Origin of the sequence: Pseudomonas sp. PA15(2017) (assembly GCF_001945395.1) — a bacterium.
Lineage (GTDB): Bacteria > Pseudomonadota > Gammaproteobacteria > Pseudomonadales > Pseudomonadaceae > Aquipseudomonas.
On record NZ_MSXV01000010.1, the window covers coordinates 132346 to 187437 of the forward strand.

General features: G+C 64.3%; 53 protein-coding genes and 2 pseudogenes (1 of these 55 only partly in view). 38 read left to right on the forward strand and 17 right to left on the reverse strand.

The window, feature by feature from the left end; genetic code table 11:
* Positions 1 to 12: 12 nt before the first annotated feature.
* Complete coding sequence (locus BVH03_RS04555; RefSeq protein WP_075960058.1) at positions 13 to 1212, reverse strand: 2-aminoethylphosphonate--pyruvate transaminase; 1200 nt, start codon at positions 1210 to 1212, stop codon at positions 13 to 15.
* A gap of 122 nt (positions 1213 to 1334) precedes the next feature.
* Between BVH03_RS04555 and BVH03_RS04560 the strand changes: the two genes are divergently transcribed.
* The 4 genes from BVH03_RS04560 (at position 1335) to BVH03_RS04575 (ending at position 4573) form a co-directional block, all read left to right on the forward strand.
* Entirely contained in the window at positions 1335 to 2210 is an 876-nt protein-coding gene (locus BVH03_RS04560; protein ID WP_075960059.1) for a LysR substrate-binding domain-containing protein, read from the forward strand.
* Between the two features lie 89 nt (positions 2211 to 2299).
* Positions 2300 to 3652, forward strand: coding sequence for a UDP-N-acetylmuramate:L-alanyl-gamma-D-glutamyl-meso-diaminopimelate ligase (gene mpl, locus BVH03_RS04565; RefSeq protein ID WP_075960060.1), 1353 nt, complete (start codon positions 2300 to 2302; stop codon positions 3650 to 3652).
* A 2-nt stretch (positions 3653 to 3654) separates the two neighbouring features.
* Positions 3655 to 4287 carry a flavin prenyltransferase UbiX gene (gene ubiX, locus BVH03_RS04570; RefSeq protein WP_075960061.1) on the forward strand — a complete coding sequence of 211 codons (633 nt, stop codon included), beginning with the start codon at positions 3655 to 3657 and terminating at the stop codon, positions 4285 to 4287.
* On the forward strand, positions 4280 to 4573 hold the full coding sequence (locus BVH03_RS04575) for a YceK/YidQ family lipoprotein (protein ID WP_075960062.1): 294 nt from the start codon (positions 4280 to 4282) through the stop codon (positions 4571 to 4573). Before ubiX ends, BVH03_RS04575 begins: the two co-directional genes overlap by 8 nt.
* Before the next feature lie 194 nt (positions 4574 to 4767).
* On the opposite strand, the gene BVH03_RS04580 is transcribed toward BVH03_RS04575, so the two are convergent.
* The 4 genes from BVH03_RS04580 to BVH03_RS04595 form a co-directional block, all read right to left on the reverse strand.
* Entirely contained in the window at positions 4768 to 5700 is a 933-nt protein-coding gene (locus BVH03_RS04580; RefSeq protein ID WP_075960063.1) for a 2-hydroxyacid dehydrogenase, read from the reverse strand.
* 34 nt (positions 5701 to 5734) lie between these two features.
* Entirely contained in the window at positions 5735 to 6322 is a 588-nt protein-coding gene (locus BVH03_RS04585; protein WP_075960064.1) for a YigZ family protein, read from the reverse strand.
* A complete protein-coding gene (locus BVH03_RS04590) occupies positions 6322 to 6981 on the reverse strand; it encodes a TetR/AcrR family transcriptional regulator (RefSeq protein ID WP_075960065.1) in 660 nt (219 codons plus the stop codon). Before BVH03_RS04590 ends, BVH03_RS04585 begins: the two co-directional genes overlap by 1 nt.
* Before the next feature lie 110 nt (positions 6982 to 7091).
* Complete coding sequence (locus BVH03_RS04595) at positions 7092 to 8015, reverse strand: aldo/keto reductase (protein WP_075960066.1); 924 nt, start codon at positions 8013 to 8015, stop codon at positions 7092 to 7094.
* Positions 8016 to 8201: 186 nt separating this feature from the next.
* On the opposite strand from BVH03_RS04595, the gene BVH03_RS04600 reads away from it, so the two are divergent.
* Together BVH03_RS04600 and BVH03_RS04605 are read left to right on the forward strand one after the other, a co-directional pair.
* Positions 8202 to 8720 (forward strand): hypothetical protein, encoded by a 519-nt coding sequence (locus BVH03_RS04600; protein WP_075960067.1) that lies wholly within the window; start codon positions 8202 to 8204, stop codon positions 8718 to 8720.
* Positions 8717 to 9139 carry a DUF3140 domain-containing protein gene (locus tag BVH03_RS04605; protein WP_075960068.1) on the forward strand — a complete coding sequence of 141 codons (423 nt, stop codon included), beginning with the start codon at positions 8717 to 8719 and terminating at the stop codon, positions 9137 to 9139. The genes BVH03_RS04600 and BVH03_RS04605 overlap by 4 nt, the downstream gene beginning before the upstream one ends.
* On the opposite strand, the gene BVH03_RS04610 is transcribed toward BVH03_RS04605, so the two are convergent.
* Positions 9113 to 10033: a LysR family transcriptional regulator gene (locus BVH03_RS04610; RefSeq protein ID WP_075960069.1), complete on the reverse strand. Its 921-nt coding sequence runs from the start codon at positions 10031 to 10033 to the stop codon at positions 9113 to 9115. The genes BVH03_RS04605 and BVH03_RS04610 overlap by 27 nt on opposite strands.
* A 192-nt stretch (positions 10034 to 10225) precedes the next feature.
* On the opposite strand from BVH03_RS04610, the gene BVH03_RS04615 reads away from it, so the two are divergent.
* The 3 genes from BVH03_RS04615 (at position 10226) to BVH03_RS04625 (ending at position 13426) form a co-directional block, all read left to right on the forward strand.
* Complete coding sequence (locus BVH03_RS04615; RefSeq protein WP_075960070.1) at positions 10226 to 11572, forward strand: aspartate aminotransferase family protein; 1347 nt, start codon at positions 10226 to 10228, stop codon at positions 11570 to 11572.
* Positions 11572 to 11859 (forward strand): cupin domain-containing protein, encoded by a 288-nt coding sequence (locus tag BVH03_RS04620; protein ID WP_075960071.1) that lies wholly within the window; start codon positions 11572 to 11574, stop codon positions 11857 to 11859. The genes BVH03_RS04615 and BVH03_RS04620 overlap by 1 nt, the downstream gene beginning before the upstream one ends.
* 67 nt (positions 11860 to 11926) lie before the next feature.
* Positions 11927 to 13426 (forward strand): CoA-acylating methylmalonate-semialdehyde dehydrogenase, encoded by a 1500-nt coding sequence (locus tag BVH03_RS04625; protein ID WP_075960072.1) that lies wholly within the window; start codon positions 11927 to 11929, stop codon positions 13424 to 13426.
* Positions 13427 to 13600: 174 nt separating this feature from the next.
* Here the strand turns inward: BVH03_RS04625 and BVH03_RS04630 are convergent.
* Both BVH03_RS04630 and BVH03_RS04635 read right to left on the reverse strand, forming a co-directional pair.
* Positions 13601 to 14111, reverse strand: a pseudogene (locus BVH03_RS04630) (transposase).
* A gap of 177 nt (positions 14112 to 14288) precedes the next feature.
* A pseudogene (locus tag BVH03_RS04635) lies at positions 14289 to 14591 on the reverse strand (NYN domain-containing protein); the annotation flags it as partial.
* Positions 14592 to 14805: 214 nt separating this feature from the next.
* On the opposite strand from BVH03_RS04635, the gene BVH03_RS04640 reads away from it, so the two are divergent.
* The 7 genes from BVH03_RS04640 to azu all read left to right on the forward strand — a co-directional run bounded on the left by BVH03_RS04640 (position 14806) and on the right by azu (position 22490).
* Positions 14806 to 15696 carry an MBL fold metallo-hydrolase gene (locus BVH03_RS04640; protein ID WP_075960073.1) on the forward strand — a complete coding sequence of 297 codons (891 nt, stop codon included), beginning with the start codon at positions 14806 to 14808 and terminating at the stop codon, positions 15694 to 15696.
* A gap of 417 nt (positions 15697 to 16113) precedes the next feature.
* A complete protein-coding gene (locus BVH03_RS04645; RefSeq protein WP_075960074.1) occupies positions 16114 to 17235 on the forward strand; it encodes a branched-chain amino acid ABC transporter substrate-binding protein in 1122 nt (373 codons plus the stop codon).
* 262 nt (positions 17236 to 17497) lie between these two features.
* Positions 17498 to 18412 carry a branched-chain amino acid ABC transporter permease LivH gene (locus BVH03_RS04650; protein WP_075960075.1) on the forward strand — a complete coding sequence of 305 codons (915 nt, stop codon included), beginning with the start codon at positions 17498 to 17500 and terminating at the stop codon, positions 18410 to 18412.
* A 4-nt stretch (positions 18413 to 18416) separates the two neighbouring features.
* On the forward strand, positions 18417 to 19691 hold the full coding sequence (gene livM / locus BVH03_RS04655) for a high-affinity branched-chain amino acid ABC transporter permease LivM (protein ID WP_075960076.1): 1275 nt from the start codon (positions 18417 to 18419) through the stop codon (positions 19689 to 19691).
* Positions 19688 to 20560, forward strand: coding sequence for an ABC transporter ATP-binding protein (locus tag BVH03_RS04660; protein WP_075960077.1), 873 nt, complete (start codon positions 19688 to 19690; stop codon positions 20558 to 20560). Before livM ends, BVH03_RS04660 begins: the two co-directional genes overlap by 4 nt.
* Positions 20557 to 21285, forward strand: coding sequence for an ABC transporter ATP-binding protein (locus BVH03_RS04665; RefSeq protein WP_075960078.1), 729 nt, complete (start codon positions 20557 to 20559; stop codon positions 21283 to 21285). The genes BVH03_RS04660 and BVH03_RS04665 overlap by 4 nt, the downstream gene beginning before the upstream one ends.
* 755 nt (positions 21286 to 22040) lie before the next feature.
* Positions 22041 to 22490 carry an azurin gene (gene azu, locus BVH03_RS04675; protein WP_075960079.1) on the forward strand — a complete coding sequence of 150 codons (450 nt, stop codon included), beginning with the start codon at positions 22041 to 22043 and terminating at the stop codon, positions 22488 to 22490.
* Positions 22491 to 23014: 524 nt separating this feature from the next.
* Here azu and BVH03_RS04680 read toward each other — a convergent pair.
* Together BVH03_RS04680 and BVH03_RS04685 are read right to left on the reverse strand one after the other, a co-directional pair.
* Positions 23015 to 23647 carry a TetR family transcriptional regulator gene (locus BVH03_RS04680; RefSeq protein WP_075960080.1) on the reverse strand — a complete coding sequence of 211 codons (633 nt, stop codon included), beginning with the start codon at positions 23645 to 23647 and terminating at the stop codon, positions 23015 to 23017.
* 89 nt (positions 23648 to 23736) lie between these two features.
* Positions 23737 to 24177 (reverse strand): YhcB family protein, encoded by a 441-nt coding sequence (locus BVH03_RS04685; RefSeq protein WP_075960081.1) that lies wholly within the window; start codon positions 24175 to 24177, stop codon positions 23737 to 23739.
* 173 nt (positions 24178 to 24350) lie between these two features.
* Here BVH03_RS04685 and BVH03_RS04690 point away from each other — a divergent pair, with 173 nt between their 5' ends.
* From BVH03_RS04690 to zapE, 3 genes are all read left to right on the forward strand, one after another.
* Complete coding sequence (locus tag BVH03_RS04690; RefSeq protein ID WP_075960082.1) at positions 24351 to 24980, forward strand: alpha/beta hydrolase; 630 nt, start codon at positions 24351 to 24353, stop codon at positions 24978 to 24980.
* Positions 24981 to 25027: 47 nt separating this feature from the next.
* Positions 25028 to 26377, forward strand: coding sequence for a tryptophan--tRNA ligase (locus tag BVH03_RS04695; protein WP_075960083.1), 1350 nt, complete (start codon positions 25028 to 25030; stop codon positions 26375 to 26377).
* A gap of 275 nt (positions 26378 to 26652) precedes the next feature.
* Positions 26653 to 27747, forward strand: coding sequence for a cell division protein ZapE (gene zapE / locus BVH03_RS04700; RefSeq protein WP_075960084.1), 1095 nt, complete (start codon positions 26653 to 26655; stop codon positions 27745 to 27747).
* 72 nt (positions 27748 to 27819) lie between these two features.
* Here the strand turns inward: zapE and BVH03_RS04705 are convergent, their stop codons facing one another.
* Entirely contained in the window at positions 27820 to 28824 is a 1005-nt protein-coding gene (locus tag BVH03_RS04705) for a GlxA family transcriptional regulator (RefSeq protein WP_075960085.1), read from the reverse strand.
* A 118-nt stretch (positions 28825 to 28942) separates the two neighbouring features.
* Here BVH03_RS04705 and nfi point away from each other — a divergent pair, with 118 nt between their 5' ends.
* Positions 28943 to 29650: a deoxyribonuclease V gene (nfi, locus tag BVH03_RS04710; RefSeq protein WP_075960086.1), complete on the forward strand. Its 708-nt coding sequence runs from the start codon at positions 28943 to 28945 to the stop codon at positions 29648 to 29650.
* 156 nt (positions 29651 to 29806) lie between these two features.
* Here nfi and BVH03_RS04715 read toward each other — a convergent pair whose 3' ends face one another.
* The gene (locus BVH03_RS04715; RefSeq protein WP_075960087.1) at positions 29807 to 30844 is read right to left on the reverse strand and encodes an NADP(H)-dependent aldo-keto reductase; all 1038 of its coding nucleotides are present in this window, start codon (positions 30842 to 30844) and stop codon (positions 29807 to 29809) included.
* 246 nt (positions 30845 to 31090) lie between these two features.
* Here BVH03_RS04715 and rplM point away from each other — a divergent pair, with 246 nt between their 5' ends.
* The 10 genes from rplM to BVH03_RS04765 all read left to right on the forward strand — a co-directional run bounded on the left by rplM (position 31091) and on the right by BVH03_RS04765 (position 38241).
* Positions 31091 to 31519, forward strand: a complete 429-nt coding sequence (rplM, locus tag BVH03_RS04720; RefSeq protein WP_013789889.1) for a 50S ribosomal protein L13 — start codon at positions 31091 to 31093, stop codon at positions 31517 to 31519.
* Between the two features lie 14 nt (positions 31520 to 31533).
* Positions 31534 to 31926, forward strand: coding sequence for a 30S ribosomal protein S9 (gene rpsI / locus BVH03_RS04725; RefSeq protein WP_013789890.1), 393 nt, complete (start codon positions 31534 to 31536; stop codon positions 31924 to 31926).
* A gap of 512 nt (positions 31927 to 32438) precedes the next feature.
* Entirely contained in the window at positions 32439 to 33032 is a 594-nt protein-coding gene (gene petA, locus BVH03_RS04730) for a ubiquinol-cytochrome c reductase iron-sulfur subunit (protein ID WP_075960088.1), read from the forward strand.
* The gene (locus tag BVH03_RS04735) at positions 33032 to 34258 is read left to right on the forward strand and encodes a cytochrome bc complex cytochrome b subunit (RefSeq protein ID WP_075960089.1); all 1227 of its coding nucleotides are present in this window, start codon (positions 33032 to 33034) and stop codon (positions 34256 to 34258) included. The genes petA and BVH03_RS04735 overlap by 1 nt, the downstream gene beginning before the upstream one ends.
* Positions 34258 to 35040, forward strand: a complete 783-nt coding sequence (locus tag BVH03_RS04740) for a cytochrome c1 (protein WP_075960090.1) — start codon at positions 34258 to 34260, stop codon at positions 35038 to 35040. The genes BVH03_RS04735 and BVH03_RS04740 overlap by 1 nt, the downstream gene beginning before the upstream one ends.
* A 156-nt stretch (positions 35041 to 35196) precedes the next feature.
* Entirely contained in the window at positions 35197 to 35814 is a 618-nt protein-coding gene (locus tag BVH03_RS04745) for a glutathione S-transferase N-terminal domain-containing protein (RefSeq protein ID WP_075960091.1), read from the forward strand.
* Positions 35815 to 35863: 49 nt separating this feature from the next.
* On the forward strand, positions 35864 to 36277 hold the full coding sequence (locus BVH03_RS04750; protein ID WP_075960092.1) for a ClpXP protease specificity-enhancing factor: 414 nt from the start codon (positions 35864 to 35866) through the stop codon (positions 36275 to 36277).
* Positions 36278 to 36576: 299 nt separating this feature from the next.
* Positions 36577 to 36942 carry a BON domain-containing protein gene (locus BVH03_RS04755; protein WP_075960093.1) on the forward strand — a complete coding sequence of 122 codons (366 nt, stop codon included), beginning with the start codon at positions 36577 to 36579 and terminating at the stop codon, positions 36940 to 36942.
* A gap of 53 nt (positions 36943 to 36995) precedes the next feature.
* Positions 36996 to 37193 carry a CsbD family protein gene (locus BVH03_RS04760; protein WP_075960094.1) on the forward strand — a complete coding sequence of 66 codons (198 nt, stop codon included), beginning with the start codon at positions 36996 to 36998 and terminating at the stop codon, positions 37191 to 37193.
* A 145-nt stretch (positions 37194 to 37338) separates the two neighbouring features.
* Positions 37339 to 38241: a hypothetical protein gene (locus BVH03_RS04765; protein WP_075960095.1), complete on the forward strand. Its 903-nt coding sequence runs from the start codon at positions 37339 to 37341 to the stop codon at positions 38239 to 38241.
* Positions 38242 to 38262: 21 nt separating this feature from the next.
* Here the strand turns inward: BVH03_RS04765 and BVH03_RS04770 are convergent, their stop codons facing one another.
* Positions 38263 to 39213 carry a threonine dehydratase gene (locus tag BVH03_RS04770; protein WP_075960096.1) on the reverse strand — a complete coding sequence of 317 codons (951 nt, stop codon included), beginning with the start codon at positions 39211 to 39213 and terminating at the stop codon, positions 38263 to 38265.
* Between the two features lie 82 nt (positions 39214 to 39295).
* Here BVH03_RS04770 and BVH03_RS04775 point away from each other — a divergent pair, with 82 nt between their 5' ends.
* The gene (locus BVH03_RS04775; protein WP_075960097.1) at positions 39296 to 40636 is read left to right on the forward strand and encodes a PLP-dependent aminotransferase family protein; all 1341 of its coding nucleotides are present in this window, start codon (positions 39296 to 39298) and stop codon (positions 40634 to 40636) included.
* A 70-nt stretch (positions 40637 to 40706) separates the two neighbouring features.
* Positions 40707 to 42182 (forward strand): AMP nucleosidase, encoded by a 1476-nt coding sequence (gene amn / locus BVH03_RS04780; RefSeq protein WP_075960098.1) that lies wholly within the window; start codon positions 40707 to 40709, stop codon positions 42180 to 42182.
* A 283-nt stretch (positions 42183 to 42465) separates the two neighbouring features.
* Here the strand turns inward: amn and BVH03_RS04785 are convergent, their stop codons facing one another.
* Positions 42466 to 42690, reverse strand: a complete 225-nt coding sequence (locus BVH03_RS04785; RefSeq protein ID WP_075960099.1) for a hypothetical protein — start codon at positions 42688 to 42690, stop codon at positions 42466 to 42468.
* 145 nt (positions 42691 to 42835) lie between these two features.
* Here BVH03_RS04785 and BVH03_RS04790 point away from each other — a divergent pair, with 145 nt between their 5' ends.
* Positions 42836 to 44038 carry an HD-GYP domain-containing protein gene (locus tag BVH03_RS04790; protein WP_075960100.1) on the forward strand — a complete coding sequence of 401 codons (1203 nt, stop codon included), beginning with the start codon at positions 42836 to 42838 and terminating at the stop codon, positions 44036 to 44038.
* Here the strand turns inward: BVH03_RS04790 and BVH03_RS04795 are convergent.
* Together BVH03_RS04795 and BVH03_RS04800 are read right to left on the reverse strand one after the other, a co-directional pair.
* Complete coding sequence (locus BVH03_RS04795; protein ID WP_075960101.1) at positions 44035 to 45096, reverse strand: ATP-binding protein; 1062 nt, start codon at positions 45094 to 45096, stop codon at positions 44035 to 44037. The two genes, BVH03_RS04790 and BVH03_RS04795, sit on opposite strands and share 4 nt — an antisense overlap.
* Positions 45093 to 45827 carry a response regulator gene (locus tag BVH03_RS04800; protein WP_218189534.1) on the reverse strand — a complete coding sequence of 245 codons (735 nt, stop codon included), beginning with the start codon at positions 45825 to 45827 and terminating at the stop codon, positions 45093 to 45095. Before BVH03_RS04800 ends, BVH03_RS04795 begins: the two co-directional genes overlap by 4 nt.
* Before the next feature lie 251 nt (positions 45828 to 46078).
* Between BVH03_RS04800 and BVH03_RS26720 the strand changes: the two genes are divergently transcribed.
* From BVH03_RS26720 to BVH03_RS04820, 5 genes are read left to right on the forward strand one after another with little or no spacing between them, the layout of a single operon-like run.
* Positions 46079 to 46786 carry an efflux RND transporter periplasmic adaptor subunit gene (locus tag BVH03_RS26720; protein WP_256574617.1) on the forward strand — a complete coding sequence of 236 codons (708 nt, stop codon included), beginning with the start codon at positions 46079 to 46081 and terminating at the stop codon, positions 46784 to 46786.
* 39 nt (positions 46787 to 46825) lie between these two features.
* A complete protein-coding gene (locus BVH03_RS26725) occupies positions 46826 to 47125 on the forward strand; it encodes an HlyD family secretion protein (protein WP_256574618.1) in 300 nt (99 codons plus the stop codon).
* Between the two features lie 15 nt (positions 47126 to 47140).
* On the forward strand, positions 47141 to 50281 hold the full coding sequence (locus BVH03_RS04810) for an efflux RND transporter permease subunit (protein ID WP_075960102.1): 3141 nt from the start codon (positions 47141 to 47143) through the stop codon (positions 50279 to 50281).
* Between the two features lie 2 nt (positions 50282 to 50283).
* On the forward strand, positions 50284 to 51738 hold the full coding sequence (locus tag BVH03_RS04815) for an efflux transporter outer membrane subunit (protein ID WP_075960103.1): 1455 nt from the start codon (positions 50284 to 50286) through the stop codon (positions 51736 to 51738).
* A 2-nt stretch (positions 51739 to 51740) separates the two neighbouring features.
* Positions 51741 to 53249 (forward strand): MFS transporter, encoded by a 1509-nt coding sequence (locus BVH03_RS04820; RefSeq protein WP_075960104.1) that lies wholly within the window; start codon positions 51741 to 51743, stop codon positions 53247 to 53249.
* Between the two features lie 306 nt (positions 53250 to 53555).
* Here BVH03_RS04820 and BVH03_RS04825 read toward each other — a convergent pair whose 3' ends face one another.
* A protein-coding gene (locus tag BVH03_RS04825) for a gamma-glutamyltransferase family protein (RefSeq protein ID WP_075960105.1) crosses the window boundary here: on the reverse strand, positions 53556 to 55092 show its 3' portion. Its footprint extends 74 nt past the window's final position; only the last 1537 of its 1611 coding nucleotides appear in the window; its start codon lies off the right edge, out of view; the stop codon is at positions 53556 to 53558.

Consider the following 55092-nt stretch of genomic DNA (forward strand, 5'->3'; position numbering starts at 1 on the left):
TGGGAACAGACCCTAGGGGCGGTGCCCCTCGCTCAGCACGGGATCATTCGTTGGGCTACAGTCATCGACCCCCATGACCGACAGGGCATCGGTAATGGCGCATAGCAATTGGGTCACGATGCGTTCGTCGATCTGGCCAATGCAGCCGATGCGAAAGCTTTCCACGCGGGTCAGCTTGCCTGGATAAATGATGAACTGCCGTGCCTTGAGCTCGTCGTAGAAGCGCTTGAACTGAAAATTCGGGTGGGCCGGGCTGAAAAAGGTCGTGATGATTGGCGACAGCCAGCGGTCTTCCAGCAATGTCTGGAAACCCATGGCTCGCATGCCCTTCACCAGGGTCTCACGGTTGCGCGTGTAACGGGCCTGACGCCCCGGCACACCACCCTCTTCGGCGTGTTGCTCGAGGGCCTGGCGAAACGCGACGACGCTGTGAGTCGGTGGTGTGAAGCGCCATTGGCCGGTGCGCTCCATGTATTGCCACTGCTCCAGCAGGTCGAGACTCAGCGAATGGGCCCGCCCTTTGGACTGCTCAATCAACGCGCGGCGAATGATCACGAAGCCAAAGCCAGGAATGCCCTCGATGCATTTGTTGGCCGAGGCAATCACTACGTCGAAAGGCACCTTATCGACCGTAAGGGGCACTGCACCGAAGGAACTCATGGCGTCGACGATCAGCCCCTTACCCCGTGCCTTGACCACCTCAGCGATCTCGCGCAGCGGATTGAGAATGCCTGAACTGGTTTCGCAGTGAACCAGAAATACATCGCTGATCTCAGGGTTGCTATCGAGCAGTTCGGCCACTTCCTCTGGCTGAGGGGGAAGATAGTCACCCTTGTCCAGCGCCACGTAGGAGCGCCCTAGGTAGTCAAGTATCTGCGCGGCGCGTTTACCGTACGCGCCGTTCATCAACACCAGTATTTTTCCGTCGCGGGCGACCGCAGTGGCCAGCGCCGCCTCCACGGCAAAGGTGCCACTTCCCTGTAGGGGCACGCATGCATAGGTGTCATCACCCACACCGGCCATGCTCAGTAACTCGCTGCGTACTTCAGCGGTGATGCGATTGAAGTCACCGTCCCAGGAGCCCCAATCACGCAGCATGGACTGCTTGGTGGCCAGCGAAGTGGTCAGTGGGCCAGGCGTCAGCAAATAGGGTTCGCCCAATGCAGGAGCGGCTATGGCAGGTCGTGCAGTGAGAAAGTCGGCTCGGCTCATGATTGTCCCCGTTAGGATGCGGCAATACGCCGCGCTTGAGTCGATTAGAACAATTGGTCATTAATGAAGAAAATCGATTCTAGTTTTTTAAACATAATCCAGAGTTATTTATGAGCGTGCCCATGGCTTTCTCCAATGCTCAACTGCGGGCCTTTCATGCTGTTGCGCAAACCGGCAGCTTCACTCGGGCGGCAGAGCGGTTGTTTCTCAGCCAACCGGCCGTCTCCGATCAAGTGCGCAAACTGGAGGATCACTATGGCGTGCTGCTGTTTCATCGCACCAAGCGCACGGTGCGGCTCACCGAGCTGGGAGAGCGCCTATTCGGAGTCACTCAACGTTTGTATGCGGTGGCCGCAGAGGCCCAGGAGTTGCTCTCGCGTTCCCGCGCCCTGCAAACTGGCAGCCTTACGCTGGCGGTAGACTCTCCCGTGCATCTGCTGCCGTTCATTGGCCAATTCAACGCACGCTATCCGGGGATTCGCCTCAATGTGGTCACCGGCAACACAGATGAAGCCCTTGCCCGGTTGTTCACCTACCAGGCCGACTTCGCCGTTCTAGGCCGCCCAATCCAGGACAAGGCGCTGATTAGTGTCGTATTGAGCAGTTCGTCCTTGCTGGCCTTTGTCGCCTCTAACCATCCCTTGGCTGAGCGCGAATCGATCGTTCTGGCCGATCTTGATGACCAGCCGCTGGTGTTGCGTGAGCGGGGCTCCATGACCCGTCACCTGATCGAGCTGGAGTTTCAGCGAGAAGGGCTTCGCCTACGTTCTGCAATCGATGTGGAGGGGCGTGAGGCCGTATTCGAAACGGTTGCGGGTGGGTTAGGTATCGGTATCGTCTCGGCTGCCGAGTTCGGCAACAGCCGTAGCCTGCATGCGTTACCCATCCTCGATTGCCGTCAGCGCATGACTGAAACACTGGTGTGCCTGCGTGAGCAGAGCGCTCGCCGAATCATCGAGGCCTTTCTGGAGCTGGTACGCTCGACAACCCCCACCTGATGCAGGTGTGTACGGCCTCGGTGAGGGCGCTGTGCTAACCTGCGTCCGTTGTTTCACAACCTGTTGCAGGGCTTGTTCAGAGAGCATCAATGCACATTCATATTCTTGGTATCTGCGGCACCTTCATGGGCTCACTTGCGGTGCTGGCCAAGGCGCTGGGGCATCGCGTCACCGGCTCCGATGCCAACGTCTACCCGCCGATGAGCACCCAGCTCGAAGCCCAGGGCATCGAGCTGATGCAGGGCTATGACCCGGCGCACCTGCAGCCGGCGCCAGATCTGGTGGTGGTCGGCAACGCCATGAGCCGTGGCAACCCGGCGGTGGAATACGTGCTCAACCAGGGCCTGCCCTATGTGTCCGGCCCGCAGTGGCTGGCCGACCACGTGCTGCAGGGCCGCTGGGTGATGGCGGTGGCCGGCACCCATGGCAAGACCAGCAGCTCGAGCATGCTGGCCTGGGTGCTGGAGCACGCCGGCATGGCGCCGGGCTTCCTGATCGGCGGCGTGCCGCAAAACTTCGGAATTTCCGCACGCCTGGGCGACACGCCGTTCTTCGTGGTCGAGGCCGACGAGTACGACAGTGCCTTCTTCGACAAGCGCAGCAAGTTCGTCCACTACCGCCCGCGCACCGCGATCCTCAACAACCTGGAGTTCGACCACGCGGACATCTTCCCGGATCTCGCTGCCATCGAACGGCAGTTCCATCACCTGGTGCGCATCATCCCCAGCGAAGGCCTGGTCATCCATCCGGCCTGCGAAACCGCCCTGGCGCGGGTGATCCAGATGGGCTGCTGGACGCCCGTGCAGACCACCGGTGAAGGCGGGCAATGGCAGGCGCGCCTGCTGAGCGCCGATGGCTCGCGCTTCGAGGTGAGCTTCGACGGCAAGGTCGAAGGCGTGGTGGACTGGCAGTTGACCGGCCAGCACAACGTCGCCAACGCCCTGGCCGTGCTGGCGGCGGCGCGCCATGTCGGCGTGGTGCCGGCGCTGGGCATCGAGGCGCTGGGCCGATTCATCAATGCCAAGCGGCGTATGGAAAAGGTCGCCGAAGTGAATGGCGTGACCGTCTATGACGACTTCGCCCACCACCCGACCGCCATCGCCACCACCCTCGATGGCCTTCGCAAGCGGGTTGGCGACGAGCAGGTCATCGCGATCATCGAGCCGCGCTCCAACTCCATGAAGCTCGGCGCCCACCGCGACGGTCTGGCCGAATCGGCGGTGCAGGCCGATGCGGTGTTCTGGTACGCGCCGTCGAACCTGGGCTGGGATCTGGCGGCCACCGTTGCCGGTGCCACCAACCCCACCCAGGTGTGCGATTCCCTGGAAGCCATCATCGATGGCGTGAAGGCGCGGGTACGCCCCGGCACCCAGGTGGTGATCATGAGCAACGGTGGTTTTGGCGGCTTGCACGGCAAGCTGGCCAAGGCACTGGAGGTATGAACATGGCAGGGCCAGAGCGTATTACTCTCGCCATGACCGGCGCTTCGGGCGCCCAGTACGGCCTGCGCCTGCTCGATTGCCTGGTGCGTGAGGACCGGGAAGTACACTTCCTGATCTCCAAGGCCGCGCAACTGGTGATGGCCACCGAGACGGACGTCAGCCTGCCGGCCAAGCCCCAGGCCATGCAGGCCTTTCTCACCGAGTACACCGGCGCCACCGACGGGCAGATCCGCGTCTACGGCAAGGAAGACTGGATGGCGCCGGTGGCTTCCGGCTCCGGCGCGCCGTCGGCCATGGTAGTGGTGCCATGCAGCACCGGCACCCTGTCGGCCATCGCCACCGGCGCCTGCAACAACCTGATCGAGCGCGCCGCCGACGTGGCCCTCAAGGAGCGCCGCCAGTTGATCCTGGTGCCGCGTGAGGCGCCGTATTCGAGCATCCATCTGGAGAACATGCTCAAGCTCTCCAACCTGGGCGCGACCATCCTGCCGGCCTCGCCGGGTTTCTACCACCAGCCGCAGACCCTGGACGACCTGGTCGACTTCGTCGTCGCGCGTATTCTCAACTGCCTGAACATCCCCCAGGACATGCTGCCGCGCTGGGGCGAGCATCACCTCAACAGTGGCGATGACTAGATCCGCCGGCTGGCTCCTGCTGCTCGCCTGCCTGCAACTCGGCGGCTGCGCCACCGCGCGCACCCTTGACGCCAACCAGCCCGGCGCACCCGTGGTGTACGCCGGCACGCGGCTGGACTGGTACGCATTGCAAGGCGGCTGCTGCCCGGTAGAGCGCTTCGGTGCCGAGGCGCCGCGCTACGCTGCCGTCGACCTGCCGGCCAGCGCCTTGCTCGATACCCTGCTGTTACCGCTGTCGCTGGCCAAGGCACTGGGCATCGGCTTGCAGGTCAGGGGCGGCGGCTGAGGCAAGAAAGACCGTTCACGATCTTTCGGCTCGATTTCATCGCCTTGGCTGCAAAGTGGCGGGAGCGGTCGTCCACCTATCTTGTGGGAACGGGCCATGCCCGTGATTTTTCGCGGGCATGGCCCGCTCCCACAATGGATCAGTGATGTCCGCTTCTGCCTTGCAGCAGCCTCTTTACGTCGCCTAAAAGACTCTCAGATCGGCGTCAGCAGTCGCTCACCGCGGAAATGCCGGCCTATGTTGTCGAGAAACTGGCTCAGCGATTGCTCCAGTGCCTGGGGGGAGTTGCCGCCCACGTGCGGCGTGATGGTCAGGTTGTCGAGGTCGAGCAGCTCGGCAGGTGGCAGCGGCTCGCTCTCGTACACATCCAGTGCCGCGGCGCGGATGCGCTTTTCGCGCAGTGCGACGCCCAGCGCGGCGGTGTCCACCACGCTGCCGCGTGCCACGTTGACCAGATAACCCCGGGGGCCCAATGCATCGAGTACGTCGGCGCCGATCAGGTGATGGGTCGTGGCGCCGCCAGGAATGGCGATCACCAGGCAATCGCACCACTGCGCCAACTCCAGCACGCTGGCGAAATACCGGTGGGGGCTGTCCGCTTTTGGCGAGCGGTTGTGGTAGCCCACCGGCATGTCGAAGGCTGCCGCGCGGCGGACCAGCTGCTCGCCGATGGCGCCGAGGCCGAGGATGCCCAGACGCTTGCCGTTGACGCCGTCGGTCATCGGCAGGGCGTCGCGCCAGATGCCGGCACGGCAGGCGTTATCCAGCCGGCGTACGTCGCGAATCGCCGCCAGCAGCAGAGCCATTGCGTGATCGGCGACGCAGCTGGCGTTGCTGCCTGCACCGTTGCTCAGGGCGATGCCGCGGGCGCGGGCGGCGTCGAGGTCGACCTTTTCGTAGCCCACGCCCAGAGTGCCGATGAAGCCGAGCAGGGGCAGGCGGGCGATCTCTTCGCCGGTCAGGCCGATGGTGCCGATGGTCAGCACCGCCTGCACGCTGTCGCCGTGCGCGGCGATGGCCATCTCGCGGGCTTCTGCGCCGGGCGCGTGGGTTACCCGGTAGTGCTCGGCTATGCGCGCCAGGCTGCTTTCGCTTAGCGGGTTGAGAATCAGCAGGTGCGGCTTCATAGATGCTCCATGGCAAGTGGGCGGCTGATGGCGGTCACTCGATGATACGCAGGGTGCTGCGCCCGCGGCTGATATCGGCAAGCAGGCGCTGCAGGGCGTCGATCTGATGTTGCGCAACGGCAAGGTGCAGCTCGGCGCCCTCGGCATCGAAGTGCTCCTGCTCCAGCACGGCGTCGAATTCCGCCAGGCGCGACTTGAACAGGGCCAACTCGGTGAAACCGCAATGGCAGGCGCAGGTGGTGCGCGGCACCTGCTCCTGGCGCTCGGCGTTCTGCAGGCACTTGTTGGCGCTGCCGCCGTAGGCGCGGGCCAGGCCGCCGGTGCCGAGCTGGATGCCGCCGTACCAGCGCGTCACCACCACGGCCACGCCGTCGAAACCCTGGCCTTCGATAGCGGCGAGAATCGGCCGGCCGGCGGTGCCGCCGGGCTCGCCATCGTCGCTGAAACGGTACTGCTGACCAATCTTCCAGGCCCAGCAGTTGTGCGAGGCGCTCGGGTCGCTGACCTGTTCGATGAACGCCTGGGCCTGCGCCGTGCTGCTGACGGCGCGGGCCTGGGCGAGGAAGCGACTCTTGCGGATTTCCTCGCGGTAGTCGCAAGGCGCGAGTAGCAGGTAAGGCATCAGAGGCTTGGCTTCAGTCCGCAACCCTTGAGGATGATGAGCACCATGTTGTCCGCAGCGGCCTGGTAATCGGGCTTGGTCAGGCGCGAGCGGCCGGTGACCCGACAGATTTCCGAGGCGAAGTCGGCGTGGTACTGGGTGCTGCTCCAAATCAGCAGGATCAGGTTCATGGGGTCGACCGGATCCATCTTGCCGGCGGCGATCCACTGCTCGAAGATCGCCGCGCGCTCGCGAAACCAGGTCTGGTGATCCTTGCCGAAATGCTGGGACAGGAAGGCGCCGCCGCTGATCACTTCCATGGCGAAGATGCGCGACGCCTTGGGGTAGCGGCGCGAATATTCCATCTTGGCGCGGATGTAACGCTCCAGCGACTCGGCCGGCTGGTCGTCGACGCTGAGGCTGTCGAAGGCGCTGTCCCACAGCGCGAGGATGTTGCTCAGCACGGCCAGGTACAGGCCCTGCTTGCTGCTGAAGTAATAGTGCAGGTTGGCCTTGGGCAGGCCCACCGCCTGGGCGATGGTGTTCATGCTGGTGCCCTTGAAGCCGTGCCGGGCGAACTCTTCCTCGGCAGCCGCGATGATCGCTTCTTCGTTCTTCTGCCGGATACGGCCGGTCGGTTTGCCGGATGTGGTGGCGGGGGCGAGGGCGTCAAGGGACATCGAGGGCTTCCGTGGTGATCGAGGAATTCAGCGTATGCAGAAATACTCCACCACAGCGGGCGTGACAAGCGCCGGGGGAGCCCTGTGCATGTCCGCCGACACCCTGAAGATCAACTGAACGCCTGGACGATACGCTCGCGCAGCTCGGCATCCGGCAGGCGGCCCTGGCCGGCGCGCAGATTGTCGACCACGTAACGCGGGTTGGAGGTGGCAGGAATCACTGCCGTTACGGCCTCGTCGGCGAGGATGAACTTGAGCAGCAGCTGCGCCCAGGACGTGGCATCGATCTCGTTGGCCCATTCCGGCAGCGACTTGCCCTTGACCCGACCGAGCAATTGCGCGCGCTGGAATGGCCGGTTGATCAGCGTGGCGATGCCGTTGTCGCGGCAGTAGGGCAGCAGGCGCTTTTCGGCATTGCGCTCGCCCACCGAATAGTTGAGCTGCACGAAATCCACCTTCTCCTTGGCGAGCACGGCCAGCAGGTCGTCGTGGGCCGACTCGATGTAATGGGTGATGCCGATGTAGCGCACCTTGCCTTGTTCGCGCAGCTCGCGGGCCAAGGCCAGCTGGGTGGTGGTGTCCTGCAGGTTGTGCACTTGCAGCAGATCCATCTTGTCGGTCTGCAGTGCCTCGAGGCTGGCCTCGAACTGCGCCAGGCCACGCTCGCGGCCAGTGCTCGACAGCTTGGAGGCAAGAAACGCCTTACCCTGGGTCCTGGTGCGCTTGAGCAGCTCGCCGGTTACCGCTTCGGCGCTGCCGTAGCTGGGCGCGGTATCGATCAGCGTGCCGCCGCCATTGATGAAGGCCCGCACCACCTCGTCGAGTGGTTTCAGGCTGGCGTTGTCGAGGCTCACGTTGAAGGTTTGCGAGGTGCCCATGCCGATCACCGGCAGGCTCTCGCCGCTGGATGGAATCTTGCGCTGCAGCACCGGGGCGGGGTTGGCGGCGAAGGCGAAGCCGGGCAGCAGCTGGCTGCTGGCCGCGAGCGTCATCAGGGCAGCGCTGCCCTGCAGGAAGTGGCGACGGCTGGGCATGGCGTGCTCCGTTGTCGAGAAGGTAAACAGGAGAGACTAGTCGGCCACCCCTGCTGATCGTGCTCATCGGTGCCATGACTTGTTACCTGGTGTGTCCGCCGTGCGGCGCTCCGTTTGTCCGTCACTGGCAACGGCGCTCGCGCTGGCGCGGTCATCTATCAGGACAGCCAACCGCGAGGATGCCCCATGAGCAGTACCGCGAAGAAGACCGACCCCAAACTGTGGGGCAAGGTGAAGCAGCGCGTCACCAAGGGCGATAAGGGCGGCAAGCCGGGCCAGTGGTCGGCACGCAAGGCGCAGCTCGCCGTGCAGCTTTATCAGCAGGAGGGCGGCGGCTACGAAGGCGGCAAGCGGCAGGACAATGGCCTGCACCAGTGGACCGAGCAGGACTGGGACACCAAGTCCGGCAAGCCGTCCGGCGAAACCGGCGAACGCTACCTGCCAAAGAACGCCCGCGATCAACTGAGCGACAAGGACTACGCGCGTAGCACCCGCAAGAAACGCGCGGACAGCCGTGCCGGACGCCAACACTCGAGGCAGCCAGAGGACGTCGCCAAGAAGGCTGCCAACCATCGCACGCCGGCCCTCCATGGGCTGACCAAGGTGGAGTTGATGAAGCGCGCCGCGAGCAAGAACATTCGCGGCCGCTCGCGGATGAAGAAGGATGAGTTGGTCAAAGCGCTGGAAAAGGAGGGCGGCAAATGAGCGAGTTGAGCGAGGCGCAGAAGAAAGCCATTCGCAGTGATTTCAAGGGCGCGGTAAACATGCCGCCAGCACGCCTGCGTCGCTGGTTGCAGGCCGCTGACAGCAAACGCGTGGGCATGACCAAGGGTGGGCGCAAGGTCGCATCCACTGGCGATGGCAAGTCGGTCGGCCACCGGATGGGCGAGCGCATTCTGGAAATCAAGGGTAAACGCGTCGCTCAATTGGAGGCGGACGACTACCAGGCGATGCGCAAGGTGATCGGCTACGTGCATCGCCATCTCAGGCAGCGCCCGGCCGGTGACCTGAAGGACAGCCGCTGGCGCCAGTCGCTGATGAACTGGGGCCACGACCCGCTCAAGGGCTGGAACACCCCCCGGGCCTGCGACCGTGCGTCAGGCGCTAGCCGCCAATTCCTGTAGAAAACTCTCCAGCACCAGATGCGGCCGCCGGCCCTTGCGGGTCACCGAAGCCAGGCTGATGTCGTAGAAGCGCGAGCTGGCCTTCAACGCACGCAGGCGGCCCTCCTTGATCCACGCCTCGGCATAGTGGTCGGGCAGGTAACCGATATAGCGCCCAGTGAGGATCAGAAACGCCATGCCTTCGCGATCCGAAGCGCTGGCGGTGCAGTTGAGCACGCCGTAGTGGTTCTGGATTTCCGGCGGCAGGCGGAAAGTCGGTGCAATGGCGTCCTGGGCGTTAAGGCGGTCGTCCGGCAGTTCGCGGTCGTCGACGTAGAACAGCGGGTGGCCGACGGCGCAGTAAAGCAGCGAGCGCTCGTCGTACAGCGGCTGGTAATCCAGGCCGGACAGGCCGCCGACCATCGGCACCACGCCGACATGCAGGCGCCCGTCGAGCACGCCTTGCTCGACCTCACTGGGCGGCGTCATGCGGATATTCACTCGCACGTCCGGCCCCAGCGCCTTGAGGCGGGCGAGGGCGCCGGTGATGCGCATGTGCGGCACCGTCACCAGGTTGTCGGTCAGGCCGATGTTCAACTCGCCACGCAGGTGCTGGTGCAGGCCGTTGACCTCGGTGCGAAAGCTCTCCAGCGCCGCCAACAGTTGCTGGGTAGACTGGTACACCTCGCGGCCTTCCTCGGTCAGCGCGAAACCGGCGCGGCCACGCTGGCACAGGCGCAGGCCGAGGCGCTGTTCCAGATCGCTCATCTGCTGGCTGATCGCCGAGCGGCCAATGCCCAGCACGCTTTCCGCGGCGGAAAAGCCGCCGCACTCGACTACGCCGCGAAACAGTTTGAGCAGGCGGATATCGAAGTCGCTGACCTGGGCGAGGGGCTCGGGGCGTCGGGCGCTCATTGTTTAGTCACCAGTGAACTGAGGATTCGAAGAGTCGGGTTTGAGTGACTTTATGCCTGTGGCACCTTGGCTGACAACTGACCTATGCAGTCTTAACTGAGTGGGAGCGGGCCATGCCCGCGAATGGCAGTTTCGAGCTCCCGATAACTGTTGCGACCACACCGGGCACATCACCCTCACGAGGCCACCGCCATGAACATGCCGCAGACCGCCACGCCGCCCGTGGCCAGCCAACTGAAGCTGGACGCCCACTGGATGCCGTTTTCCGCCAACCGCAGCTTCCAGCGCGACCCGCGGATCATCGTCGCCGGCCAAGGCAGCTGGCTGACCGACGATTCCGGTCGCCAGATCTACGATAGCCTGTCCGGCCTGTGGACCTGCGGCGCCGGCCATTGCCGCCAGGAGATTCAGGAAGCGGTCGCCAAGCAGCTCGGCACCCTCGACTATTCGCCGGGCTTCCAGTACGCCCACCCGCTGTCGTTCAAGCTGGCCGAGCAGATGGCCGACCTGATGCCCGGCGAGCTCAACCATGTGTTCTTCACCGGTTCGGGTTCCGAGTGCGCCGACACCGCGGTGAAGATGGCCAAGGCCTACTGGCGCCTCAAGGGCCAGGCCAGCAAGACCAAGTTCATCGGCCGCGCCCGCGGCTATCACGGCGTGAACATCGCCGGCACCAGCCTCGGTGGCATCAGTGGCAACCGCAAGATCTACGGCCAGTTGATGGACGTCGATCACCTGCCGCACACCCTGCAGCCGGGCATGGCGTTCACCCGGGGCGCAGCCGAGACTGGTGGCGTCGAACTGGCCAATGAATTGCTCAAGCTGATCGAACTGCACGATGCCTCGAACATCGCCGCGGTGATCGTCGAGCCGATGTCCGGCTCGGCCGGTGTCATCGTGCCGCCGGCAGGCTACCTGCAGCGCCTGCGCGAGATCTGCACCCAGCACAACATCCTGCTGATCTTCGACGAAGTCATCACCGCCTTCGGGCGCATGGGCAAGTGGACCGGCGCCGAGTACTTCGGCGTGACGCCGGACATCCTCAACGTCGCCAAGCAGATCACCAACGGCGCCATCCCCCTGGGTGCGGTGATCGCCAGCCGCGAGATCTACCAGACCTTCATGGGCCAGCCAACGCCCGAGCACATGATCGAATTCACCCACGGCTACACCTATTCCGCTCACCCGGTGGCCTGCGCCGCCGGCCTGGCTTCACTGGAGCTGCTCAAGCGCGAGAACCTGATTCAGCAGGCCGCGGAGCTGGCGCCCAAGTTCGAGAACGCCATCCATGGCCTCAAGGGCGCCAAGCACGTGGTCGACATCCGCAACTGCGGCCTGGCCGGGGCGATCCAGCTGGCGCCCCGTGACGGCGATCCGACCATCCGCCCGTACGAGGCCGGTATCGCCCTGTGGAAGGCCGGTTTCTACGTGCGCTTCGGCGGCGACGGCCTGCAGTTCGGGCCGATGTTCAACGCCAGGATCGAAGACCTCGACCGCGTGTTCAGCGCTGTCGGCGACGCCCTGCAAGGCATCGATTGATGGCCGGTCGACAACACGCGGTGGCCACCGTGCAGGTGGACAACGACGAGGTGATCGTCACCGAGTGGCGCTTCGCACCGGGCGCCGAAACCGGCCGCCACCGCCATGGCTACGACTATGTGGTGGTGCCGATGACCGACGGCACCCTGCTGCTGGAAACCCCGGACGGTGACAGGCACGCGACGCTGGTCGCCGGCCAGAGCTACTTCCGCAAGGCGGGCGTCGAGCACAACGTGGTCAACGCCAGCGACCACGAAGTGGTTTTCGTCGAAACCGAACTCAAGTGACAACCCTATTTCCTGCGGCAGCGGCCTGCATCGTAGCCGCCCAAGCGAACAGCATTCGGAGGACTCAATGACCACCATCCAGCATCTGATCCATGGCCAACTCACCGACGGCCAGGGCGGCCGCAGCGCCGACGTGTTCAACCCGGCCACCGGCGAGGCGATTCGCCGCGTCGCCCTGGCCGACGTGGCCACTGTGCAGCAGGCCATCGACTCGGCCAAACAGGCCTTTCCGGCCTGGCGCAACACGCCACCGGCCAAGCGCGCCCAGGTGATGTTCCGCTTCAAGCAGTTGCTCGAGCAGCACGAAGACGCCATCGCCAAGCTGATCGCCGAAGAACACGGCAAGACCCTCGAAGACGCTGCCGGCGAGCTCAAGCGCGGTATCGAGAACGTCGAGTACGCCTGCTCGGCACCGGAAATCCTCAAGGGTGAATACACCCGCAACGTCGGCCCCAACATCGATGCCTGGAGCGACTTCCAGCCGGTCGGCGTGGTCGCCGGCATCACCCCGTTCAACTTCCCGGCCATGGTGCCGCTGTGGATGTACCCGCTGGCCATCGTTTGCGGCAACTGCTTCATCCTCAAACCGTCCGAGCGCGACCCCAGCTCCACCCTGTACATCGCCCAGCTGCTCCACGAAGCCGGCCTGCCGAATGGCGTGCTCAACGTGGTGCACGGCGACAAGAGCGCCGTGGACGCGCTGATCCAGGCGCCGGAAGTCAAAGCCCTGAGCTTCGTCGGCTCGACGCCGATTGCCGAATACATCTACGCCGAAGGCAGCAAGCACGGCAAACGCGTGCAGGCCCTGGGCGGCGCCAAGAACCACGCGGTGCTGATGCCCGACGCTGAACTGGACAACGCCGTCAGCGCCCTGATGGGCGCCGCCTACGGCTCCTGCGGCGAGCGCTGCATGGCCATCTCGGTGGCCGTGTGCGTGGGCGACCAGATCGCCGACGCCCTGGTCGAGCGCATCGTGCCGCAGATCATGGCCCTGAAGATTGGCGCTGGCACCCAGTGCGGCCTGGACATGGGCCCTCTGGTTACCGCGGCGGCGAAGGACAAGGTCACCGGCTACATCGATGCCGGCGTCGCCGCTGGCGCCCAACTGGTGGTCGACGGTCGCGGCCTGAGCGTGTCCGGCAATGAAAGCGGCTTCTTCTTAGGCGGCAGCCTGTTCGACCGGGTGACCGCGGACATGAGCATCTACACCGACGAAATCTTCGGCCCGGTGCTGTGCATCGTCCGTGTGGACAGCCTGGAAACTGCCATGAAGCTGATCAACGACCATGAGTACGGTAACGGCACCTGCATCTTCACCCGCGACGGCGAAGCGGCGCGGCTGTTCTGCGACGAGATCGAGGTGGGCATGGTCGGCGTCAACGTGCCGCTGCCGGTGCCGGTGGCCTACCACAGCTTCGGCGGCTGGAAGCGCTCGCTGTTCGGCGACCTGCACGCCTACGGCCCGGACGGTGTGCGCTTCTACACCCGCCGCAAGTCGATCACCCAGCGCTGGCCGCAGCGCAAGACCCACGAGGCGGCGCAGTTTGCGTTTCCCAGCAATAGCTGAGGTGGGGTGAGGGAGCGAAAAGGCCGATCGGTTGATCGGCCTTTTTATTGGTGGTGATAAATGCGTCGGCAATTTCTGGGTATCGCTACGCTCAACCGCAGGCTATAGGCGACTCGTAGCCCGGCGTCGAGCGAAGCGACCCCCGGGGATGATTTTCAAAGCACCTACAACCTCTCACCCGTAAACGATCTCATCGTCCCCGCTGCCCGCCCAATCCGCCGGCAACAACCCTGCCGCCACATACCGGTGAAACGACGACCATGGCCAATCAACCACCCGCTCGACATGCCCATGCTTGCGCGGGTTGTGGTGGATGTAATCGACATGCCGGGCGAAGTCCTCGTCGTCACGAATCCGGTGTTCCCAGAAACGCTGCTGCCATATGCCTCGCTCGCCCTTGCGCTGACGGCTTGCGGATATCCGTTCGCTGCTCGGCAGGGCTCTTGATAAGCCGCCAGCGTAAGGCGAAATCCGCATCGCGCGGTGGCAGGTTACACAGGGCGTGCAGGTGATCGGGAAGGATGACGATGGCGTCAACGCGCCACGGATGAAGGCGCATCACATGCCGGAAGCTACCGCGCAGTAAATCAATATGTGCGGTCAGCAAGTCGCGGCGGCGATCTGCCAGATTGAGCGTGAAGAACCAGGTAGCGCCCGGCGCTTTGTCGCGGCGATACAGCACCATTGCCTGCAGTCCCTTGCAGAAGACAAACCATTCCAATGTAGCCCGGGTTGAGCGAAGCGATACCCGGGATAGTTTTCCTGGGTATCGCGCTGCTCAACCCAGGCTACGAACTGTGGCTATGGCGATGGGAGAGGGTAGGCGGCAATTGTGGGCGCTCCAACAGTGGGAGCGGGCCATGCCCGCGAAGCGCCGGGTATAGAGCAGATCCATAGTGTCGATGATCAGCGAGCTGTCAGTAGCGGTCTTGCCCTTGGTATAGGCGAACTGCTGAATCGGTTGGATGGAGTGGTCGAGCAGTACTTTCTTCCAGCCGCCCAGGTTGGGCAGTGTCCAGTCGCCGTAGATGCGTTTGACGCTGGCAACACCGTATTTGGCGATTTCTTCGAAAAGACCTTCGACGATGGCGGCGGGGGCGTTGTCGGCGTCGATGAGGACGGCGAGGTACTTTTGATGGGCGGCAGGCACGTTCTTGCTGGCCAGGGTTCTTCCTTGAGAGGCGATGGCCGACCTTACTGCGAAATACTGGCGGTGCGCCACCGAGTGTGGATGGCTTTTAGTCGCATGGGCGAGCTACCCGCCAAGACAGAGCTGCTATTTGCGTCAAAACACGCAACAAACCATTGCACCCTAGGCCGTATTTCGAACCTATCTGATTCTCTATGATGGCTTGCACTTTCCCTTGCGAGGCCATGCCATGAAAGCTCTCCGTCTGTTGCGTCCTTTGTTGTTAGGCAGTGCCGTGCTGGCGGTGGCCGGTCAGGTGGTGGCGGCTGAGCCGCTGCAGCTGGAGGTTTACAACCCCGGTGCGAAGTCGGTTTTCCCGGTGTCGGCGCAGATCGTCTCCGGGCCTACCGAGGCGGTGTTGATCGATGCGCAGTTCCAGCGTGACGATGCCCAGGCGCTGGTCGACAAGGTGCGCGCGACCGGCAAGAAGCTGACCACCGTGTATATCAGCCATAGCGACCCGGATTATTACTTTGGGCTGGATGTGATCCACCGCGCCTTCCCTGACGCGAAGATCGTCGCCACTGCCGAGACGGTGGCCGCCATCGAGGCGAGCAAAGACGGCAAGCTGGCGCACTGGGGGCCGATCATGGAGGGCAATGCGCCGCAGGCGCTGGTGGTGCCCGAAGCGCTGAAGGCGCCGAAGCTGACCGTGGATGGCCAGGTGCTGGAAATTCGCGGGCCGGAGCCGGCGCGTACCTTCGTGTGGATTCCGGCGCTGAAGACGGTGGTCGGCGGCATCCCTGTATCGGCCAATATCCATGTGTGGATGGCTGATACCCAGACCGTGCAATCGCGCCGCGACTGGCTGGCGACCCTGGCGGCCATCGATGCGCTGAAACCGAGCCGCGTGGTGCCCGGCCATTACCTGGCCAACGCCGATGGCAGCCTGCCGGATTCGCCGCAGACCGTTGCCGCGACCCGCGAGTACCTGCGGGCGTTCGAGGAGGAGGCCGGCAAGGCCAAGGATTCGGCGCAGTTGATCGCGGCCATGCGCAAGCGCTACCCGGACCTGGCTGACGAGTCGTCTCTGGAGCTGAGTGCCCAGGTGATCAAGGGCGAGGTGAAGTGGCCGCAATAAGGCCGCAAGAGGCATCACCCGGCATCGCAGATGCCGGGTGATGTTGTTACCGGTTACAACGCCACCAGCTCTGCTCTTATAACTACAGTATTGTTAAATCGACCGCTCTGGCATAAGCCTCGGCAGGCAAAATGGGCGTTTTTTGTGAGCGCTCTGAGGGCCTGTCCAAGGTTGTGCAGTGTTTCCCATAGTTGCACCAGCCTGGACGATGCCTTGGCCGGCTGCGAACTGCAACAGGCGGCGGTTTGTGGTGAACGTGGCGCCTTTTCAATCGAAAGTGACGCATTGCCTCCAAACATGTGAGGTTACATCAGCGCCAGTCGCGATTTTCATCTAGAAATTTCAAACGGACGTGCCAATGGCATAGCGCTTGCTCCAGCAGGCGGGCCAATCCAAATACTCCTCAGGAGCACGTCCATGCCTCACACGTCTTTCAAGAAAGGTTTCTTGGCGCTCGCGATCACTGGCGCACTGGGTTTTTCCTCGCTGACTCACGCGGACATCACCATCGGTGTCGGTGCACCGATGACGGGTGGCAACGCGGCGTTTGGTGACCAGCTGTGGCGCGGTGCCGAGCAGGCTGCGGCGGATATCAATGCAGCGGGCGGCATCAACGGCGAGAAAATCAAGCTGGTGAAGGGCGACGATGCGTGCGAGCCGAAGCAGGCGGTGTCAGTCGCCAACCGTATGGTCGATGCCGACAAGGTGGTGGCGGTGATCGGGCATTTCTGCTCGTCGTCGACCATGCCGGCCTCCGAGGTGTATGACGAGGCGGGCATCCTGGCGGTAACGCCGGCGTCCACCAACCCACAGGTGACCGAACGCGGCCTGACCGCGATGTTCCGCATGTGCGGGCGTGACGACCAGCAGGGCATCGTGGCCGGCGACTATATCGTCGACGTGCTCAAGGCCCAGAAGGTCGCCGTGGTGCACGACAAGGACACCTACGGCCAGGGCCTGGCCGACGCCACCCGTGCGCAGCTCAACAAGCGCGGCGTGAAGGAAGTGATGTACGAAGGTCTGACCCGTGGCGAGAAGGACTTCAACGCCCTGGTCACCAAGATCCGCGCCAGCGGCGCCGAGGTGGTCTATTTCGGCGGTCTGCATGCCGAGGCCGGGCCGCTGGTACGGCAGATGCGCGAGCAGGGCGTGACCGCCAAGTTCATCTCCGGCGACGGCATCGTCACCGACGAGTTGGTCGGCACCGCCGGCGGCCCGCAGTACGTCGACGGCGTGCTGATGACCTTTGGCGCCGACCCGCGCCTGATCGCCGATGGCAAGGCGGTGATCGAGAAATTCCGCGCCAACGGCTACGAGCCGGAAGGCTACACCCTGTACTCCTACGCCTCGATGCAGGTGGTCGCTGCCGCGTTCGCCGGCATCAAGGGTACCGATGGCGCCGAAGCCGCCGCCTGGCTGAAGGCCAACCCGGTGCAGACGGTGATGGGCAAGAAGGCGTTCGACGAGAAGGGCGACCTGAAAGTCTCCGACTACGTGATGTACCAGTGGGGCGCTGACGGCAAGTACAAGCAGCTTTAAGAAGGGTTTTCTCGAGCGGCAGAGTGGAATCGGAATCGCCGTTCTTGGGAGGGGGTCATGTGCCTGATGTCGCGCTGTGCGCGAATCGCGGGCATGGCCCGCTCCCACAGGACGGCTGCTCCCACAGGACGGCTGCTTCGCCCGATTCACCCCTGCCTCTCGTGAACGAACCTGCAAACCCGGCGGGCCATGACCTGCCGGGGCTGCTGCGCTCGCCTGGCGACCTCGCGCTTCTTTCCGTCACGGACTCAGAGATTTTTCAATGGACGGCATCTTCCTGCAGCAATTGGTCAACGGCCTGACCCTCGGCTCGGTCTATGGCCTGATCGCCATCGGCTACACCATGGTTTACGGCATCATCGGCATGATCAACTTCGCTCACGGCGAGGTGTACATGGTCTCGGCCTACCTCGCTGCCATCGCCATCGCCGTGCTGGCCTTCTTTGGTGTGCATTCCTTTCCGCTGGTGATTCTCGGCACGCTGGTGTTCACCATCGTGGTCACCGGGGTGTACGGCTTCGCCATCGAGCGCATCGCCTACAAGCCGCTGCGCAACTCCACGCGCCTGGCGCCGCTGATCAGTGCGATCGGCATGTCGCTGATCCTGCAGAACTACGTGCAGCTCAGCCAGGGGGCGCGGCAGCAAGGCATCCCGACCATGCTCGAAGGCGCGCTACGCCTGCATGTGGGCGATGGCTACGTGATGATCACCTACACCAAGCTGTTCATCATCGCTGCGGCCATCATCGGCATGCTGGCGCTGACCTTCATCATCCAGAAGACTCGCCTGGGACGCATGTGCCGCGCCACCCAGCAGGACCGCAAGATGGCGCAGATCCTCGGCATCAACACCGACCGGGTGATCTCCTACGTGTTCGTCATCGGCGCCTCCATGGGCGCGCTGGCCGGGGTGCTGATCACCCTGAACTACGGCACCTTTGATTTTTATGCCGGTTTCATCATCGGTATCAAGGCCTTCACCGCGGCGGTGCTCGGCGGCATCGGTTCGCTGCCCGGCGCGATGCTCGGCGGGCTGATCCTCGGCGTGGCCGAGGCGCAGTTCTCCGGGATAGTCAATTCCGACTACAAGGACGTGTTCAGTTTCTCGCTGCTGGTGCTGATCCTGATCTTCCGTCCCCAGGGCCTGCTGGGCCGTCCTCAGGTAACCAAGGTGTGATGCCGTGAGTACGACTTCTATCGATGTGAAAAAGAGCCTGGTCGATGCGCTGATGGCCGGGTTGATCGCCCTGATCGTGTTCGGCCCGGTGGTGGGCGTGGTGCTCAAGGGCTACGACTTCACCCCGCAATTCGACCGTGTGGCCTGGATGGTCGGCGTGGTGATGGTGGGGCGCCTGGTGCTCAGCCTGTTCCTGCAGACCGCCCGCGGGCGCGTGGTGCTGGAGGGCTTCGAGCGCTCCGGTGGCGGCGTTGGCGTGCAGCCGCCGGGCTACGTGTCGCGCATGCGCTGGATCATCCCGGGGCTGATTCTGCTGGCGTTGATCTTCCCGTTCTTCGCCAACAAGTACCTGCTGACGGTGATCATCCTCGGCCTGATCTACGTGCTGCTCGGCCTTGGCCTGAACATCGTGGTCGGCCTGGCCGGTTTGCTCGACCTGGGTTTCGTGGGCTTCTACGCCATCGGCGCCTACGGCCTGACCATGGGCTACGAGTACCTGGGCCTGGGCTTCTGGAGCCTGCTGCCGCTGGCGGCGGTCATGGCGGCGTTCGCCGGGATGATCCTGGGCTTTCCGGTGCTCAGGATGCACGGCGACTACCTGGCCATCGTCACCCTGGGCTTCGGCGAAATCATCCGCCTGGTACTGACCAACTGGCTGGAAGTCACCGGCGGCCCCAACGGCATGAGCGCGCCGTCGCCGACCTTCTTCGGCCTGGAGTTCGCCCGCCGTGCCAAGGACGGCGGCGTGCCGTACCACGAGTTCTTCGGCGTGGCCTACAACCCCAACATGAAGTTCCTGTTCATCTACGCGGTGCTGGTGCTGGTGGTGCTGCTGGTGCTCTACGTCAAGCATCGGCTGACCCGCATGCCGGTCGGCCGCGCCTGGGAAGCGCTGCGCGAGGACGAGATCGCCTGCCGCTCCATGGGCCTGAACCACGTGCTGGTCAAGCTCTCGGCGTTCATGCTCGGCGCCTCCACGGCGGGCATCGCCGGGGTGTTCTTCGCCACCTATCAGGGCTTCGTCAACCCGACTTCGTTCACCTTCTTCGAGTCGGCGCTGATCCTCGCCATCGTGGTGCTTGGCGGTATGGGCTCGACGGTGGGCGTGGTGATCGCCGCGTTCGTGCTGACCATCGCCCCGGAGCTGTTGCGCAGTTTCGCCGACTACCGCGTGCTGCTGTTCGGCATGCTCATGGTGCTGATGATGATCTGGCGACCGCGCGGGCTGATTCGCATCAACCGCATCGGCATCGCCCCGCGTAAAGGAGTCGCGCCATGAGTGACAAGATCCTCTCGGTCGACGGCCTGATGATGCACTTCGGCGGCATCAAGGCGCTCAGCGACGTCAATTTCTCGATCAAGCGCCACTCCATCTCGGCGCTGATCGGCCCCAACGGCGCCGGCAAGACCACGGTGTTCAACTGCCTGACCGGCTTCTACTCGGCCACCGGCGGCAAGATCATGCTCAACGCCCAGGGCCGGCAGACCGACGTCATCCAGATTCTCGGCGAGCCGTTCCGGGCCGATGACTTCGTCAAACCGGCGCAATTCGGCTCGCGGCTCTGGTACAAGATGTTCGGCGGCACCCACCTGGTTAACCGCGCGGGCCTGGCTCGCACCTTCCAGAACATTCGCCTGTTCAAGGAAATGACCGTGCTGGAAAACCTCTTGGTGGCCCAGCACATGCTCGCCGAGCGCAGCCTGATCAAGGGCATTCTCAACACGCCCGGCTACCGGCGCGCCGAGAACAAGCTGCTGGACACCGCCTTCTACTGGCTGGAAGTGGTCGATCTGGTGGAGCAGGCCAACCACCTGGCGGGCGAGCTTTCCTATGGCCAGCAGCGCCGCCTGGAGATCGCCCGCGCCATGTGCACCGGCCCGGAGCTGATCTGCCTGGACGAACCGGCCGCCGGCCTCAACCCGTCGGAAACCCACGCGCTGAGCAAGATCATCCGCCTGCTGCGCGACGAGCACGGCCTCACTGTGCTGCTGATCGAGCACGACATGGGCATGGTGATGAGCATCAGCGACCACATCATCGTCCTCGACCATGGGCTGGTCATCGCCCAGGGCGGCCCGGACGCCATCAAGAACGACCCGAAAGTGATCGCCGCCTACCTCGGCGCGGACGAGGAGGAAGTGGCATGAGCGATGTGAATACGGCACCGCTGCTGGCGTTCAAGGACGTCGACGTGCATTACGGGCAGATTCAGGCGCTGAAGAAGGTCAACCTGCACATCAACCCCGGCGAAACGGTGAGCCTGATCGGCGCCAACGGCGCGGGCAAGTCCACGCTGCTGATGTCGATCTTCGGCCAGCCACGGGCCAGCGGCGGGCAGATTCTCTACCGCGGCGAGGACATTACCCGCAAGAGCACCCACTTCGTGGCGTCCAACGGTATCGCCCAGTCCCCGGAAGGGCGCCGGGTGTTCCCGGACATGAGCGTGGAAGAGAACCTGCTGATGGGCACCATCCCGATCGGCGCCCAACACGCCGACGAGGACATGCAGCGCATGTTCGAGCTGTTCCCGCGGCTCAAGGAGCGGCGCAATCAGCGAGCGATGACCATGTCCGGCGGTGAGCAGCAGATGCTGGCCATCGCCCGGGCGTTGATGAGCCGGCCCAAGCTGCTGCTGCTCGACGAGCCGTCGCTGGGCCTGGCGCCCATCGTGGTCAAGCAGATCTTCGCTACCTTGCGCGAGCTGGCGCAGACCGGCATGACCATCTTCCTGGTCGAGCAGAACGCCAACCACGCGCTGCGCCTGAGCGACCGTGCCTACGTGATGGTCACCGGGGAAATCCGCATGACAGGCACCGGGCAGCAACTGCTCGGCAACCAGGATGTGCGCAACGCCTACCTGGGCGGGCACTGAGGGCTATCGACGATCCTGGCACCGTTCGCGCCGAGGTCGGCGCTCCTACACGATTGGTGTGATGCTTGCGCCCGCGTAGGAGCCCCGCCCCGTGGCACATGGTGGCCGTGTCACGGTATTGCATTAAGGCCGCCATCGTTTAACGCCGAGGCAGCGCTCTACGCGTTACTCGATGTTGGAACAGCCGCTGGCAGCCTGTGCATAAGCGGCGAACCAGTGCTGCAGACTTTCGATGATGGTCATGGTCATGCTTCTCCCGTTCATGGGCGTAGCCTAGGGTCTGTTCCCGTTTCACGCACGGCCGCGCCGGAGCCAGTTTTTGTGCGAGGCAAGGCACGAGATGCGAAGTTTGGCGGGCCAAATGAGCCATCGAGTAACGCCGCATCGCACAAAAACTGGCCCGGCCCTTCGGGTGGGGCCGCCTAGGTTGCGCGGGAAATGGCCTCCGCTGTCGTTGCAGGACTTGGCAAGGGAAAACGCGGACGGCTAGTCCATTCCCTGCATCCTGCGCCTAACCGGAGGTCATTTCTCGCGGCAACGCGGCTCGCGCTGAAACGGGAACAGACCCTAACCCTCGTCTCATCATTGGGCTGCTTACTTATCTGGATCGTTTCGATAGTTTTCCTGGCTGGCCGATGGACGGACTCTCTGGTCGACAGGAATTACCTGCGGTCTGTTGCCTCAGGTCATGGGAAATGCCGTGCCGATAGGGCACCCTGCAGGCTGTGAACGTTTTCACTGCCAAGGAGACTCCCATGATTCGCAAGTTTGTCGTCGCCTCCGTGCTGGCCTTGGTCAGCGCGCCGCTGCTGGCTGCCGAATGTTCGGTGGAGGTGCATTCCACCGACCAGATGACCTTCGATACCAAGGAGATCAAGGTCAGCAAGAGCTGCAAGACCTTCACCATCGAGCTCAAGCACGTCGGCAACCTGCCCAAGAACGTGATGGGCCACAACCTGGTGGTAGCCAAGACCGCCGACGTGCAGGCGATCAGTGCCGACGGCATCGCTGCCGGGGTCGACAAGGATTACCTGAAACCCGATGACACACGGGTAATCGCCCACACCAAGCTAATCGGCGGTGGCGAGTCCGACTCGGTGACCTTCGATGTGAGCAAGCTCGACGCTGCCGACGCTTACCAGTTCTTCTGCTCTTTCCCAGGCCATGCCGCGCTGATGAAGGGCGCGCTGACCCTGGTCGATTGATCCCGGTCGTCATCCCCAGGCCGCTGCTGGTCAGCGGCCTTTTCGTTTCTGCATGAAAATCAGCTGTTTGCCATGGTTACCCACAGACCCTGTTGATAAGCCTGTATCGATCATGTGCAAAAGGCGATGCAGTGCCCGCACCACTTGGCTTGCGGAGCATCGCGCTATTTTTGAGCAGTGTTGGAAAAGCTTTCGGAACAAGGTGTTAGGCGCGAAAGCATGCAGGTTATGAACTTTTCCACGGCTGCTGTGCGTAGCACTGTGGATAAGGTGAGGGTGGTCGGCTGCAAGCCTTTGGAGACTAGGCATGCAGTTTGTTGATCATTTTTCGATCAGCTCGACTGGCTGCGAAAATACGTCATGAAGTCAACCATTACTTCAATGAATTCAGTGTGTTGACGACCCTGGACGAGAGGGTTGTCCACGGAAGGTGTGGAGCACGTTGTGGATAACGTGCGCGTACTGATGCCCAAGCCACGAACCATGGGCGTTGCGCGGGGGTGATCGTTTTTTGCTCAGCGCCGTCAGCCCTTGTCGCTGCTCAGCCCGCGCCAGCGCTTGGCGCCGATCAGGATGAAGCGCAGTTGCTCGATCATCTTGGTTTCCGGTCGGCGATGGGCGGGCAGGGCGCTTGCCTGTGGGTCGATCAACTCGGGCAGGGTGGCGAATACGGTTTTCACCACCAGGTCGGCCAGCACGCTGCGCGCCGCCTCGTCGAGGTGTTGCAGCTTTGGCATCAGGCTCAGGTCGCTGGTCAGGTCGGCGGCGATGTCGTCGCGAAAGGTCGCCAGCGCCTGGCGCACCGGCAGCGAACCGCCGTATTGCTCGCGGGCGAGAAATAGGAACTGGCCGCGGTGTTGCTCCACCGCACGCAGGAAGATCTGCACCGAGGCATCGATGATGCCGCCCAGCTCGAACTCGTTGCGGCGCACCTGGCGCAGGGTGGTGCGAAAGGTTTCACCGACCTCGGCCACCAGGGCCAAGCCCAGGGCATCCATGTCCTTGAAGTGGCGGTAGAAGCCGGTGGGTACGATGCCGGCCGCGCGGGCCACTTCGCGCAGGCTCAGGCTGCTGAAGGCTCGGCCGCTGTCCAGCAGCTCACGGGCGGCGTCCATCAGCGCCTGGCGGGTGGGGTGGTGCGACTGGCGTGCTGGCATGGAATCACGTCCTTGTCTGGCTCGGTGCAAGCATCGTAAAACAAAACCCCGCCATGGGGCGGGGTTCGATGGTACTGCGGTCACCGTTATCAGTAGCGGTTCTTCAGGCCATAGCCCTCGTCGAGCATGCCTGGAACGTCGTCGGTCTTGGGCGCGTAGTCCTTGGGGATTTCCATGTCGCGCGGCGGCGTCAGGCGCTCGCGCTTGTCGTTGCTCGGCTCGGCATGCAGGGTAGCGAGCAGGCGCTGGCGGGTCACTTCGTCGAGCGCGAGGCGATCGGCACCGTGGGAGAGGTGTTCCTGCACGTCGTGATAGCTCTGGGTCAGCTTCTTGACCAGATTGGCGGTGGTGTTGAAGTGGGTGACCACTTCGTTCTGGTAGGCCTCGAAACGTTCCTGCATTTCGTCCAGCTGGCGCTGCGTGCGGCTGGGGGCGGCATTGGGCGCAAGACGAGCGATCAGGAAACCGATGGCGATGCCAGCGACCAGGGTAAGTGCCGGTAGCAACCAGGCGGTGAGCGTCTGTTCCACGAGTCCTTCCTCTCTAAACGGCTTTGCTTTACGTTAACGGCTGGAACCTGCGCTGTACACCGCTAAGTGCGTGTAGGCGAAGGTGTTTTGAGGTGTTTACCCGGCATCGCGCAGGCGCGGTGCGGGTACATCGTTCGACGAGTCGACCCGATTGAAGGTCACGGAGTTCACTGTTGCTGATCCGCGAAACCCCCACGATGATCGACGGCCCGAGCGGCCAACTGGAAGCCCTCTGCCTGGAAGTCGCCGACGCACGTGACGTTGCGCTGATCTGCCACCCGAACCCGGTACAGGGTGGCACCATGCTCAACAAGGTGGTGTCGACCCTGCAGCGCACCGCCCGCGACGCCGGCTACCATACTCTGCGGTTCAACTACCGCGGCGTGGGCGCCAGTGCCGGCAGCCATGACATGGGCAGCGGTGAAGTGGATGACGCCGAAGCTGTCGCCAACTGGCTGCGCGAGCGCTATCCGGATCTGCCAATCACCCTGATGGGCTTTTCCTTCGGCGGCTTCGTGGCTGCCGCCCTGGGTGGCCGCCTGGAGCAGCAGGGCGTTGAACCAGCCAAGCTGTTCATGATCGCCCCGGCTGTTACCCGCCTTACCGCCGAAACGCCCCCCGCCGAGCGCTGCCCGTTGGTGGTGATCCAGCCGGACGCCGACGAGGTGATCGAGCCGCAGCGTGTCTATGACTGGTCGGCCAACCTCGGGCGTGCCCACGAGCTGCTGAAAGTGGCAGAATGCGGCCACTTTTTCCACGGCAAGCTGACCGATCTCAAGGATCTGCTGCTGCCTCGCCTCTGATCTGCCGCGTGCCTGCCTGGCACGCGTCCACGTAAGTGAACCTGAACATGACCACGCGTATTCTCACCGGCATCACCACCACCGGCACGCCGCACCTGGGCAACTATGCCGGTGCGATTCGCCCGGCCATCGTCGCCAGCCGCCGCGCCGACATGGATTCCTTCTACTTCCTGGCGGACTACCACGCGCTGATCAAGTGCGATGACCCGGCACGTATCCAGCGCTCGCGCCTGGAGATCGCCGCCACCTGGCTGGCGCTGGGCCTGGACACCGACAAGGCGACCTTCTATCGCCAGTCCGACATCCCGGAAATCCCCGAGCTGTGCTGGCTGCTGACCTGCGTGGCCGGCAAGGGCCTGCTCAACCGCGCCCACGCCTACAAGGCCTCGGTGGACAAGAACGTGGAAGCCGGTGAAGACCCGGACGCCGGCGTGACCATGGGCCTGTTCAGCTACCCGGTGCTGATGGCCGCGGACATCCTGATGTTCAACGCCCAGAAGGTGCCGGTTGGCCGCGACCAGATCCAGCATGTGGAAATGGCCCGCGACATCGGCCAGCGCTTCAACCACCTGTTCGGTCAGGGCAGGGACCTGTTCAAGCTGCCCGAGGTGGTGATCGAGGAAGACGTCGCCACTCTGCCGGGCCTCGACGGCCGCAAGATGTCGAAGAGCTATGACAACACCATCCCGCTGTTCGGCAGTTCAAAGCAGCTCAAGGACGCCGTGGCGCGCATCGTCACCGACTCCCGCCAGCCAGGCGAGGCGAAAGATCCGGACAACTCGCACCTGTTCACCATCTACCAGGCCTTTGCGGCACCGACCCAGCAGGCGGATTTCCGCGCTGCGCTGCTTGGCGGTATGGCCTGGGGCGAAGCCAAGCAGGCGCTCTATGAACTGCTGGAAGCGGAACTGGGCGAGGCGCGCGAGCGTTATCACGCCCTGATCGCCCGTCCGGCGGATCTGGAAGACATCCTGCTGGCCGGCGCCGCCAAGGCACGCAAGATCGCTACGCCGTTCCTTGGCGAGCTGCGCGAAGCGGTGGGCCTGCGCTCGTTCCGCGAGCAGGTGCAGGTAGCCGCCGATACCAAAAAGAAGGCCGCCAAGCGCGCCCGCTTCGTCAGCTTCCGCGACGAGGACGGCAGCTTCCGCTTCCGTTTGCTCGATGCCGACGGTGAGCAACTGCTGCTGTCGCCATCTTTCGCCGACGGCAAGGCAGCCGGGCAGGCGAGCAAGCGCCTGCAAAGCGGCGAACCGCTGGACATCCGCACCCAGGGCGATGCCTTTGGCGTGTGGCTGGACGACCAACTGGTCGGCGAAAGCCCGGCCTTTGCCGATGCCGCCGCTCTCGAGGCCGCAGTCGCCCGCCTGCGTGAAGCCCTGACGCCGGAAGAAGCCTGACCACTTGCAGCCTCCGGGCTCTTGTAGCCTGGCGTTGAGCAGAGCGATACCCAGGGTGATCGAATGCCGGGCGCATGTCTCGAGAGCGCTCCCCGGGTTTCGCTCTGCTCTACCACGGGCTACGAACCTGTGCTCGTGTAGGGTGGACAACGTGAAGCTTGTCCTCCATTGGTGTGCGATGCGCTTTTAGACGCGGTAAAACCTGGGCCTATTTGCCAATCCCCGGGGGCGTCGTTAAAGTGTCGCCCCCGCTTCATTTGCCCGGTTTTCGCACTATGACTCCGCTCGAACGCTACCAGGCCGACCTCAAACGTCCGGACTTCTTTCATGATGCCGCCCAGGAAAAGGCCGTGCGCCACCTGCAGCGCCTGTACGACGAGCTGATCGCCGACGAGCGCAACAAGCCCGGCGTGCTTGGCAAGCTGTTCGGCAAGAAATCCGTCACCCCGATCAAGGGCCTGTATTTCTGGGGCGGCGTCGGCCGTGGCAAGACCTATCTGGTCGACACCTTCTTCGATGCCCTGCCGTTCAAGGAAAAGGAACGCACCCACTTCCACCGCTTCATGAAGCGCGTGCACGAGGAGATGCGAACGCTCAAGGACGTCAAGAACCCGCTGACGGTAATCGGCAAGCGCTTCTCCGAGCAGTTCCGGGTGATCTGCTTCGACGAGTTCTTCGTTTCCGACATCACCGACGCGATGATCCTGGCGACCCTGCTCGAAGAGCTGTTCAAGAATGGTGTGACCCTGGTGGCCACCTCCAACATCGTGCCGGACGGCCTCTACAAGGACGGCCTGCAGCGCGCGCGCTTCCTGCCGGCGATCGAGTTGCTGAAAGTGCACACCGAGATCGTCAACGTCGATAGCGGTATCGATTACCGCCTGCGAGCGCTGGAACAGGCCGAATTGTTCCACTTCCCGCTAGGCGAAGCTGCCGAGCAGAGCCTGGAAAAGAGCTTCAAGAGCCTGTTGCACGAGCAAACCACCGTGCAGGAAAACGAGTCGCTGATGATCGAGAACCGCGCCATCGTCGCGCGCCGGGTCGGTGGTGACGTGGGCTGGTTCGATTTCCGCGAGCTGTGCGACGGCCCGCGTAGCCAGAACGATTACATCGAGCTGGGCAAGATCTTCCACTCGGTGATTCTCGCCAACGTCGAGCAGATGAGCGTGGCCAAGGAAGACATGGCACGGCGCTTCATCAACCTGGTGGACGAGTTCTACGACCGCAACGTCAAGCTGATCATCTCCGCCGAAGTGGAGCTCAAGGATCTGTACACCGGCGGGCGCCTGAGCTTCGAGTTCCAGCGTACCCTGAGCCGCTTGCTGGAAATGCAGTCCCACGAGTTCCTGTCGCGCCCGCACAAGCCCTGATCGGCCCGCCGCGACGGCAAAGGCCGCATGCCCGCTTCCAGACCGGAAGCACGGCGTGCGGCCTTTTTCGTTTCAGCCTGCGGGCTGCACCTGCTGCTGGAACTGCTGGCGGTAGTGGTTGGGCGACAGCCCCGTGTGCTGGCGGAACAGGCGGGCGAAGAAGCTGGCGTCGTCATAGCCGATTTCGTAGCTGACCGCCTTGATGCTTTTCGGCGAGGACGACAGCAGCCCCTTGGCGGTTTCGATGCGCAGGCGCTGCAGGTAATACAGCGGCTTGTCGCCAGTGGCGGCGTGGAAGCGGCGCATGAAGTTGCGGATGCTCATGCCGTGGTCGCGGGCCACGTCCTCGAAGCGAAAACGCTCGGCGAAATGCTCCTCGAGCCACTGCTGGATCTGCAGGATCTTGGTGTCCTGATGCTGCTTCTGACCGCCGAAGCCGATACGCCCCGGCGTGTAGCTGCGGCGCACTTCATAGAGGATGTCGCGGGCCACGCTCTGCGCAACGCTGGTGCCGCAGAAGCGCTCGATCAGGTAGATGTACAGATCGCAGGCCGAGGTCGGGCCGGCCACGCAGTAGAGGTTGTCGGCATCGGTCAGGTGCTTGTCCTGGTTCAGCGCCACGGCGGGAAAGCGTGTGGCGAACTCGCCGAAGAAGCGCCAGCAGGTGGTCGCTTCCTTGCCGTCCAGCAGGCCACTGGCGGCCATCCAGAACACCCCGTTGGCTTCGCCGCACAGGCTGGCGCCGGCGGTGTGCCGCGATTGTAGCCAATCGAACACCTGTGGGTAGCGGCTGCACAGGGCGTCGTAGTCGTCCCAGAAGGCCGGCAGGATGATCAGTTGCGCTTCGTTGTCGAGCGCGCCGTCGACCGGTAGCTGCACGCCGCTGAAGCTGGTGACGGGCAGGCCGTCCGGGCTGACCAGGCGCACCTCGAAGGTCGGCACCAGGCCGTGGCCCTGCTGCTTGCCATGGCGCAGGCCGGCCATATGGAAGAAATCTCTGGCCTGCATGAGGGTCGAAGCGAATACACCGGGCGTGGCGAGGATGCTCACGCGCGTGAGTGGGGACGAGCTGGGCATGGCTGTTGTTCTTGTTCGAGTGTGATGGTAAAGGCGTCAGGTTCCGGCTGAATCGTCTTCTTTTATCCGGGCTGAGTCCAGCTCGGTCTTGCAACGCCGAGATGGGAGATAGGTTGTCATGCTGAGTTTTGCCGAGTTGGCCGCATCGCCATTCGCCGATTGGGACGGCACGCCCGCTGCCGCGAGAATCCTGCAAAAGGAATTGGCCGAACAGGTGCGGCTGGAAGATGACTTTGTGCCGTTGCGTCTGCTGGCCGGCGTGGATGTGGGCTTCGAAGAAGGCGGCGAGATCACCCGCGCTGCCGCCATCCTGCTGAATGCCGAAACCCTGCAACCGGTCGCCGAATGCGTGGCGCGCATCCCTACCAGCATGCCGTACGTGCCGGGGCTGTTGTCGTTTCGCGAGTTGCCGGCCTTGCTGTCGGCACTGGCGGGGTTGCCCCAGGAGCCGGACCTGATCGTTGTCGATGGTCATGGCATCGCCCACCCCCGTGGCCTGGGTATCGCCGCGCACCTGGGCGTGGTTACCGGCCGGCCGACCATCGGCGTGGCGAAGAAGCTCCTCACTGGTCATCACTGCGAGCTGGGTGAAGAGCGTGGTGACAAGGTGGAGTTGCTCGACCGCCAGAACCGACAGATCGGCTGGGTGCTGCGCAGCAAGCGTAAGGTGCGGCCGCTGATCGTCTCGCCGGGGAATCGCGTGAGCATGCACCGAGCCGCTGAGCTGGTGCTGAGTTGGGACAAGGGCTACCGGTTGCCGGAGCCGACGCGGCTGGCGGACCGGCTGGCTTCGCGGCGTGATGCCAAAGGGCCGAAATTACTGTAGGCAGGTGCTCGGACGGAAGGCGGCCCACGCCCCCGTGATGTGTTGAGCATCGAGGGCGGGGCCTGCTTTTGTGGGAGCGGGCCACGCCCGCGATTCGCGCGCATGGCGCGCTCCCACAGATGGGGCTAGCCTACCGCCATTCCTAACCCTGAAAATTCAAGGCGCGGGGTTGGGCTGCGCCTTGTGAATCGCCTCGATGCCTTTGAGCACCTCATCGCTGAGCTTCAACTCGCTGCTGGTCAGGTTGGCTTCCAGCTGCTGCAGCGAAGTGGCGCCGATGATGTTGCTGGTCACGAACGGGCGGCTGGTCACGAAGGCCAGGGCCATTTGCGCCGGGTCGAGGCCATGTTCGCGGGCCAGGGCCACGTAACGCGAACAGGCCGCCACGGTTTCCGGGGCGTTGTAGCGCTGGAAGCGCTCGAACAGGCTCAGGCGCGCGTTCGCCGGGCGGGCACCGTTCTCGTACTTGCCCGAGAGCATGCCGAAGGCCAGGGGCGAGTAGGCCAGCAGGCCGCACCGCTCGCGAATCGAGACTTCGGCCATGCCCACTTCGTAGCTGCGGTTGAGCAGGTTGTAGGGGTTCTGCACCGACACCACGCGGGACATGCCACGGGCTTCGGCCAGTTGCAGGAACTTCATGGTGCCCCACGGCGTTTCGTTGGACAGGCCGATGTGGCGGATCTTGCCGGCCTTGACCTGCTCGTCCAGCGCTTCGAGGATTTCCTCGATGGGCGTGGAGTCGCTTTCCTGATGCTGATAGCCGAGCTGGCCGAAGAAGTTGGTCGGGCGCTCCGGCCAGTGCAGCTGGTAGAGGTCGATCCAGTCGGTCTGCAGGCGCTTGAGGCTGGCATCCAGGGCCGCGACGATGTGCTGGCGGTTGTGCTTGAGCTGGCCGTCGCGAATGTGGGTGATGCCGTTGCCGGGGCCGGCGACCTTGCTGGCCAGTATCCAGTCGGCGCGATCACCGCGCTGCTTGAAGTATTCGCCGATGATCTGTTCGGTCTTGCTGTAGGTCTCGGCGCGCGGCGGCACCGGGTACATTTCGGCGGTGTCGATGAAGTTGATGCCGTAGGCCTTGGCGCGCTCGATCTGGGCGAACGCCTCGGTGGCATCGTTCTGTTCGCCCCAGGTCATGGTGCCCAGGCACAGGGCGCTGACGTTGAGATCGGTTCGGCCGAGCTGGCGGTATTCCATTGGAGCGTCCTCTGACAAAGGGCCATACAAGCAGGTTGAAATTTTTTTCGCAATCAGGATAATCCGCCTCCTCTTTCTGCGGTGGAAGTGATGCGCCGCCTGCCGAAGAATCTTGCCGTACGCGGACGCGCTGACCCGAGCCCCCGAATAGCGCCCGCATCCGGCTGCCTTTGACTTGTCAAAGTACGCACTATTCAGTAAGATCCGCCGTCTATTTTTGCTGGGCGGCCCCTGAGGCTATAAAGAATGAAAACTTTTACCGCTAAACCGGAAACAGTAAAACGCGACTGGTTCGTCGTTGACGCTGCTGGTCAGACCCTGGGTCGTCTGGCTACAGAAATCGCGAGCCGTCTGCGTGGCAAGCACAAGCCTGAGTACACCCCTCACGTTGACACCGGCGACTACATCGTCGTCATCAATGCCGAGCAGGTACGTGTAACTGGCGCTAAAACCAGCGACAAAATGTACTACTCCCACTCCGGTTTCCCGGGCGGCATCAAGTCGATCAACTTCGAGAAGCTGATCGCCAAGGCCCCTGAGCGCGTGATCGAGACCGCGGTTAAAGGCATGCTGCCGAAGAACCCGCTGGGCCGCGACATGTACCGTAAGCTGAAAGTGTATGCGGGCGCTGCTCACCCTCACACTGCTCAGCAGCCTCAAGAACTGAAGATTTAACGGAATAGTTCATTATGTCGGCGACTCAAAATTACGGCACTGGCCGTCGCAAGACTGCAACCGCACGCGTTTTCCTGCGTCCGGGCACTGGCAAGATCTCTATCAACAACCGCACCCTGGACACCTTCTTCGGTCGTGAAACTGCCCGCATGGTAGTTCGCCAGCCGCTGGAGCTGACCGAGACCGTCGAGAAATTCGACATCTACGTTACCGTCATCGGCGGTGGTGTGAGCGGTCAAGCTGGTGCGATCCGCCACGGCATCACCCGCGCTCTGATGGACTACGACGAGACGCTGCGTCCGGCTCTGCGTAAAGCAGGTTACGTGACCCGCGATGCTCGTGAAGTCGAGCGTAAGAAAGTCGGTCTGCGCAAAGCACGTAAGCGTCCTCAGTACTCCAAGCGTTAATTCGCGACGGTACTCGAAAACGCCCAGTTTCCTCACGGAGCTGGGCGTTTTTCATTTGCGCTCGGGAAAGCCTGGCGCATCCTTTCAGGTACGGCTGCGGCTCGTCCTGTCGTCTCCTCGGCCACGCCATTTCCTGCCTGCTCTGCCCGAGCCTGGGCGTATACGGCCTACTCACCGCTTCGTTGATGCGCGTCATAAGTCGCCCCGTCGGCCTGTGCGAATCTCGCGGCGGATTGCAGCAGAGCTGATCTGGACACACGAGCACCACGACTTTCCACCTTCTTCACGCCGATGCCGCAGCCAGATCTGCGCGGGCCATCCGGCTGAGGCCGTGGGTTAAAGTCCTTGATCAGCGTCGAATGGATGCGCCCTGGGCGCGAGGCCTCTGCAAGGGTTGGTCGAGCGCCGTGCGCTCGATGCCGGGATGACCATCCGGCCGCTGCTGCGCGCGACCGACACTGACTTATTAGAGGCCTGAACAACAGGCCGGAAAGCCGATGGGAGACGACTGAATGAGCAATGACGGCGTGAATGCGGGCCGGCGTCGCTTTCTGGTGGCAGCCACTTCGGTGGTTGGGGCCGCCGGGGCGGTGGGGGCTGCAATTCCGTTTGTAGGGTCGTGGTACCCGAGTGCCAAGGCCAAGGCCGCTGGCGCTCCGGTCAAGGTGAACGTCGCCAAGATCGAGCCGGGCCAGCAGATGGTGGCTGAGTGGCGGGGCCAGCCAGTGTTCATCATGCGGCGCACCGAGGCGATCCTCAGCAACCTCAGCAAGATCGAAGGGCAACTGGCCGACGCCAGTTCCCAGCATTCGCTGCAGCCGGGTTACGTCGACCCGAAGACGCGCTCGATCAAGCCGGAAATCCTCCTGCTGGTCGGGCTGTGTACGCACTTGGGCTGCGCGCCGTCGTTCCGCCCCGAAGTGGCCCCGGCGGACCTGGGCGAGAACTGGGTGGGCGGTTACTTCTGCCCCTGCCACGGTTCGCGCTACGACCTGGCGGGTCGCGTCTACAAGTCGCAGCCGGCGCCGCTGAACCTGCCGGTGCCGCCGCACCGCTACGAATCGGCTGACGTGATCATCATCGGCGTGGATCAGGAGCAAGCATGATGAGCAAATTCATGGGCTGGGTGGATGCGCGCTTCCCTGCCACCAAGATGTGGAACGACCACCTCGCCAAATACTATGCACCGAAGAACTTCAACTTCCTGTACTTCTTCGGCTCCCTGGCCCTGCTGGTGCTGGTCAACCAACTGCTCACCGGCGTGTGGCTGACCATGAGCTACAACCCGACTGCCGAGGGTGCTTTCGCGTCGGTAGAAGGGCTGATGCGCGACGTGCGCACCGGCGATACGCCCCACGGCGCGATCCTGCGCTACATGCACTCGACCGGCGCTTCGGCGTTCTTCATCGTCGTCTACCTGCACATGTTCCGCGGTCTGCTCTACGGTTCGTACCAGAAGCCCCGCGAGCTGGTGTGGATCTTCGGCATGCTGATCTACCTGATGCTGATGGCCGAAGCCTTCATGGGCTATCTGCTGCCGTGGGGGCAGATGTCCTACTGGGGCGCCCAGGTGATCATCTCGCTGTTCGGCGCCATTCCCTATGTCGGCGATGCGCTGACCGAGTGGATCCGTGGCGACTACCTGATCTCCGGCATCACCCTCAACCGCTTCTTCGCCCTGCACGTGGTGGCCTTGCCGATCGTCATCCTCGGCCTGGTGGTGCTGCATATCCTGGCGCTGCACGAGGTCGGTTCGAACAACCCGGACGGCATCGATATCAAGAAGTACAAGGACGAGAACGGCATCCCGCTCGACGGCATTCCCTTCCACCCGTATTACACCGTCAAGGATATCGTCGGCGTGGTGGTGTTCCTGTTCGTGTTCTGCTTCGTGGTGTTCTTTTTCCCGGAGATGGGCGGCTACTTCCTCGAAAAGCCCAACTTCGAACAGGCCAACCCGTTCAAGACTCCCGAGCACATCGCTCCGGTTTGGTACTTCACGCCGTTCTACGCGATCTTGCGCGCCATCCCCGACAAGCTGATGGGCGTGATTGCCATGGGCGCCGCCATCGCCGTGCTGTTCGTGCTGCCCTGGCTGGATCGCAGCCCGGTGCGCTCGATGCGCTACAAGGGCTGGCTGAGCAAACTCTGGCTGCTGGTGTTCTGCGTGTCCTTCGTCATCCTCGGCGTGCTCGGCGTACTGCCGCCCACGCCGGGCCGTACGCTGCTGTCGCAACTGTGCACGGCGCTGTACTTCGCGTACTTCATCCTGATGCCCTTCTACACCAGGATGGAAAAGACCAAACCCGTTCCTGAAAGGGTGACAGGCTGATGAGAAAGCTATTCGCTGCATGTGTGGTCGCGCTACTGCCTGCCTTCGCCCTGGCCGCCGGGGGGCATGGCGTGGCTCTGGACAATGCCGATATCGACCTGACCGACAAGGCTGCGCTGCAGGATGGCGCGCGTACCTTCGCCAACTACTGCATGGGTTGCCATAGCGCCAAATTCCAGCGTTACGAGCGCGTCGCCGCGGACATCGGCGTATCCGAAGAACAGATGATGGCGAACCTGGTGTTCACCGACGCCAAGATCGGTGATCACATGAACATCGGCATGAAGCCGGACGATGCCAAGCGCTGGTTCGGTGCGGCACCACCGGATCTGACCCTGGTCGCCCGGGTGCGCGGCAATGACTGGCTGTACACTTACCTGCGCACCTTCTACGACGACCCGGCGCGGCCCCTGGGGGCCAACAACCTGGTGTTCCCCAATGTCGGCATGCCCAACGTGCTCGGTGGTCTGCAGGGCCGCCAGTACATGGGCTGCAAGCAAGTGCAGGTGGTCGAGGACGGCAAGAAACAGTACGACCCGCTGACCGGAACGCCGCTGACCCATGAGGCCTGCGACCAACTGGTGCTCGAGCCCAGCAGCGGCCAGCTCAGCCCACAGGCGTTCGATGACAAGGTGCGCAACCTGGTGACCTTTCTGGCTTACTCGGCGGACCCCAACAAGCTGCACATGCAGCGCATTGGTACCTACGTGCTGATCTACCTGGCGTTCTTCTTCGTCTTTGCCTACCTGCTCAAACGCGAATATTGGAAGGACGTTCATTAAAAACTACCTACGTTTTTAAACTGTCGGTTCCGGTATCATGCTCAGCCCGCGCAATGCGCGGGTTTTTTATGCCCCGCGATTCCCATCGTCAGGGCACCCGGGAAGCCGCGACAGCGCTCCCGGTGCGTTCACGTTTCACGAATCTGGAGGATCGCCTTGGCTGCGACCAACCGGTTGGCCTGTTATTCCGACGCTGCCGACCACTACTCTCACCGCGTACGCATCGTGCTTGCCGAGAAGAGCGTCGTTGTGGAAATCATCGACGTCGAGCAGGGCCGCTTCCCCAACAAACTGCTGGAAGCCAACCCCTACGCGACCCTGCCGACCCTGGTCGACCGTGACCTGGCGCTCTACGAGCCGACGGTGATCATGGAATACCTGGAAGAGCGCTACCCCCATCCGCCGTTGATGCCGGTATACCCGGTGGCGCGCGGCAACACCCGCCTGCTGATGCACCGCATCCAGCGCGACTGGTGCTCGCTGGTCGACCTGATCCTCGATCCGCGCAGCAAGGAAGCGGCCCGAGCCCAGGCGCGCAAGGAGCTGCGCGAAAGCCTCACCGGGGTGTCGCCGTTGTTTGCTGAAAAACCATTTTTCCTCAGCGACGAGCTGAGCTTGGTAGACTGTTGCCTGTTACCGATCCTGTGGCGCCTGCCGCTGCTGGGGATCGAACTGCCAAGGCCGGCCAAACCGCTGCTCGATTACATGGACAGACAGTTCGCGCGCGAAAGCTTTCGCCACAGCCTGTCGTCCGTCGAACGAGCCATGCGTTGACCCATTTTTCCCGCGCGTCGCTCTCGGCGCGCCACGTTCAGGAGGTTTGATGAACTCCAGTCGTCCTTATCTGATCCGCGCGCTGTACCAGTGGATCGTCGACAACGATTGCACACCCCATCTGCTGGTCAACGCCGAGTATCCTGGCGTTCAAGTACCGAGCAAGTTCGTCAGCGACGGGCAGATCGTGCTCAACGTATCGCCCACTGCGGTGCGTGAATTGTCCCTCGACAACGATGCGGTCAGTTTCGAAGGCCGCTTTGGCGGCGTTGCCCACAGCCTGTTCGTACCGTCGCCCGCTGTGCTGGCGATCTACGCCCGGGAAAATGGCCAGGGCATGGTGTTCGACCAGGAGCCGCCACCCGTGCAGAGCGACGTCGAAGAGGTCGAAGGCGAGCAGACGCCGCCCGAGGACGAGCCGCCGCGGCCGAGTGGGCGACCCAGCCTGAAGGTCGTCAAATAGACGGCCATTGCGGCTGTAGTGCCCCCGAAGTGCCGGTCCCGTGACCGGCATTTTTCATTTTCAGGGTTGCGATTAGCCCCTTGTATGATGGCATTAAGTCACTTCGTGCAATCTGCCTGAGTCGTTACGCTTGAGCTTGCAGTTTGCACGGCAAACGAAATGGCTAAGTTAATTTAAGTTGTTGTTTTATAAGAAATATTTTTACTTTAAAAACCTGGCACAGCGCTTGCGATATTCAGGGGGAAGCCACAACCCCGAAGTTGGATGTGGCGAACTTGAATGAAACAGGAGTGTTGCCCATGAAACAGCCAATCAATAAGTTCGCTTTTGCCGCTATCACTGCGACCGCCCTGAGCTTGTCCGTGGCGGGTACCGCTTTCGCCGATACCTACAACAGCACCCAGCCGACCATGCTGGCTGCCAACACCATGGACAAGGCTGAAGAAGCCGTATCCGACACCTGGATCACCAGCAAAGTGAAATCCGCTTTCCTGGCTGACGACGGCCTCAGCGCTCTGGACATCAAAGTCGAGACCAACAAAGGTGTCGTCGCTCTGTCCGGTGTGGTGAAGACCGAAGCCGAACGTGATCTGGCTGTAGCCAAAGCTAAAGAAATCAAAGGCGTTCAAGCAGTTTCCGCTGACGGTCTGAAAGCTGCTGACTGATCATGGGCCAGGGCAGGCCATCGCGGCCTGCCTACTTCCTTGGAGAATGCATCATGAATTCCGACATCATCAAAGGTAAGTGGAAGCAGCTCAGTGGCGACATTAAGGCGCGCTGGGGCAAGCTGACCAACGACGACGTGGATGTCGCCGAAGGCCATAGCGAATATCTGGCAGGCAAACTGCAAGAGCGCTACGGCTGGACCAAGGAAAAGGCCGAAGAAGAACTGCGCGATTTTAGCAGCAAGTACTGACTCGTCCTTGGCGTGTTTGGAGAGCCCCGGCTTATGCCGGGGCTTTCTGCTTTTCAGGGCAAAGTGGGAAATGCTGACCGCGCCTTTCAAGTTCACAGGGGGCGGGCCGATACCCTGAGCACACTCGTCAGGCACAGGACGTAGCATGTCGACCATCATCCCCACGAGCGCCGGTGCCGCGCTACCGGCCAAGACCGCGGCCACACCCACATCGAATAACGTCGGCGCGTCCGCCACCGAGGTCGGTAACGAACCGAAGCAGCAGGCCTCGGTAACCGTCACCCTCAGTGAATACGCCCAGAAGCGCGCGAAGAGCATGCGCAACGCCTTTGGCAAGTTGCGCGAGATGCAGGCCAGGCAGGACGAGTCGCGCAAGGATGCCGCGCGCCAGCGCCTGGAAGACATCAAGAAACGCATCGAGATGCTCAAACAACTGGTCATGGCGCTTGGGCCGGCCGGCGCGAAAGGAGCGTTGCGCCAGCTCAAGCAATTGGCCCAGGAGCTGGGGCAGGTTGCCTCCGTGCTCAAGGAACCGTCCGGCGGCGGCATGCCCTCGGGGAGCGTGGCGCAAGCGTCGACCCAAGGCGAGACTGGAAGTGTGGGCGCTGCCGCTAGGGAGACGGCCACGGTCGATGCGGTGGGCGAGGCGGCGTCAGTTGCGGCGGTCGAGGTGGAAGCACCCGAGATGGATGCCGAGGCTGCCGTACTGGCCACCGGTGAGGAGGCCGAGCAGGGCGACGAGCCCGAAGCCAGCGAGGAGCAGGGCGAACAACGGACGCAAGACGCCCTCGGCCAGGCGCGCCATGAGCGCAACGCGCGACAGCGGCGTGCCGATGCCGAAGCGCTGAAAAAGGTCGCCGCCCAGCTCAAGCAACTGCTGGTCATGGTGCGCTCGCAGGTCAGCGGCAAGCCGGACGAGGAGAGCAAGAAGCTCATCGACGGCATCGACAAGCAATTGGCCGAGGTCGAGAAGGCCGCTGGCGAAATGGCCGGCGGCGGTTTGTCCCTGTCCGTTGCGGTAGGCGTGACGCTGTCGATCAGCGTCTAGTCAGCCCGGGTCGATGGCAGCTCAGGCGAGGATTGCCGCCAGCGCCGCGCGGTCGACGTTGGCACCGCTGAGCACCACGGCGGCGCGCTCGCCACGATTGATCTCGCGTTCCTGGATCAATGCGGCCAGGGCTGCCGCGCCGGCGCCTTCGGCCAGGTTGTGGGTGTCTTCGTGGTAGATGCGCATGGCCTGGCGGATCTCGTCGTCGTCGACCCGCACGATGCGCGCCGCACCCGCGCGGATGATCTCCAGCGCTTCGGGCTGCGGCATGCGACAGGCCATGCCATCGGCGATGGTGTCGGCGCTGTCGGTGCAGATGATTCGACCGGCGGCGAAACTCTGCGCATAACCGTCGGCGGCAGCACTGACCACGCCGATCACCTCGGTATCCAGGCCCAGCAGGTCACGGGTGCGAATCATCCCGCAGATGCCCGAACCCAGGCCGATCGGCACGTAGACACGTGCGAGCGGTGGCGCGGCCTCGAACAGCTCCAGGGCGTAGGTAGCCACGCCGCGGGTCAGGTCCGGGTGCAGCGACGGCACGAAATGCAGGCCCCGTTGCCCCGCCAGCTCAGCCGCCTTGGCGCGGGCTGCGTCGAAGTCGCAACCGTGCTCGATCACTTCGGCACCCAGCGCCGCCATGGCGGCGTTCTTTTCCCGGGCATTGCCCTTCGGCACCACGATGACGATCGGCAGCCCGGCCTTGCGCGCGGCCAGCGCCATGCTTTGCCCGTGATTGCCGCGAGTGGCCGAGATCAGCCCGCTGATGGCTGGCTCGCGACGCAGCAACTCGTCCACGTAGACCAGCCCGCCGCGCACCTTGAAGGCGCCGGTCGGCGTATGGTTCTCGTGCTTGACCCATACCTCGCAGCCGAGGCGCTCGGCCAGCAGCGGCCAGGGGAACTGCGGCGTTGCCGGAACGCTCGGGCGGATCAGGGTGACGGCTTGGCGCAGGGCAGCGAGGTCGAACATCGGGTGGTGCTCCGGGTGGGCTTTGACCAGATGCTACGGCTCAGGCATTGTATGGGTAAATCTTTATATTGCATGGCAAGCAATGTGGTTACCTGACCTTCAGGGCAGTTCGCTGCCCACCTACCTGGCACTGGTTGAAGCGATTGCCGTCGCCATCGGCAAAGGCCAACTCAAGCCCGGCGAACGGCTGCCGCCGCAGCGGCGCCTGGCCTGGACGCTGGGCATCAACCCGAGCACGGTGATGCAGGCGTACCGCGAGGCGGCGCGTCGTCACCTGGTGTCCGGCGAGGTCGGCCGTGGCACCTATGTGTTGGCCGATAGCCGCGAAGCCAGCCTGTTCCACCTCAAGCAACCGCGGCTGCCGGCCGACGGTATCGACCTGTCGACCAACGTGCCGGTGCACGATGGCAGCAGCGCTGACCTGTCGCACACCCTGCAGCGGATGATCGCCGAAGGCCGCCTCGATGCCTTGCAGGCCTACGCGCCGGCCGAGCTCGAACAGCGCGGGCGGGTGGCCGTCAGCCAGTGGCTGCAACAGCGCGGCCTGCATACGTTGCCGTCTCAGGTGGCGCTCTGTGCCGGGGCTCAGCAGGGTGTTTCGGCGGCGCTGCTGGCGCTGTGCGAAGCGGGCGACCCGGTGCTCGCCGAAGCCTTCACCGCCCCCGGCATCAAGGCCGCCGCCCGGCAGTTGCGGCTGCCGCTGCACGGCGTGGCCATGGACGAGCGCGGCATTCTTCCTCAGGATCTCGACCGCCAGGTGCGTGCCACCGGGGCGCGGGTGCTGGTGCTTACCCCGTGCCTGCAGAACCCCACCGGCAGCAGCATGGATGGCGAGCGCCGCCAGCGCATCGCTGAACTGGTGGAGCGCCACGGCCTGTGGCTGATCGAGGATGACGTCTACGGCGCCCTCGGCAGCCAGGCGCCGTTGGCTGCGGCGGTGCCGACACGCAGCCTGCTGGTCAGCAGCCTGTCGAAGACCGTGGTACCCGGCCTGCGCCTGGGCTTCATGCAGGGCCCCCAGGCGTTGCTCAAACGTATCGACCCGCAAGGTCACGCCACCAGTTGGGCGGTGTCGCCGTTGTGCCTGGCACTGGCCTGCGAATGGATCGAGGACGGCACCGCCGCGCGCAAACTGGCCTGGCAACGCGAAGAATTGCAACAGCGTTGGCGGCTGGCGAGCCGCGTGTTGGGCCCGCGCATGTCGCTGGGTCGTGAGGTGGCGCCGCATCTGTGGCTGCAGCCGCCGGACAGCGCCGCCCTGGTGGTGGCCTGCCGGGCCGCGGGTGTCGAGGTGGTGCCGGCGGATGTGTTCGCCGTCGGGCCAGCCCAGGCCAGCGCGATCCGCATCAGCCTGGCCGCCGCGCGCAGCCGCGCCGAACTCAAGCAGGCGCTGGAGCATATCGTCGCCGCCTGGCCTGGTTGATCGAGCCACTTGCACCGGCGTTGTAATGCGTGTCAGCTATGAACCATGAACCCACGATAAGGAACCGTGCATGTCCCTTCCTACAGACGGCGCTTTTATCGTCGTCAACACTGCCGAAGAAGCCGTTGACCGCCTGGCCGCGCTGCACCAGCGCGCCACCGAGGGCCTGAGCCAGGCGCTCAAGCGCTACCTCAAGGACCGCGTGCGCCCCGGTGCCGACGAGCAGGAGCTGTTCCGCTACCCCGAGCTGCGCCTGACCTACGATTGCCAGGGCGAAGTGCCGACCACCGTGCGCGCCTACGCCAAGGTGCAGGTGCCCGGCACCTACCGCGTGACCATCACTCATCCGGCGGCCTTTCGTAAGTATCTGCTCGAGCAGCTGCAGCCGCTGATGGCCGACTTCACCCTGACCGTCGAAGTCGGCGTCAGCCAGCAGTACATTCCCTATCCCTACGTGGTGGAGCAGGGCGACGAGCTGGCCGGCTCCGGGGTGACCGCCGCCGAGTTGGCGCGGGTGTTCCCCAGCACCGACCTGTCGGCCGCCACCGATGGCACCGCCGATGGCCTGTACGACTGGGAAAACACCGATCCGCTGCCTCTGGCATTGTTCGATGCCGCCCGCGTGGATTTTTCCCTGCGTCGCCTGGTGCATTACACCGGCAGTGACTGGCGCCACGTGCAGCCGTGGATCCTGCTGACCAACTACCACCGTTACGTCGACCAGTTCATCCGCCATGGCCTGGACATGCTCAAGGCCGAGTCGCGTTTCGAGCGTATGGTGTTGCCGGGCAACGTGGTGATCTCGCGCGGCATGCCCGAAGGCGAGATGCAGGCGATCATCGAGACCGTGGTCTGGCACCGCTACCAGATGCCGGCCTATCACCTGCAGGCGGCGGACGGCGATGGCATCACCCTGGTCAACATCGGCGTCGGCCCGTCCAACGCCAAGAACATCACCGACCACCTGGCCGTGCTGCGCCCGCACTGCTGGCTGATGATCGGCCACTGCGGTGGCCTGCGTCAGTCGCAGACGATCGGCGACTACGTGCTGGCCCACGCCTACATGCGCCGCGACGGCATTCTCGACCGCGTGCTGCCGCCGCACATCCCGCTGCCGGCCCTGGCCGAGGTGCAGCAGGCGCTGCAGGATGCCGCCGCCCAGGTCACCGGCGAACGCGGTGACGACCTCAAGCGCCGGCTGCGCACCGGCACCGTGCTGACCTACGACGACCGTAACTGGGAACTGCGCTGGGCTCAGGAACGTCCGTTGATCAACCTGTCACGGGCCGTCGCGGTGGACATGGAAAGCGGCACCATCGCCGCACAGGGCTATCGCCTGCGCGTGCCGTACGGCACCCTGCTGTGCGTGTCGGACAAACCGCTGCACAGCGAGATCAAGCTGCCGGGGGCAGCAGGGGCGTTCTACGAGCGGGCAGTCACCCAGCACCTGCACATCGGCATCGCCGCGCTGGATCTGTTACGCGGCCAGCTCAACTCGCTGCACTCGCGCAAACTGCGCAGCTTCGACGAGCCGCCGTTCCGCTGAAGTCGTTGCGCGACGAACCTGGTGATAATTTTTCAGCCCAGGTTCGTCGATTTGGCAGCTAAGTGGCGCGAGCGGCCGGTGAACGGAGTACTTGTAGGAGGGGCTTCAGCCCCGAGCTCTTTGTTTGCCTTGATAAAAAGCTCTGGGTTGAAGCGGATCGCCGCCCGGCCCCTCCTACGGGTTAAGCGAACGGCTGCTCCTGCCTTGTAGTTGCAGCTTCATACACATAAAGATCCCGAACAGGCTCGAAGCGCGAGCCACGCCGGGCAATCTGGTGCAGCAGCTACTTGCGGGGTTTGCCGAACATCATTCGCCAGCGGTTGCGGTTGAGCAGAATGTAACCGGTCAGTTGCATGCCTGCGGCGATCACCAGGCTGCGGGTCAGGTCCGGGTCGGCCGGGCGTGGGCCGCTGTAGATCTGGTACAGGGCATACACGACACCGATCAGGCCGAGGATGAAGAACACCAGGCCGAGGACGGTCAGGCGGTGAAGCTTGCGTGGCAGCATGGCAGTAAATCGTCATGGATAACGGGGCGGCCAAGCTAACCCGGAATCGGTGACGGCGCCAGTCATCTTGTCATCCTGAAATACGCAGGGATGGGCTAGATTAGTGAGCAGGTATCGACGTGTTCGCTGAGTCCTCGAGGCGCCCATGCTGAAAAAAATCCCCACCCACGCCGTGCGCATCGGCATGTTCATCCAGGGCTTCGATGGCAACTGGCTGTCGCACCCGTTCTGGAAAAGCCGCTTCGTCATCGACGACGCCGAGGACCTGGCCCGGGTGCGCCAGAGCGGTGTGGCTGGCGTATGGATCGACACCAGCAAGGGCCTGGACGTCGCCAGCCAACCCGGCCCGGCGCCCGCGCCACTGGTGGCCATGCCGGTCGCCGAGCCGCAGCTGATCACGACAGCGGTGGCACGCTGCAGCGTGCGCGATGAACTGCAGCGCGCCACCAAGCTGATCAACCGATCCAAGAAGGCCGTCACCGAACTGTTCCAAGAGGCGCGCCTGGGCAATGCCATCAACGTCGAAGGCTGCATGCCGCTGGTCGCCGACATCAGCGAGTCGCTGGCGCGCAACAGTTCCGCGCTGCTTGGCCTGGCGCGCCTCAAGCACAAGGACGAATACACTTACATGCACTCGGTGGCCGTGTGCGCACTGATGCTCTCGCTGGCCCGGCAACTGGGTCTGGACGAAGAGCGCGCCCGGGAGGCCGGCCTGGCCGGGCTGCTGCACGACGTCGGCAAGATGGCCATGCCGCTGGAGGTGCTCAACAAGCCCGGCAGCCTTACCGATGCCGAGTTCGCCATCATGCGCAGCCACCCCGAGCGCGGCCACGCCATGCTGCTGGCAGCCGGTTCGCTGCCCGAGTCGGCACTGGACGTGTGCCTGCATCACCACGAGAAATACGATGGCAGCGGTTACCCCGGCCACCTCGCCGGCGAGGCCATCAGCCTGCTGGCGCGCATGGGCGCGGTGTGCGACGTGTACGATGCCATCACCTCCAACCGGCCCTACAAGCAGGCCTGGAACCCGGCCGAATCCCTGGCGCGCATGGCGCAATGGACCGGCCATTTCGACACGCACGTGTTCCATGCGCTGGTGCGCTCGGTGGGCATCTACCCGCTGGGCTCGCTGGTACGCCTGGAATCCGGCCGGCTCGGTGTGGTGGTCGACCTGTTGCCCGGCAAGCTGACCACGCCCGTGGTGCGGGTGTTCTTCTCGGCGAAGAGCAAGACGGCGATCACCCAGCAGGAGGTCGACCTGTCCAAACCCGGTGCCAGTGACCGCATCGTCAGCCGTGAAGATCCGGCCGAGTGGGGGTTCAGTAACCTCGACGATTTCTGGCGCTAGTGAGCCAACGGCAACTCCACGAGGAACCGCGTACCGCTTCCTGCCCGCTCGCAGCGAACCTGGCCGCCATGGGCCAGGGCAATGGCCTTGACCACCGCCAAGCCCAGGCCACTGCCGCCGCTGTTACGCGAACGTGACGGCTCGCCGCGGCGGAAAGCCTCGAACACCAGGGCGGCCTGTTCGGCGTCGATGCCCGGGCCGTTATCCGTGACGCTGAGTCGGTAGCTGTCAGCCACTACGCCAGCGTCGATGCGTAGCACGCCGGGGTCGGCATGGCCCAGGGCATTTTCCAGCAGGGCGATCAGCGCTTGGCGGAGACGAAATTCGTCGCAGACCACGCCGGTTCGCTCATCGAGTTGCAACTGCACGTCGAAGCCGCGGGCCTGCAAGCGGCCAGCGAAAGCCTGCACGGTGGCCGCGATACCCTCGGCGGGGCAGGTGCTGGCCAGCTCCAGTTGCAGGTGGTCGCTGTCGCCCAGGCTCAGCACGCACAGGTCTTCGATCAGTCGGCCAAGCCCTTCGACCTGGCGCAGCAGCCCCTCGAACACTTCGGTACTCGGGGTGAACACGCCTTCGGCCAGACCCTGCAGGCGCCCGCGCAGGATGGTCACCGGCGTGCGCAGCTCGTGGGCCACCGCGGCGTTCCAGAACTGCTGCTCACGGGTCACACTCTGCAGGCGCTCGGCCATGGCGTTGAAGTCGCGCACCAACTGGCCGGTTTCGCCGAGCGCCCAGTCGTCCGGCGCGGCGCGAGCCTGCAGGTTGCCTTGGGCGATCTCCCGCAGGCTGTGGGCCACCGAGTTGAGCGGGGTGAGAATGCGCCGCGACAGGCGGATGCCCACGTAGCCGGCAATGCACACCGCCGCCAGGAGGGTAACCATCATCCACAGCAGTTCGAGGCCGGAAGGCACCCAGGTTTCCGAGATGCTACCGGGCGCGATGGCCGAGACCACGGCGTAGAACGCGTAGCTGCCGATGATCGACAGCAGAATCACCCCCGCCGCCATGATGCTCAGCGACAGCAGAATCTGCCGGCGCAGGCTCACCGCGCCGCTCAAGTGCCGCTCCCGAAGCGATAGCCGACACCGCGTACGCTGACCGGCGTGCCCTGGATGGCGAGGTGTTCCAGTTTGCGGCGCAGCTTGCTGATGTGGCTGTCCACGGTGCGCTCCTGGGTGTCGCCTTCGGGCAGGCAGCCGACCAACAGCTCGGCACGGCTGAACACCCGCTTGGGCGTGCGCATCAGGGTGACCAGAATCTTGAATTCGGTGAGCGTCAGATCGAGGGCGTGTTGCCGGTCGTCGCAGATCACCGTGGCCTCGTGGTTATCCAGGTCGACCTGGAACTGGCCGACGCGCAGCAGGCGGCTGCCGGCGGCGCCACCGGTCTTGGCGCGGCGCAGCACGGCGCTGACCCGAGCCACTACCTCGGCAGGGTTGAAGGGTTTGACCACGTAGTCGTCGGCGCCGATGCGCAGGCCCATCAGCTTGTCGATGTCCTGATCCAGGGCGGTGAGCATGATCACCGGTGTGTCGCCTCGGTGACGGATTTCGGCGAGCACCTGCCAGCCATCCAGGCGCGGCATCTGCACGTCGAGCAGCACCAGGTCGGGCTTGAGCGCCTGGTGCTGGGCCAGGGCCTCCTGGCCGTCGCGGGCGTGTACGGTGCGCAGCCCGCCGCGCTGCAGGTAGGCGGCGAGGATCTCGGCAATCTCGTTTTCGTCCTCGGCGATCAGGATCAGGGCGTCCTGGCGGGGCGGGGCGCTGGTTTCGAGTGGCGGCATCGTCATGAGTTTCACCTTTTCTGCTGTCTCCACATTATCTCCACAAAAGCTCGAATCAATCCCGACTGTTTGCACCGACACTCTCTTGCTGATGCTGCGCCCGGTGCGCAGGGCAACGAATCATCTATGAGGTCGGCAAGGTTATGGGAAGTCGTAACGGGCGGTACGTCATCGGGCTCAGCCTGTGCGCCCTGATACTGGGTGGTTGCGATTCGGCGCAGCAGGAGGCGCAACCGGCCCCCGTGCAGGTGTCGGTAATGACCCTTACGCCACAGACCCTGAACGTCAGCGAGGATCTGCCGGGACGTGTCGCCGCCTTGAGAACCGCAGAGATTCGCCCGCAGGTCAGCGGCATCGTGCAGCTCCGGCTGTTCGAGCAGGGCGCTGACGTAGAGGACGGTGCCGCGCTGTTCCAGATCGATGCGGCGCCATTCAAGGCCGAGGTGCAAACCGCAGCCGCGGCCCTCAAGCGCGCCCAGGCCGTGCTGGCGCGCGCGCGTGTTCAGGCCGAGCGCCTGCAGCCGCTGGTCAGTGCTGAAGCGGTCAGCCAGCAGGTCTATGACGACGCCGCCTCCCAGCGCGAGCAGGCCGCCGCCGAAGTCGCCCAGGCCGAAGCGGTGCTGGCGCGCAAACGGCTGGACCTGAGGTTCGCCACCGTCAGCGCGCCGATTGCCGGCCGCGTCGACCAGGCGCAGGTGTCTGAAGGCGCCTTGGTTTCGACCACCGACACCACGCCCATGGCCACCGTACAGCAGATCGATCAGGTGTATGTGGACGTGCGCGAGTCGGCCACCAGCCTGGAGCGCTGGCGCCATGCCCTGGGCAGCCAGCTGGCCCCAGGCGCCGATGGCGTGCCGGTGCAGGTGCTTGACAGCAGCGGCAAGGCCTACGGGCTGAGTGGCAAGATCCTGTTCTCCGGCATCAGCGTGGATGCCAGCACCGGCAACGTGCTGCTGCGCGTGTAGGTCGACAACCCCAAGCGCCAGCTACTGCCCGGCATGTACGTGCTGGCGCGAGTGCCTCGGGCGCAGCACACCGATGCCCTGAGCGTGCCGCAACAGGCGGTGCTGCGTCGTGATGGCCAGGCCAGCGTTTGGGTGGTCGGCGCCAACGAGCAGGTCAATCGCGTGGCGGTCGAGCTTGGTGAGCTGGTGGAGCGTCGCTACCGCATCGTCAGCGGCCTCAGCGCTGGGCAACGGGTGGTGATCGAAGGGCTTGATCGCCTGGCCGAAGGCGCCGTCGTCAAGGCGCGGCTGTGGCAAAACGGCAACGCGAGCGAGCTGGCTAGCTCGTCCGCGCGCTGATCGGGAGAAACCCAAATGCCACAGTTCTTCATCAACCGTCCGGTGTTCGCCTGGGTGATCGCCCTGTTCATCGTGCTGTTCGGGGTCATCGCCATTCCGCAACTGCCGATTGCCCGCTACCCCTCGGTGGCGCCGCCGTCGGTGACCTTGTACGCCAGCTATCCGGGCGCCACACCGCAAACCCTCGATGATTCGGTGGTCAGCCTGGTCGAGCGCGAGCTTTCCGGGGTCAAGAACCTGCTGTACTTCGAGTCCTCGGTGGATACTTCGGGCTCTGCGCAGATCACCGCCACCTTCAAGCCGGGCACCGACCCCGAGTTGGCTCAGGTGGACGTGCAGAACCGCATCAAGGCGGTCGAGCCGCGTCTGCCCCAGGTGGTTCGCCAGAGTGGCCTGCAAGTGGAATCCGCGGCGTCGGGGTTCCTGATGATGATCGGCATGACCTCGCCGGATGGCCAGTTCGACGAGGTGGCGCTCAACGATTACCTGGCGCGCAACGTGGTGCCCGAACTACGCCGCATCGACGGCGTTGGCCGCGTGCAGCTGTTCGGTGCCGAGCAGGCGCTGCGCATCTGGGTCGACCCCAACAAGCTGACCGCTTTCGGCCTGACCATGGGCGATCTGGCCCAGGCCATCGAGGGGCAGAACGCGCAGATCGCCCCTGGCCGAATCGGGGACGAGCCGGCGCTGCCGGGCCAGCGGCTGACCGTGCCGCTGACGGTGCAAGGTCAGTTGGAGACAGCGGAGCAGTTCGCTGCCGTGGTGCTGCGCGCCACCGCTGATGGTGCGCGGGTGACCATTGGCGATGTCGCCCGGGTCGAACTCGGCGCGCAGTCCTATGGCTTTTCCAATCGCGAGAATGGTGTGTCGGCGACCAGCGCCGCGATCCAGCTGTCGCCCGGTGCCAACGCGGTGCGTACCGCGCAAGGAGTGCGCGACCGGCTCGCCGAACTGGCGCCAAGTATGCCCAGTGGCATGAGCTACTCGGTGCCGTTCGATACGGCGCCGTTCGTTAAGGTGTCCATCGAGAAGGTCGTCTACACCCTGCTTGAGGCCATGGTGCTGGTGTTTCTAGTGATGTTCCTGTTCCTGCAGAACATGCGCTACACGCTGATCCCGGCCATCGTCGCGCCCATCGCGCTGCTCGGCACCTTTGCGGTGATGTTGCTGGCAGGCTTTTCGATCAACTCGCTGTCCATGTTCGGCATGGTGCTGGCGATCGGCATCATCGTCGACGATGCCATCGTGGTGGTCGAGAACGTCGAGCGGCTGATGGCCACCCGCGGTCTTTCGCCGCGCGAGGCGACCCTGCAGGCGATGAAGGAGATCACCGGCGCGGTGATCGGCATCACCCTGGTACTTACCGCGGTATTCATTCCCATGGCTTTCGGCAGTGGTTCGGTAGGGGTGATCTATCAGCAGTTCACTCTGTCGATGGCGGTGTCGATCCTGTTCTCGGCGTTCCTGGCCCTGACCCTGACGCCCGCGCTGTGCGCCACGCTGCTGCGCCCGGTGCGTGCCGACCACCACGAGAAGCGCGGCTTCTTCGGCGCCTTCAACCGCGGCTTCGAGCGCCTGACCGAGCGCTATACCGGCCGCGTCGCATGGCTGGTCGGCCGCAGCGGGCGGGTGATGGCGGTGTTCGCGCTGCTCTGCGGCGTGCTGGTCGTCGCCGGGCAGCAGTTGCCGTCGTCGTTCTTGCCGGAGGAGGACCAAGGCTATTTCATGACCTCTATTCAGCTGCCGATCGGCGCTACCAGCGAGCGCACCCTGGAGGTGGTGAAGCGTTTCGAGGCCCATGTGGCCACGCGCCCGGCGCTGGACGCCAATCTGGTGGTACAGGGCTTCAGCTTCTCGGGTTCCGGCCCCAATGCGGCGATGGCCTTCACCATGCTCAAGGACTGGGGCCAGCGCAATGGTGCCACCGCCGCCGAGGAGGCCGAACTGGCCCAGGCGGCCATGGCCGACAACGTCGAGGGCACGGTGATGAGCCTGATGCCGCCGGCCATTGACGAGCTGGGTACCTCGTCGGGCTTCACCCTGTTCCTGCAGGATCGCGGCAACCGCGGCGAAGCCGAACTGCTTGAGGCCCAGGCCCAGCTGCTGGAACGGGCCGGGCAGAGCGAAATCGTCAGTGAGGTGTATGCCGATGGTTTGCCGCCCGGCGAGAGCATTCGCCTGAACATCGACCGGGCCAAGGCCGAGGCCATGGGCCTGTCGTTCACGGCGGTAAGCAGCACGCTATCAGCAGCCATGGGTTCGCTGTACGTCAACGACTTCCCCAATGCCGGGCGTATGCAGCAGGTGATCCTGCAGGCCGACGCCCCGGCGCGCATGCAGCTCGACGACGTGCTCAACCTGCGGGTACGCAATGCCAACGGCGGCATGGTGCCGTTGGGTGAAGTGGTGACGCCGGTTTGGAGCGAGTCGCCGCAGCAGATGATGCGCTTCCAGGGCTTTCCCGCGGTGCGTATTTCCGGTGGCGCGGCGCCGGGTGTTTCCAGTGGCGCGGCGATGGCCGAGATGGAACGCCTGGTTGCTCAGCTCCCGCAAGGCTATGCGGTGGCCTGGACCGGCCAGTCGCTACAGGAGCGCCAGTCGGCGGCCCAAGCACCGATGCTCATGGCGCTCTCTGCGCTGGTGGTGTTCCTGGTGCTGGCGGCGCTGTACGAGAGCTGGTCGATTCCCCTGGCGGTGATGCTGGTGGTACCGCTCGGCCTGCTCGGTGCGGTGGCCGCGGTGATGCTGCGCGGCCTGCCCAACGACGTATTCTTCAAGGTAGGGATGATCACCATCATCGGCCTGTCAGCGAAGAACGCCATCCTGATCGTCGAGTTCGCCCGTCAGCTGCACGCCGAGGGCCGCTCCCTGGTGGACGCCGCAGTGACCGCCGCCCGTCTGCGTCTTCGGCCGATCCTGATGACTTCGCTGGCCTTCACCCTGGGCGTGGTGCCGTTGATGATCGCCTCCGGTGCTAGCGCCGAAACCCAGCATGCCATCGGCACCGGAGTGTTTGGCGGCATGCTCAGCGGCACCTTGCTGGCGGTGTTCTTCGTACCGTCGTTTTTCGTGTTCGTGATGGGGCTGCAGGAACGCATCCAGAGTTGGCGTGCACATCGTGCCGCCGGTGCGCCGCAGTCTGGTGAGGAAAAATGAGCATGCGTTGGTTGGTGATGATCATGTTGGTCGGCAGCCTGTCGGCCTGTTCGATGGCGCCCGAGCTGGAACGCCCGGCGCCGCCGGTGCCGGCCCGCTTTGCCGAGGTCAATGGCGTGCAGGGCGGCACGCTGCCCGCTCGTGAGCTGGGCTGGCGCACGATGTTCGCCGACCCGCAGTTGCAACGGCTGATCGAGTTGGCCCTGGCGCACAATCGCGACCTGCGCCTGGCGGCGTTGAACGTCGAAGCCGCGCGGTCGATGTTCAACGTCCAGCAGTCCACGCGCTTGCCGTCGGTGTCGCTGGATGCCAGCCACACTCGTGAGCGGTCACTGGCGCAGGACAACAGCGGCGGAGCACGCCGCGAGGTGAGCAACCAGGTTGCCGTGAACGCGGGCATCAGCGCGTTCGAGCTGGATCTGTTCGGCCGCGTGCGTTCGCTGTCCGATGCGGCGTTGGCCCGCTACCTGGCCAGCGAGCAGGGCCGCGATGCGGCGCAGATCGCCCTGATCGGCGCGGTTGCCGACGCTTATTTCGCCCGTCAGCTGGCCGACGAACAACGCCAACTGGCCGAGCGTACCCTCACGGACTGGCAGCAGTCCCTGAAGCTCGCGCACCTGCTGCAGGCGGCCAAGCAGAACAGTGGCCTGGACGTCGCCCAGGCCGAGGGCCAGGTGGCCAGTGCCGAGGCCGATCTGCAGGCGTGTCAACGGGCGTTCGTCCAGGCGGGCAATACGCTGCAATTGCTGGTCGGTAACGCACTGCCTGCTGATCTGCCAGCCGCTCGTGTGCTCGAACGGCAAACACTGGTGGCACCTCTGCCGACCGGCTTGCGCTCGGACATGCTGCTGCTGCGCCCGGACATTCGCCAGGCCGAACAGATACTCAGCGCCGCCAATGCCGATATCGGCGCAGCGCGAGCGGCGTTCTTTCCCCAGGTGTCGCTCACCGGCTCGTTCGGTTATGCCAGCACTTCACTGGGCAGCCTGTTCGACCCAAGCCGCCAGGTATGGCGCTTTACGCCGCAGATCTCCCAGCCATTGTTCCAGGCCGGTCGACTGCGTTCCGAGTTGCGCCTGGCAGAGGTGCGCAAATCCGAGGCGGTGGTTCAGTACGAGCGCGCCATCCAGATCGCCTTTCGTGAAGTGGCCGATGCTCTGGCCGGCGTGGCCACCCTGGACGGGCAGATCCAGGCGCAGACCCGCGTGGTGGCAAGTGCGCAACGCCGCGTGTCGCTCTCGGCGCTGCGTTACGAGGCCGGGGTCGATGGCCGCCTGGAACTGCTCGACGCTCAACGCCAGCTCTACGGTGCCCGGCAGACATTGCTGGAACTGCGCCGTGACGCAGTCGTCAACAGCGTGGCCCTGTACAAGGCGCTCGGCGGCGGGCTGCGCGAGCGCACCGTCATCACCGCGGCGAACAGCAGCACCGCCGATCCTGCTTATCGAGAACCCTAGTCATGTGGCATGCCTTACCTAGCCGTTGGTTGATCCTCGTTGCCGTGATGCTGGCCTTCATGCCGATCGTCATCGACATGACCATCCTGCACATCGCGGTGCCATCGCTGACCCAGGCACTCGGTGCTTCGAGCACCGAGATCTTGTGGATCATCGATATCTACCCGCTGCTGATGGCCGGCTTGCTGGTGCCTATGGGCACCCTGGCCGACCGGGTGGGCAACCGCCGTATTCTGCTATGCGGCCTCTGCGTGTTCGGGCTGGCCTCGCTGCTGGCCGCGTTCGCGCCCACGCCGTCCCTGCTGATCGGCGCCCGGGTGCTGCTGGCGCTCGGCGGGGCGATGATCATGCCCTGCGTGCTGGGCATCATCCGCCGCACCTTCGAGGACGAGCGCGAGCGGGCCATGGCCCTTGGCTTGTGGGGCACCGTTGGCGCCGCTGGAGCGGCAGTCGGCCCGCTGATCGGTGGCGCGCTGCTCGAACACTTCTGGTGGGGTTCGGTGTTCCTGATCAACGTGCCGGTGATGGCGGTGGTGATTCCGGTGGCCTTCGTACTGCTGCCCCGTGTCGAGCAAACCACGCCGGGCAGGTGGGCCATCGGTCAGGCACTGATCCTGATCGCCGGCATCATCGCCTTGGTCTACGGGATCAAGGCCGGCGTCGGCGGCACCCAGCCGCTGCCGGTCGCGCTGCTGGTGTTGGTCATGGGCGTGGTGTTGCTGGCGCTATTCAGCCGCCAGCAACTGCGCTCGGCCGAGCCGATGCTCGACCTGTCGCTGTTCGCACGGCCGGTACTGCTGGCCGGATTGATCATGGCGGTGGTCGCCATCGGTGCTCTGGCTGGCGTGGAGCTGACCCTGGCGATGGAGTTGCAGTACGTGCTCGACAAGTCGCCGCTGCAGGCTGGCATTTTCATGATTCCGATCATGGCCGCCGCGGCGGTCGGTGGTCCGCTGGCCGGTTACCTGTCCAATCGCTTTGGCCTGCGCCTGGTGGCCAGCCTGTCGCTGGCGGCTTCCGCCGGTGCACTGGGCTACGTGGCCTTCGCCGATCTGCACCAACCGGGGCTGGGCGTGCCGCTCATGCTCGCTGTGCTGGGGCTGGCGCTGAGCATCGGCCTGACCGCTTCGTCGATCGCCATCATGGGCGCTGTGGAGGCCAGCAAGGGCGGCGCGGCCGGCGCCCTTGAGGCCACCGCCTACGAGCTGGGCACCGGCTTGGGGATCACCTTTTTCGGCGTGTTCATGTCCAGCGTGTACGGCCACACCATCGCCTTGCCGGCACAGTTGGCGGCGCCGCTGGCCGAACGCGCGATACGCTCGATTGGCGACAGTTACCTGGTCGCTGCCGAGTTGCCGGCCGAGCAGGGCAGCGCGGTGATCGCGGCGGCCAAGGCAGCGTTCTCCAGCACCCATTCGGTACTGCTGTGCACCGCGGCAGTGGTGATCGGCGTGCTGGCCATCGTGGTGTTCAGACTGTTCAAGGGGCAGCGCGGGCAAACCGCCCACTAGGCTTTGTACTGTACGAAAAGTACCTGTCCTCCGAGCCGCTTCACTCAGGCCTTGAGAAGCCGTTCACGATCCTCTTGGGCGACATGACAGAGGCGGCTAGGAGGCAGAAGCGGCCTTGAGGCAGTACCTGTGGAAGCGGGCCATGCCCGCGATTTTTCGCGCGCATGGCCCGCTTCCACAAATACCCCGCCGATGCCCGCTCCCGCCACCTTGCAGTCAAAGCGCTAAGTCCGAGCCCACAGATCGTGAACAGATCCTAGAAAAGCGGGCCGCCATTGCGGCGGCCCGGCTCTTTGACGAGCGGCGTCACCACACCGCGATATGGGAATCTGCGCGGGGCTCAGTGCCGCCACACAACACGCCGGTTTGCGGGTCTCGCACGATGATCTGCCCGCGGCCGTAGTCGGTGGAATCGCAGGCCACGCTGACCTCGTGCCCCAGGCACGCCAGGGCGGCGGCCAGGTCGCGCGAGGCGGCCTGTTCGATGCCGACCTTCCTGTCGCCCATCCACTGCCAGCGCGGTGCGTCGAGTGCGGCCTGGGGGTTGAGGCCGAAATCGACCAGATTCATCACCATCTGTACATGGCCCTGGGGCTGCATGTAGCCGCCCATCACGCCGAACGGCGCGACTGCTTCGCCGTCCTTGGTCAGGAAGCCGGGGATGATGGTGTGGAAGGTCTTCTTGCCGGCGACCAGGACATTGGCATGGTTGGCGTCCAGGCTGAATTCCTGGCCACGGTTCTGCAGGGAAATCCCGGTGTCCGGCACCACCACGCCGGAGCCGAAACCGTGGTAGTTGCTCTGGATGAACGACACCATGTTGCCTTCGCCATCGGCAGTGGCCAGGTACACGGTGCCGCTGGCGTGCGGGTCACCGGCTTGCGGTTGCAGGGCGCGCTCGCCGATCAGCTTGCGGCGGCGCTCGGTGTAGCCGGGGCTGAGCAGGTCGGCCACGGCGACGCGCATGTGCTCGGGGTCGGTAATGTGGTGCAGGCCGTCGCTGTAGGCCAGCTTCAGCGCTTCGATCTGGCGGTGCCAGGTCTGCAGGCTGTCGCGGTGATCGAATTCGAAGCCCTGGAGAATCTGCAGGGTCATCAGGGCGACCAGGCCCTGGCCGCTCGGCGGGATTTCCCACACGTCGTAGCCGCGGTAGTTGATGCCGATGGGATCCACCCAGCGCGGCTCGTAGGCCTGCAGGTCGCTCTTGCGCAGGTAGCCGCCGGCAGCGCGCGAGGCCTGGTCGATATGCTCGGCGAGCGCGCCGCGGTAGAAACTCTCGCACCCGCTGTCGGCCAGTGCCTGCAGGGTGCGCGCCTGGGCCGGATTGCGGAACAGCTCGCCGGCTTGCGGCGCGCGGCCATCGATCAGGAAGGTGTCGAACCAGCCTTGCAGCGCCGGCTCGCGATGGGCGGAGAATTCGTCGAGGGCGACCTGCCACTGGTGGGCGACCACCGGTGACAGCGCAAAGCCATCGGCGGCCAGGCTGATCGCCGGCGCCAGCAATTCGGCGAACGGCAGCCGGCCGAAGCGCCGCGACAGTTCGGCCCAGGCGGAAGGGCAGCCGGGCACGGTGACCGGCGTCCAGCCGTAGGTAGGCATCTGTGCGTGGCCGGCGGCCTGCACGGCGTCGATGTTCAGTGCGGCGGGGGCGTGGCCGCTGGCGTCCAGGCCGTGCAACTGGCCCTTGACCCAGACCAGGGCGAAGGCGTCGCCGCCGATACCGCAGCCGGTAGGTTCGACCACCGTCAGGGCGGCGGCGGTGGCAATGGCCGCGTCGATGGCGTTGCCGCCACGGCGCATGATGTCGATGCCGGCCTCGGCGGCCAGGGGTTGCGAAGCCGCG

Coding starts and splice junctions, on each gene's coding strand:
- BVH03_RS04785 (WP_075960099.1), bottom strand. CDS start 42,690: ATGCTGCCACGCAAGCTTCACCGCCTGACCGTCCTCGGCCTGGTGTTC.
- BVH03_RS04605 (WP_075960068.1), top strand. CDS start 8,717: ATGAGCGAGTTGAGCGAGGCGCAGAAGAAAGCCATTCGCAGTGATTTC.
- BVH03_RS04610 (WP_075960069.1), bottom strand. CDS start 10,033: ATGAGCGCCCGACGCCCCGAGCCCCTCGCCCAGGTCAGCGACTTCGAT.
- BVH03_RS04770 (WP_075960096.1), bottom strand. CDS start 39,213: ATGTTCGACCTCGCTGCCCTGCGCCAAGCCGTCACCCTGATCCGCCCG.
- BVH03_RS04555 (WP_075960058.1), bottom strand. CDS start 1,212: ATGAGCCGAGCCGACTTTCTCACTGCACGACCTGCCATAGCCGCTCCT.
- BVH03_RS04820 (WP_075960104.1), top strand. CDS start 51,741: ATGTGGCATGCCTTACCTAGCCGTTGGTTGATCCTCGTTGCCGTGATG.
- BVH03_RS04580 (WP_075960063.1), bottom strand. CDS start 5,700: ATGAAGCCGCACCTGCTGATTCTCAACCCGCTAAGCGAAAGCAGCCTG.
- BVH03_RS26720 (WP_256574617.1), top strand. CDS start 46,079: ATGACCCTTACGCCACAGACCCTGAACGTCAGCGAGGATCTGCCGGGA.
- BVH03_RS04750 (WP_075960092.1), top strand. CDS start 35,864: ATGAACTCCAGTCGTCCTTATCTGATCCGCGCGCTGTACCAGTGGATC.
- BVH03_RS04810 (WP_075960102.1), top strand. CDS start 47,141: ATGCCACAGTTCTTCATCAACCGTCCGGTGTTCGCCTGGGTGATCGCC.
- BVH03_RS04755 (WP_075960093.1), top strand. CDS start 36,577: ATGAAACAGCCAATCAATAAGTTCGCTTTTGCCGCTATCACTGCGACC.
- BVH03_RS04615 (WP_075960070.1), top strand. CDS start 10,226: ATGAACATGCCGCAGACCGCCACGCCGCCCGTGGCCAGCCAACTGAAG.
- BVH03_RS04620 (WP_075960071.1), top strand. CDS start 11,572: ATGGCCGGTCGACAACACGCGGTGGCCACCGTGCAGGTGGACAACGAC.
- azu (WP_075960079.1), top strand. CDS start 22,041: ATGATTCGCAAGTTTGTCGTCGCCTCCGTGCTGGCCTTGGTCAGCGCG.
- nfi (WP_075960086.1), top strand. CDS start 28,943: ATGCTGAGTTTTGCCGAGTTGGCCGCATCGCCATTCGCCGATTGGGAC.
- ubiX (WP_075960061.1), top strand. CDS start 3,655: ATGGCAGGGCCAGAGCGTATTACTCTCGCCATGACCGGCGCTTCGGGC.
- amn (WP_075960098.1), top strand. CDS start 40,707: ATGTCCCTTCCTACAGACGGCGCTTTTATCGTCGTCAACACTGCCGAA.
- BVH03_RS04800 (WP_218189534.1), bottom strand. CDS start 45,827: ATGACGATGCCGCCACTCGAAACCAGCGCCCCGCCCCGCCAGGACGCC.
- mpl (WP_075960060.1), top strand. CDS start 2,300: ATGCACATTCATATTCTTGGTATCTGCGGCACCTTCATGGGCTCACTT.
- BVH03_RS04765 (WP_075960095.1), top strand. CDS start 37,339: ATGTCGACCATCATCCCCACGAGCGCCGGTGCCGCGCTACCGGCCAAG.
- rplM (WP_013789889.1), top strand. CDS start 31,091: ATGAAAACTTTTACCGCTAAACCGGAAACAGTAAAACGCGACTGGTTC.
- BVH03_RS04645 (WP_075960074.1), top strand. CDS start 16,114: ATGCCTCACACGTCTTTCAAGAAAGGTTTCTTGGCGCTCGCGATCACT.
- BVH03_RS04695 (WP_075960083.1), top strand. CDS start 25,028: ATGACCACGCGTATTCTCACCGGCATCACCACCACCGGCACGCCGCAC.
- BVH03_RS04640 (WP_075960073.1), top strand. CDS start 14,806: ATGAAAGCTCTCCGTCTGTTGCGTCCTTTGTTGTTAGGCAGTGCCGTG.
- petA (WP_075960088.1), top strand. CDS start 32,439: ATGAGCAATGACGGCGTGAATGCGGGCCGGCGTCGCTTTCTGGTGGCA.
- rpsI (WP_013789890.1), top strand. CDS start 31,534: ATGTCGGCGACTCAAAATTACGGCACTGGCCGTCGCAAGACTGCAACC.
- BVH03_RS04560 (WP_075960059.1), top strand. CDS start 1,335: ATGGCTTTCTCCAATGCTCAACTGCGGGCCTTTCATGCTGTTGCGCAA.
- BVH03_RS04650 (WP_075960075.1), top strand. CDS start 17,498: ATGGACGGCATCTTCCTGCAGCAATTGGTCAACGGCCTGACCCTCGGC.
- BVH03_RS04775 (WP_075960097.1), top strand. CDS start 39,296: ATGTGGTTACCTGACCTTCAGGGCAGTTCGCTGCCCACCTACCTGGCA.
- BVH03_RS04735 (WP_075960089.1), top strand. CDS start 33,032: ATGAGCAAATTCATGGGCTGGGTGGATGCGCGCTTCCCTGCCACCAAG.
- BVH03_RS04760 (WP_075960094.1), top strand. CDS start 36,996: ATGAATTCCGACATCATCAAAGGTAAGTGGAAGCAGCTCAGTGGCGAC.
- BVH03_RS04715 (WP_075960087.1), bottom strand. CDS start 30,844: ATGGAATACCGCCAGCTCGGCCGAACCGATCTCAACGTCAGCGCCCTG.
- BVH03_RS04590 (WP_075960065.1), bottom strand. CDS start 6,981: ATGTCCCTTGACGCCCTCGCCCCCGCCACCACATCCGGCAAACCGACC.
- BVH03_RS04595 (WP_075960066.1), bottom strand. CDS start 8,015: ATGCCCAGCCGTCGCCACTTCCTGCAGGGCAGCGCTGCCCTGATGACG.
- BVH03_RS04665 (WP_075960078.1), top strand. CDS start 20,557: ATGAGCGATGTGAATACGGCACCGCTGCTGGCGTTCAAGGACGTCGAC.
- BVH03_RS04585 (WP_075960064.1), bottom strand. CDS start 6,322: ATGCCTTACCTGCTACTCGCGCCTTGCGACTACCGCGAGGAAATCCGC.
- BVH03_RS04680 (WP_075960080.1), bottom strand. CDS start 23,647: ATGCCAGCACGCCAGTCGCACCACCCCACCCGCCAGGCGCTGATGGAC.
- BVH03_RS04660 (WP_075960077.1), top strand. CDS start 19,688: ATGAGTGACAAGATCCTCTCGGTCGACGGCCTGATGATGCACTTCGGC.
- zapE (WP_075960084.1), top strand. CDS start 26,653: ATGACTCCGCTCGAACGCTACCAGGCCGACCTCAAACGTCCGGACTTC.
- BVH03_RS04625 (WP_075960072.1), top strand. CDS start 11,927: ATGACCACCATCCAGCATCTGATCCATGGCCAACTCACCGACGGCCAG.
- BVH03_RS04790 (WP_075960100.1), top strand. CDS start 42,836: ATGCTGAAAAAAATCCCCACCCACGCCGTGCGCATCGGCATGTTCATC.
- BVH03_RS04705 (WP_075960085.1), bottom strand. CDS start 28,824: ATGCCCAGCTCGTCCCCACTCACGCGCGTGAGCATCCTCGCCACGCCC.
- BVH03_RS04740 (WP_075960090.1), top strand. CDS start 34,258: ATGAGAAAGCTATTCGCTGCATGTGTGGTCGCGCTACTGCCTGCCTTC.
- BVH03_RS04815 (WP_075960103.1), top strand. CDS start 50,284: ATGCGTTGGTTGGTGATGATCATGTTGGTCGGCAGCCTGTCGGCCTGT.
- BVH03_RS04575 (WP_075960062.1), top strand. CDS start 4,280: ATGACTAGATCCGCCGGCTGGCTCCTGCTGCTCGCCTGCCTGCAACTC.
- BVH03_RS04600 (WP_075960067.1), top strand. CDS start 8,202: ATGAGCAGTACCGCGAAGAAGACCGACCCCAAACTGTGGGGCAAGGTG.